The organism is Ruegeria sp. O11 (assembly GCF_056535285.1).
Genome location: NZ_JBQERS010000013.1, coordinates 57,672 through 113,448 on the forward strand (window position 1 = coordinate 57,672; position 55,777 = coordinate 113,448).

Sequence of the window (55,777 nt, forward strand, 5' to 3'; positions counted from 1 at the left end):
TGGGCGTTGTGGAGTGGTCGCCGCGCAAAAGCGTCACATGGTTTCCCGGTAAAACCTGTTTGGGCCGAGGCCACTCTGGCCGGGATAATCGCAATTGCTATCCTTGGGTACGTTTACATCGTAAACAGCTACGCCATTCCGACGCGCCGGCTGCAACGTATGTTCGAAGCGCGTGGCGAGACAATGCCAGAAGGGCTGGTTGTAGGATACGGCATACCGATTTCTGTACTCATCCTAATCATAGTCGCGGTTACCCTGACGATCGTGGCACGAAAAACCCGGTTTGGTCGGTACATCTTTGCCACTGGCGGAAACCCGGATGCGGCAGAGCTTTCTGGAATCAATACACGGCTGCTGACCGTGAAGATTTTTGCGCTTATGGGCTTCCTGTGCGCCGTTTCTGCTGTGGTCGCCTCGGCACGCCTTGCAAATCACTCAAACGACATTGGCACACTGGACGAGCTGCGCGTCATCGCCGCTGCGGTGATCGGAGGAACCGCATTGTCTGGTGGCATCGGCACCATATACGGCGCGATCCTTGGCGCATTGATCATGCAGGCGCTGCAATCGGGCATGGCAATGGTTGGCGTGGACGCCCCGTTTCAGAACATCGTCGTCGGCAGCGTCCTCGTGTTGGCCGTCTATATCGACATCGTTTACCGCAAGCGACTGGGGGCCAAGTGATGCAAGCTCAGGATACTCAGAAAAGACTTTCCGGCACTGGGCGCGGTTCAGGCGCGCCGCCATTGGTCGAGATGCGCGACATCTCGATTTCCTTCGGTGGGATCAAGGCCGTCGACCATGTGTCGGTCGATCTCTATCCGGGTGAAGTCGTTGGCCTGCTTGGCCACAATGGCGCCGGAAAGTCCACGTTGATCAAGGTATTGTCCGGCGCATATCAGATGGACCACGGCGAGATTCTGATCGATGGCAAGTCGGTCGAGATTGACAATCCCCGTGATGCGCGGGCGAATAACATCGAAACGATCTATCAGACGCTCGCATTGGCCGACAATTTGGACGCGACTTCGAACCTTTTCCTGGGGCGCGAGATGACGACGCCATTCGGGTTGGTCAACGACGCAGCCATGGAGGCCGAATGCCGAAAGATAATGGCGCAGCTCAATCCGAACTTTCAGAAGTTCAATGATCCGGTCTCCGCCTTGTCGGGTGGGCAAAGGCAATCAGTGGCGATCGCTCGGGCTGTCTACTTCAACGCACGTATTCTGATCATGGACGAGCCGACAGCGGCACTTGGGCCACATGAAACGCAGATGGTGGCGGATCTGATTCACCAACTGAAGGCACAAGGCATCGGGATATTTCTGATCGACCACGATGTGCATGCCGTTATGGAGCTGTGTGACCGCGCCTCGGTCATGAAGAACGGGAAACTGGTCGGGACGGTCGATATCGCAGACGTCACTGACGACGATCTTTTGTCGATGATCATTCTCGGCAAACAGCCAGCACAAAAAGCACAGTAGGGGGCAAAAATGCCAAGTGGATTTTTTGAAGGCATCGAAAAGATCAGGTTTGAAGGCGCGGACAGCGACAACCCGCTGGCATTCCGCCATTATAATCCGGACGAGATTGTCATGGGAAAGCGCATGGAAGACCATCTGCGATTTGCTGTGGCCTGGTGGCATTCATTCGCGTGGGAGGGCGGAGACCCCTTTGGTGGACCTACGTTCGAACGCCCATGGTATCCTCAGGACGATATGGGCCGGGCCCGCCAGAAGGCAGATATTGCATTCGAATTGTTTGAGCTTTTGGGGCAGCCATTCTTTTGCTGGCACGACGCTGATATCCGGCCCGAACAGGGAAACTTTGCCGATAACCTGCGCACATTGGAAGAAATCACTGATTATATCGGTGAAAAGATGCAAGTTTCTGGCACCAAACTGCTTTGGGGTACGGCCAATATGTTCAGTCATCGTCGCTGGATGTCTGGCGCCAGTACCAATCCTGATCCCGACGTTTTTGCGTTCGCTGCATCGACAGTGAAATCCTGCATGGATGCAACTCACAAACTAGGTGGTGAAAACTATGTTCTGTGGGGTGGTCGTGAGGGCTACGAAACCCTTCTGAACACGGACCTGAAAACTGAATTGGACCACATGGGCCGTTTTCTGAACATGGTCGTAGAGTACAAACACAAGATCGGGTTCAAAGGCACTATTCTTGTGGAGCCGAAACCTCAGGAGCCTTCCAAGCACCAATACGACTATGATGCAGCTACTTGCATCGGTTTTCTTCGGAAGTACGGGTTGGAGAATGAAGTGAAGCTGAATCTCGAGCAGGGCCACGCGATCCTTGCCGGGCATAGCTTTGAGCATGAAATTGCGGTTGCGGCTGCTGAGGGGATGCTGGGTTCGATTGATATGAACCGCAACGATTACCAATCTGGATGGGATACAGACCAGTTCCCGAACAACACACCGGAAGTTGCCCTAGCTTACTATTACATCTTGAAAGCTGGTGGTTTTACCACCGGCGGCACAAATTTCGACGCCAAAATTCGCCGACAATCGATTGACGCTGTCGATCTGGTGGCGGCTCATATCGGCGGAATGGACATATGCGCACGCGGTTTGAAGGCAGCGGCTGCTATGATTGCGGATGGGGGTTTGGAAAGCGCGCTTTCGCAACGGTATTCCGGTTGGAAGTCTCCCAAAGCGAAGTCCCTGTTAAGCAGTAGCCTGGATGAAATTTCCGCTCGTGTTTTAAATGACGGAATAAACCCAGAGCCGCAATCTGGACGCCAGGAAATATTAGAGAATTATGTGAACAGATTTGTCTAACTGCCAAACTTGGGTGTTTTACACTGTTGTCAATAGTCACGCCAAGCCGCCCTTGGTGCTGAGAACACTAAGGGAGGTTTTGTTCATAACCCGTCCATAAAGACAAAACCTTTCCTTGATCTGGTCAAACGGCCACAATTCTTTTTGGGTCACAAATGCTTGACGTTTAGGTCAGAAATGAATGACGTGCTTGACCAATTTAATGAGTTTTTGGCCGTCGATTGAGTCAAATATCGGTGACCTTCCACACGGTGGTTGCAGTAGCGCGCCATTCAAGACTCTGTCCGGTGATGGCCGCAGTGCGGACTTAGCTGCCGTCAGTGTTTGCCCGAAGCCAAGTTTTTGACTCTTGCAACACTTGCACAAGGCGAACATCTGTGCCGCCTACAATGCACGAATGAATTTTTTCAAGGTTTCTTGGAGTCGCTGGAGCAACACCTCAAACTCATTTGGTGCAGGCTACCCGAACAACTCGGTCCGCCTCGCATTTGTTTCTCTTGGTGCAATCGCCTTCAGAATTTCTACCGCTCTCATAGACACACATAGGTGGTTTCGTTGACCAACCCTGCTTCGTGGTGCATTCATCTTTGCCCGTGCATTGCGAGCCTCCACAAGTTTTGGGGCGCCATTGTCTGAGCGACTGATATGTTTTCCATTCACTTGGGCAAGTTCTGCTGGGAAAAGAACATACCGCTTCTCCATTTATCATTTCGGTTAACCCTCCGGCGTTGCTACACTCCACCGATGTAGCTGCCGCACCGATAGTGGCTGAAACTGCCACAGCAAGGAAGAGAGTTCCTGCAGATAGTTTTGCCATATAGCACACCACTTTTTTACCAACGCGATCATACGCAGTACGACAGCAAGAATGAGATCAAGAAAAAGCTCTCAGCCTCACTGTCAATTGGTACCATCAGTCGACGTTTAACAAGACCCGGGCGATACCTGCTTCACACAAAAATAATCCGATGACTGAATTTTCACTTTTCTGTGTGCACTCCGTTCACGCAATACTCAAATCCCAACGACTTGCCCTTTGAGGCTATATAGAATGTACAAGACTTCCTCTTGCTCGCGTTGACCAACGTCGTTTGCCTTTAGTGCGTTCGCAGCGTCGTCCAATACTGCGACAAACTCGTCTCCGCTGATGTTCATGTGCCGATGCGCGCTAGCCATATCCTTGCCTGCATAGATCTCAGGTCCACCAGAACCAGTAATAAAGAAGTCCCCCGCCATTTGCTTGAGGTGCTTTATATCACTTCCTGCAAATCGAGCAGAGACAACTGGGTTTTTGGAGTGATTGTCCACCAGCGTGTCAACTATTCGCCGAATACCATCCGTCCCTCCCAGACGATCATAGAGTGTCGCAGACATTGTCTATCCCTTTTTTTATCAGCGTTTCTCAGACGCTAGCACGGTACTCTAATTGGGGCCAAATCTATTGCATTTTGGCTACGCAATTGATCGTAGCTCACCTTGAAAAACGCTGAACACTTTGGGCTCGAAACAGACGTTCACCGCGCGCAGGATCAATGACTGCTATCCGGCGATTACCTTCTCTTCGGGAAAGGTCCTCTGAACCGACTGTGCCAAGGGAATGCCGTGCAGGACGCATCCTGGGCACAACATTTGAAATGCCTCTATAAGGACAACCCGTCCTTTTAAGCCGTCTAAAGTCAGGGGTGCGTCAGTGTTAAACCATTCCGATACGTCTAGTTCTGGCGATTGCATTTTTCTCGTCCTCTTTAGCAGGCAGCCGCCTTGGGATCGGCGGCTGCATTTTAGCAATTCAGTGAAGCTTGCCCGGCAGGCTCAGATCGCCAGATGCGACGTCGAAAACATCTGTGATGCATAGCAAGGGCGCATGGATATTCGCGTTCACGCGTAAGGCTGAAGTGACGCCATCGTAAGCGATAGCATCCAGTTTTACGTCGCTCGCAAAACCGACATTCACTGAAATCTCCGGGCCGTCAAACAGTGGCGTAAACCCAGGGCTGTCCAGAAAGATCGGGAACCCAGGCCATGTCGCAGGTAGCTTGGGTGTGGAATCTTCGGGGATGTCACGAACGGCAAGCGCGTCGGGTCCGCACGCTTCGGTCGGGGTCAATACAACCCAGTGGCTATGCCATTCGATGCCGTCATTTGACGGATCACCGTCGCCGTTTTCGTCAAAAAGCGGCGTGTCATCGAAATCTGGATGACTGGTCGCGGCCATTGCAAGGATGCCTGTGCCGCCTTCGAACCCAACGGCCGAAGGGTCCAAAGACGTAGGCCAGACATATGACCAGACGTCTGATCCACCGACCTCTCCGGTTGCCACCGGAACCGAGGCGCCAGCCGCTCCATTCGTTGTCATGTGAAAAGTGACGGTGTTTCCATTGCGGTGCGCGTGCGCGGCCAGAATGTCAAAGTCCGCGACTTTGCTGGCGTCTGCCGAAGATATGATGGCGTCACCTTGATGGATGGCATGGTTCCCATCAGCAAGTGCAGTGTTGCTGATGAACAAGGCCAGAGTGGAAGTGAGTATTGAGAGTTTCATGGTTGCCTCCAAATATAAGATAGCGAGTCGCTACTATAGAGAGAAATATATTGCAACTATAATTTCGAGTCGCTACTAAAAGTGTTATGAACACAGATCACCGCATACGCACACTGATCAACCGTCTGGCACGGATCGATGCTTCCGAAGGATGGACGGGGGATTTGAACCCAACTCAGAGGATGGCGCTCGAGTACCTCGCTGAGGCGAACATGTTCTCGCGCTCGCCGTCGCATGTTGCAGAATACATCGGAACAACCCGTGGAACGATGTCACAGACGCTCAAAGCTTTGGCGCGCAAAGGCTATGTAGAAGAGCATCGCAAGGAACATGATCAGCGGTCGATTTCCTACGAACTCACCAATGAAGGGGTCAAGATCGTACGTCAGCCAAACCCTGTTGCTCAGGCAATTGGGTATATGCCCTTAGAAAACCAAGCCTTGCTTGAGCAGGGGTTGGTGCAAAGCCTCAGTCTGGCTTTAGCCGCAAATGGAGGTCGATCATTCGGCCAATGTAAATACTGCTCTCACCATGATGCCACGACGGAATACGGTTTTTGCAAATTGTTGAGTGTTGCATTGGAGCCCGGCGAAAAAGACAAGATTTGCATTGAGCAAGAGGAAGCTAAATGAACCGTCCAGAACTGTCGGCAATCATCGACGGCCTCTTCTTTGGAGCCATCAGAGATCGCTGGGAAGGAAAGCCGCCATCTGCCATTCAGAAAGACCGGGTGGACGGGCGGCAAGCCATTACCTCGCTTGGATTTTCCGGGGACGCTCAGGCGGACCTGACCGTGCATGGCGGCAAAGACAAAGCCATCCATCATTATGATTTTGGTCACTATTCGGCTTGGCAAGCAGAGGACCTAATGGCACCCGGCACGATGCCCGCGGCGTTTGGCGAGAACATTTCTACCACGGGACTGAACGAGGAAAACCTCTGCATCGGCGACATCCTGTTACTCGGGACGGCGGTAGTTCAAATTAGCCAGGGGCGGCAGCCGTGCTGGAAACTTGGGCTACATACGGGGCGCAAAGAAATGCCTTACCAGTTCCAGAAGACGGGCCGGACCGGATGGTATTACCGCGTGCTCCAACCTGGCGAAGTTGGCGCCGGTGATCGGATCACCTTGGATGAAAGGCCCAATCCCAATTGGTCTGTATTGGCTGTTACACGCGCACGGCTGACTCGTCGCATTCTGCCGGAAGATGCCGAGGTTTTGTCTCAGATGGAAGAACTTGCTGAAGGTTGGCGACAAGCTTTTAGCAGAATGGCTGAAGGCAATGCCAAGGAGGATACATCGGCAAGGCTTGGAGGCACCGGATAACACACCCAACGTGGCTTCAGTCGAGACGTAGTTTCCTCGAACTTAGCAAACTTCTCAACTCCTTGATGGTCAAATCCGCGTTTGTCAGTCGCTGGGTGGAGCAGGCAAGAAATGAGACATCAACTTCAGCATCGATGAAATGCCATTAATCGCCTTGGGCCAGAAATGCTTGACGTTTGGGTCAAAATTGAATGACGTGATTCACTCATTTGCTGAGGTTTTAGCTGTCGGTTGAGTCAAATTTTAGTGACGTTCCACAGTGCTCGTATAATATGACACATAGTTCTGCTACCAGCGACAGAACCCTGCCATTTTCGCCTCACTTCCTTCATCCAGCACCTAGACATTTCATTGAACCTGACTTCCTTTTAGGAAAATCAGGGCTGATTTGCAGATCAGACGCCGAAGGCGCATGTTCTTGCTGATCTGCCACGTGGCGAACACGGATGGGGGCGAGGCAATGCTATTCGATAATGGTGGTGCGGCCTGCGGGCGGAGCCGAGGACACGGTGTTGTCTAATAGGGTTACCCGAGGGGGAAGGCAGCGTCTTACTCCTGACGGCCAGAGGCGTTTGGCTTGTCCAAATCCCGCGGCCCAAAAAACAAGTGCGGCGGTGCTAGCCGCGCCGGTACTTATTGCGCCAGAACGCGTTGTTATTCGAATGAATCGGGCGGGGAGCGGTCCTTCGCTGCGAGCGTGAGATTGAATTGACGTTATCGCTGAAAGCGGACATTCATCGTCAATATTGCTCCTGCTAAATTGCTAGGGTCAGGACCCGTTCTTGTTTCATAGCCAGAACATGACGGCCTCGGCGAGCGCGATGGCTGAGAGGAATATTTTTGGGCACCTGTCGTATCGGGTTGCAACACGCCACCAGTCCTTGAGTCTACCGAACATGATCTCGATCCTGTTGCAGCGTTTGTATCGGCGCTTGTCGTATTTGACAGTGGTTTTGCGCTGCTTTTGACATGGGATACAGGCGCGTATCCCTTTCGCGATACATCCCTTTGGATATTGTGTGCCATTAAAAGAACTCATGATCAGGCATTCTAGCTTGGATTACGGTGAGTCATCGGCTTGCTTTATCGATGCGGGACAATGGTTCAATTTTTTGCAACCAAACCCTCAGTCTGTACTAGCGATTCAAAATGGAATCTGCCTCCCAAGGAACCTCAAGGTCATAAAATCTTATAGCAGTTTCGCTGAATACTGCCGAATGCGATTCAGCGGGAACCAGATCGCGGTAAACCTCCGCCAAAGTGGCATAGTCGCCATAGAGTTTATCTACTGGAAAATTGGAGCCAAACATGACCCTCTTAGGCCCAAATTGTTCAAGGCATTCATCCACGATCGGTCGAATGCTATCTAGGGTCCAGTTGTGATCAAACATTCCCAAACCCGAGAGTTTACACGAAACATTAGGCAGATTGGACAGCGCGCGCAGATTTTGAGCCCATTCCTTCAGGCCCGCGGGGCTGCGGTCATGCGGCGATCCGGCGTGGCATAGTGCAACACGAATATCCGGCGCCAGCGCCAGCACACGGGCGGTCTTTTTCATGAGTTCGGGAACGAGTTGCAGATCAAAACTGAGATTGCATTTTCCAGCTTCTTCTAAGCCGATCAGGAATTGTGGATCGTCCAGTAGTGCATTGGTGCCTGTCTGTGCGTCCTCTCCGGGTGCGCGGCCAACGATCTGGCGCACGCCACGCACGGTCGGAAGGGTCTGAAACGTGTCGAGCTGGGCGGATAGTTCGGTTGAAGTCAGATCACAATACACAACCTGCGCCATCGGCCAGTCTGGATTGGCATCGGCGACAGATTGAACCCATCTGGCTTCGTCCAGGCCGTTTTCTGCTCCCACCTGAATATGGATGGACGCGCCGATGCCGCAGGACGCGGCTTCGGACCGGAACTCGCGCAGCAGGTAATTCCGTTGAATCGGCGTTGGGTCGCCGAAGAACCTTTCCACCCCGCGTGCCATCAGCCAAGGGTAGTGTACTGCCTCGAGGTCCCAAAGGTGGTGATGTGCGTCGATCCAATGAGTCATGTTCGCGTCACCTCTGCCATTCGGGCCAGAATATCGACACCTTGTTGTTTCCAAAAGTGGAGGAGGTCAATGAAGATCCAGTTTTCAGCCAGTTTGTCCCCGGAACGCCGGTAGATATCGATCACCCTGAATTCGCCGGTCTTGCCGGTGGCGGGCATGCCCATGAAACCTCCCGTGGGACGCGCGGTGAAGTTCGGCCACCCAAAGAAACCACCATAGTGACCTTCGGCCATGCGGCAGATGTGTTTGGTTTTTGAGCGATCCGCAAACGAGGACCGGAACGGCCCGGCATGTTGTTTTGCATAGCGTTCAATTGTGTAAGTCGCCCCGATGCCCGATGGGCCCCACCAGATCATATCCTCACACCAGCTGCGGCGCAGTTCGTCCACAAGACTCAAACCGCTGTCCCAGCGACCGAGATCGGAAATCATTGCGTTAATGGCCGCTAAGGTTTTCTCGCCTTCTACGGCGGGTTGTGGGCCGAACATCAACCCATCGTGGGTCATTGGTCCGGGCTGAACCAGCTGCGCGGCCGTCTGAGGAGGGAAGGGTTGTAATCCCGCCTGCATCATCAGATGCGGGATGTCAAAATACATCGCGGTCTCGGTGATTTTGCCGTTCTCGATCTTGTTGAACTCGCAATATCGCAGGAAGACCATCTTGTGTGTCGGGGGAATGCCCAGCCAGTTTTTGTCGAACAAACCCAACAAATGACCCATCGACACAACCCAGACCGAGCTATGCCTGTCGATCTCATTTGCGCCTGCCATGAACACATCCATCCGGCGCTGCAAACCTGTTAGGCTCGACCACAGAGGGAGCCAGAATTTTTGGACTACATCATCGATTCCGGTCAGTTCGTTGAAGGGATGGAATCCTCGCCATAAAAGCCCTTTCTCGCAATAGTTCGAGAGTGTTTCTGCGATGGCCGGGTCCTTGGATCGACTCAGCGCGTCGTAGAAGCCGAGGACAACCTTCTTCTCGGATTCATAAGACATATTGTTAACTTTCAGTGTGTTAGGAGATAGTGCGCATCGGCTTTCGACACGGTTGCATTCGCATGCAAAAAAAACTTGCCATAAGCTTTGCTGAATGTCTATGCTTCTGCATGCGTATGCACAGTTTTGCGCACCAGGGAGGGTGGAATGGCCGAAATTCAACTTCGGAACGTCGGTAAGCGATGGGGCTCATTTGTCGGCGTAGACAATTTTGACCTCACTATCGCCGACAAGGAGTTTCTGGTGCTCCTTGGCCCATCAGGATGCGGTAAGACCACGACCATGCGCATGATCGCGGGCCTGGAAGACGCAAGTGAGGGTGACATTCTGATCGATGGCGCGCGTGTCAACGACATGGAGCCCAAGGACCGGGACGTCGCAATGGTGTTCCAGTCCTACGCCCTGTATCCGAACATGAACGTTTACGAGAATATAAGGTTCCCACTGAAGGTTCGCGGCATTGATCCCGCAACACATGACGAAAAAGTGCGTCGTGCATCGGCGATGGTCGAACTGGATGACTTCTTGCATCGTAAACCGGCAGAGCTGTCGGGTGGGCAGCGTCAGCGGGTCGCGCTGGCGCGAGCCATTGTTCGGGAACCCAACGTGTTTTTGATGGACGAGCCACTGTCCAACCTTGATGCAAAACTGCGCGTTTCTACCCGCGCCCAGATCAAGAACCTTAGCCACGAACTGGCGGTGACGACCATTTACGTGACCCATGACCAAATCGAGGCGATGACGTTGGCCGATCGCGTGGTGATCATGAAGAAGGGTGTGGTGCAGCAGGTTGGTTCTCCGACCGACATTTACGATGAGCCCGCAAACACATTTGTGGCGAGTTTTATTGGCAACCCGGCGATGAACCTTGTTGATGGCGATGTCAAAGGTGGTGTGTTCCGCGCTCGAAACACCGAAGTGCAGGGGCTGAACGCACCGGACGGTCCCATCACGCTGGGATTTCGCGCCGAGGACGCCAATGTTGTGGAAAGCGGTGGCGAGATCAACGCGCCGATCTACACGCAAGAGCTTTTGGGCGACAGCACGATGGTCTCGGTTCGGATTGGCGGAGCGCTAGTCTCAGTTAAGGCCGACAAAACCTATCGGGCCGAGATCGATGATCAGGTTTCGATCCATATCCACACCGATCACTGCCACTTGTTTGATGCGCAAACAGGCGCACGCTTGAATGACTAAACGTTAAAATCCGTACCCGTCACAACGGGTTCAAACAAGGGTGCAGACTTCGAAGATGCACCCAAACATCCAGGGAGGAATACTTATGTTTCTAAAGAGAATCGCATTGGCTGGTTCGATGGCCGCCTTTGCCGCGAGCGCAGGATATGCCTGTGAAATCGACAGTCGGGTCAATATTGTTGGCAACGAATTTGCGGCCATTCAGGCCGTCGCGGCCGGTGCCAAGGAATGCACTGGGGCGTCAGTAGAATCTAACCTGACATCGGAGCACCAAACCATCAACGTGGCTGGTTTGTCCGGAAACCCGTCCGAGTATACAAGTGCCATCATCGCCAACAGCTCGATAGTGGCGCTGATGAACGAAGACGTCATTCGCCCGCTAAACGATCTTGTGGAACAACATGGTCAGGATCTGCAGCCAGGACAGCTGATCAAAATTGGCGACAATATCATGGCCATCGCGTTCATGGCCAATGCGCAGCACCTGATGTACCGCAAGGATGTTCTGGAGCAGGCTGGTGTTGAAGTGCCAACCACGTATGAGGAACTGCTCGAAGTGGCCAGCGCCATTCGCGAGCAGGGGATCATGCAAAATCCGGTGGGCGGCGCCTACGCATCGGGTTGGAATCTGGCACAAGAATTCAACAATATGTTCCTTGGCTATGGTGGCCAGCACTTCAAGCCCGGCACGGCCGAACCCAACGTGAATTCTGAAGCCGGCGTAAACGCGCTGAATATGATGAAAGCGTTGTCGGAATACATGAATCCCGACTTCCTGACCCATGACTCGAACGCAACCAACGCTGAATACCGCGCGGGTAACGTTGCAATTATGAACATGTGGGGGTCGCGTGCGTCACAGCAGACCACCACCGAGGGCGTGTTGCAGGAGGTAATCGACGGTCACGCAATTGGCGCACCGCTGACAGTTGGCGGTGGGGATACCCCGGCATCGACCCTGTGGTGGGACGGCTGGACTGTTGGAAAAAACATCTCGGATGAAGAGGCCGAGGCCACATTCATCGCCATGAAACACGGTATCCGCCCGGACATGTTGAACGATGAGACCACGCCGCTAGCGGTTTGGCTGATCGAAGGCTACGAGCCCGCTGCAGATGCCGAAGGCGTTTTTGCCGCGGCCAAAATGGGCACACCCGCCTATCCGATGCTGCCCTACATGGGTCTGATGCACAGCGCGCTTGGCAACGAACTTGCGGACTTCATGCAAGGCAAGGAAAGCGCTGAACAGGCACTTGCCGATGTCGAGGCCGCCTATCGCGCCGCCGCCATCGAGCAAGGCTATTTGCAATAACAAGCCCATTGCGCGGGCGTCTTCGATATCCGCCCGCGCATACCCACTGACGCGAGGATTGCAACATGCGCCATAAGACATTCCTTTGGTTCTTCCTGCCCACAGGACTTGCGATGTTGCTGTTCATCGCGATGCCAATCGTGTCGGTCGTGACACAATCGATCTTCGCACCTCACCCAGCGGTACTTTTGGAGGTTGAGAATTGCACCCCTCTGATAGGGTGTACTACAGAGACAACTATCGACCAGGAAGCGACAGCCGTATTGCGCGCCGAACAACCCTTGGGCCGGTTTGTCGGATTGGGCATCTACTTTGACCGGGGCCACCTGGCGATCCAGGAAATCAGCCAGATGTGGGCGTCCAACGAGACGTGGGGCGGGTTCTTTTCGGAACTGGGAAATCTGCCTTTTTACCGGGCAATGGCGTTCACGCTTACCTTCACTTTCATTGTGACGCCTCTCACAATCCTCTTGGGGCTGGTAATCGCTCTGGCAGTTAACTCACTGCACCGGCACCTCAAAGGTCTGATGATCTTCTTTTCGCTTCTGCCCATGATCGTCACCCCGCTTATCGGGTCTCTTATCCTGTTCTGGATGATCGACAGCCGCGGTGTCATTGGCAACGCTCTTGTATACATGGCCGGAGATCCGAATTTCAGCCTAAAGGCCTCAACCGGGCTGATGTGGGTTGCCTTGATGGTTTACGGCGTCTGGAGCTCGGCCCCGTTTGCCTTCGTCGTGTTCTATGCTGGGCTACAAACGCTGCCTCAGGACCAGATTGAGGCCGCGCAGATCGACGGTGCGACCCGCTGGCAGCAGGTCAAGTTTGTGGTCGTCCCGCATCTGATGCCGCTGGTTACTTTTGTTGCGCTGATCCAGCTGATGGACAATTTCAAAGTACTTGAGCCGATCATCGGGTTCAGCGCCGGTGCGCATGCACAATCCCTCAGCACCTTCATTTTGAACGACATGAGTGGTGAAACCCGACAGCTTTCATCCGCTGCAGCAACCTCTGTGATGACAATTATCGGGGTCGCCATTCTTCTGTCGCCCGTGCTTGTCCGCACATGGCGTGACTTCAAAGGAGCAAGATAAGATGGCCAGTCGCGCACAAAGAATGCCCAAAAGCCTTCGGATTGCCTCGTCCTTATTCGTGCTCCTTTGGTTCTTCCTGGCTGCTTTCCCATTCTTCTGGACGGTATGGGGCTCGTTCAAAGTCGAGTTGGATTTCTTCTCTATCGCTGACTGGACCAATGCGTTGACCGGTGCCCGAACCGAAGCAGTCTATGGCTCGCCATTCACCACCACCGGCTATGAGGGCGCATGGATACAGGAAGAATTCTGGCGCAATGTTCTTAATACCGGAATCGTGTGTTTCTTCGTGGTCACTATTTCATTGACCATCGGAACGCTGGGAGGCTACGCGCTTTCACGGTCAACCTATAATTACACGTTCTGGCTGTTGATCACGGCGTTGATATTCCGTGCGATGCCACCAATAGCGCTGGTCTCAGGATATCTGCTGCCCTTCTTTGAATGGAATATCTGGGGAATCCTCCCAACCACCATCATCGTACTTGTGGCGATCAATCAGCCCTTTACCCTGTGGATGCTGCATTCCTTCTTCAAGAACATCCCAAGCGAATTGGACGAAAGCGCCAAGGTCGATGGCTGCAACCAGTTTCAGGCCTTCCGCCGTGTGATCATTCCAGTGATGTGGCCGGGTGTCATCACCACCGGACTGTTCTCGTTCCTGCTGGCTTATAACGACTTTGCCGTGGGGGCGATGCTGCTGTCCGAAAGCAACCGAACCATGGTGCCCGCTATAGCCGCATTTCTCGGTACTACGCAGACCGAAGGCAACGTGATGTTCGCCGTTGCAGCCGTGGTTTCGGCCACCGTACCACTGTTTATTCTAGTGATGTTCTTTCAGCGTCAGATTGTGGGCGGTCTGACCGCCGGGGCCGTGAAAGGCTGACACGAATGGGACGCAGGCATCCTCAGTCGGTATCTGCCCATGCGCACACAGCCCGCCTGAACATGGCTGCGTGCCAGGCACGGAGGCCGGGGCGAGTTCCCTTTGCTTTGATGCGTGCGGGACCATGCGGGGCGCTTCACCGCAAACGCCTCGAACAGATCCTATTGAGACAAAGATAATGGAAAACCCCGACCGCAAACCCTTTTTGAAATTTATCGCCGCGCAATGCCATCCCGGCAACTTCCGGCCAGCTTTTGACGCCTTCTTCGCCCCAGGTGCACAGGTCAACGTTGTGCATCCCTTCAACGAGGTCGCCGGTGGCCTCGGGCTCTACGATCACGTCATCGCGCCGCTCTCATCGGCATTCGAAGGGCTGTTTCGGCGCGACGATATCGTCATGGCCGGAACGTTTGAAGGCCATGACTGGATCAGCGCCACCGGTTATTTTGTCGGTCGGTTCTCGCGCGATTGGCTGGGCATCCGCGCCACCGGCGAGCTTGCCTATCTGCGCTTCGGTGAGTTCCACCGCATGCAAGACGGCAAGGCGGCAGAGAGCTATATCTTCCTCGACATCCCAGAGCTGATGCTGGCTGCTGGGCAATGGCCGATCACCGAGAGCCCCGGCAAGGCCCGCGGCTTCACCGGTATGATTCAGGGCCCGGCCAGCCATGATGGCATTTTGACCAGCCCGCAGGATCCGGCCGAGAGTGCCAAGAGCTATCGTATGGTCACAGAAATGCTGGCCGGGCTTGCCACCGAGAACGAGGCCTGGCGCCCCTACTGGCATGACAACATGGTCTGGTACGGCCCTGGCGCCTTCGGTTCATTCGTCGGGATCGAGAGTTTTGCCAGCTTCCAGGTGCCGTTCGAAGCCGCCTTTGACGGCTGGTCTGGCGGCAGTGCGGGCAACGGCATGACGGCGCATTTCACTCGTTTCGGCGAAGGCAAATACGTATGCTCGGGGGGCTGGCCCTCCCTGACCGGTGTCCAAGTGAAACCCTTCCTCGACCAGCCTGCAAGCGGCAAACGCGTCTTCATGCGAGTCTGCGACTGGTGGCGCCGCGAGGGCGACCTGCTGGTCGAAAATTGGGTTTTTGTCGACATCCCGCATGTGCTGCTGCAACTGGGTTACGACCTGTTTGCCGAAATCGCTGAGCAAGCCGCATGAGCTCCGCCGCCAGACATAACGCCATTGCGCGCCACCCGGCGCTCAACCGGATGCCAAGGGATTTTCTGATGGCCGACTAACCCTCCCCGTCCATACAGAAAACCCCTTGGTAACCATAAAAGGAAGAGAAAGATGAAGGGCTCCCGCCCCGAACAGGCCGTGCTGACACGCGACACGGACATGAGCAAAACCGACCAGACCCGCGCGGTGATCGAAGGGATGGTCGATGGTTTGAACGACCACCGCATTGACGACATTGGCGAGTTCTTCACGGAAGGGTTTCGCTGGAAGGGCAACCAGGGCTGCGGCACCAAGACCGGGCTCAAGGAATTTCAGGAAAACTGGCAGCGCCCGTTTCAGGCCGCCTTTTCGGATAAGACCTGCATCGACGAAGCGCGCCTCTACATGGGCGAATGGGCTGCGGCTTTCGGCCGGCAAGAGGCAACCCATTCCGGTGAATTCTTGGGCATCGCCCCGACCGGCAAGCGGGTCGAGATCCGATACATGGATTTCTGGAAAGTCGTCGACGGTAAGATCGTCGACAACTGGGTGAATGTCGATTTCGCCCATGTCGCCGCGCAGCTTGGCGTTGATCTGTTCAATGGCGAAGGCTGGGAAACATTCGACCGGGGAGAGAAAACTCCGCCCCGGCCCGACAATTGAGGATTAGGACAATGGCTATCGAATATCTGAAACGCGGCAAACCAGAGGCCGACCGGGCCGAGGACGACGCCAAGACACGCGCCGTCGTTGAAGCGACGCTGAAAGACATCGAAACCCGCGGTGATGCGGCGGTGCGCGAACTGTCGGAGAAGTTCGACAATTATTCGCCGGAAAGCTTCCGCCTGAGTCAGGAACAGATTGACGAGCTGATCGCCTCGCTGTCTGAGCGCGAACTGGCCGACATCAAGTTTGCACAGAAGCAGGTAATGAATTTCGCGCAGGCGCAACGCGATTCCATGCTGGATATCGAGGTTGAGACGCAGCCGGGCGTGATCCTGGGTCACAAGAACATCCCGGTGCAGTCTGTGGGCTGCTATATTCCGGGCGGTAAATTCCCGATGGTGGCTTCGGCGCATATGTCGGTGGCCACGGCCTCAGTTGCCGGTGTGCCCCGCATCATCGCCTGCACCCCGCCGTTTCAGGGCAAACCGAATGCGGCTGTGATCGCGGCCATGCATCTGGGCGGCGCGCATGAGATTTATGTCATGGGCGGCATTCAGGCTATCGGTGCGATGGCAATCGGGACCGAGACCATCGATCCCGTTCACATGCTGGTCGGCCCCGGCAACGCCTTTGTGGCCGAAGCCAAGCGCCAGTTGTTTGGCCGCGTCGGCATTGATCTGTTTGCCGGTCCGACCGAGACCATGGTCATCGCAGATGAAACTGCCGCCGATCCCGAGCTTTGCGCCACCGATCTTTTGGGGCAGGCCGAGCATGGCCATAACAGCCCCTGCGTTCTGGTCACCAACTCGCGCAAACTGGCCGAAGAATCCCTGAGCGAGATCGACCGTATCCTCGGCATCCTGCCCACCGCTGGTACCGCCAAGGTCAGTTGGGACGAGTATGGCGAGGTCATCGTTTGCGACACCTATGAGGAGATGCTGCAGGTCGCCGATGATATCGCCTCCGAGCATGTGCAAGTCATGACTGACCGCGACGACTGGTTCCTTGAAAACATGACCTGCTATGGTGCGCTGTTTTTGGGGCCACGCACCAACGTTGCGAACGGAGACAAGGTGATTGGCACAAACCATACGCTGCCGACCAAGAAGGCCGGTCGCTATACCGGCGGGCTCTGGGTGGGCAAGTTCATGAAAACCCACAGCTATCAGAAGGTCGTCACTGATGAGGCCGCAGCGATGATCGGCGAATACGGCTCGCGACTGTGTATGCTGGAAGGCTTTGTTGGCCATGCCGAGCAATGCAATATCCGCGTCCGTCGCTATGGTGGGATCAACGTTCCTTACGGTGAGGGCGCCCCTTACCGAGAGGCTGCGGAATGACCGACGTCCATTCAGCGAACAAGGCGCTGATCGCCCCGTTGCGGGCGGCAATGTACGGTTTTGACGAAGCAGGGGTGCTCGCCGCTCTGGATGCGCTGATCGCACCGGGCGCAGTTGTGCATATGCCGCATCCTTTCGGTGATCTGATCGGTCCGCAGGACCTCTACGACACCTGCTATGCGCCGCTGCTGAAAGCCATGCCCGATCTGGAACGCCGGGACTGGATCGTGATGGGCGGGCCAACGGAACATGGCGATGATTGGGTCGGTTGTGGCGGGCATTACATTGGCACTTTCGTCGCCCCGTGGTTGGGTATCCCGCCAACCGGGCACCTGACCCATATGCGATTCCACGAATTCTACCGCATCGCCGATGGCAAGGTTGTCGAGATCCAGACTCTGTGGGACCTCCCCGAGGTGATGATGCAGGCCAAGGCCTGGCCCATGGCCCCGTCGCTGGGGCTGGAATTTTGCATTCCCGGCCCGGCAACGCTGGACGGCATCGTGCCCGGACCGTGGGATGAGGCGATGTCGCAGGCCTCGTGCACTCACATTGTCTCAATGCTCGAACACCTTGAGAAACACCCCAGCCAGGGCGGCCCCGAAGTGATGGAGATGGAGAAGTACTGGCATCCGCGCATGAACTGGTACGGTCCTGCAGGGATCGGCACGGGCCGCGGTATCGCGGGGTTCCGCAACTGGCACCAGATTCCGTTCCTGAACGGCATGCCCGATCGTGGCCAGTACGTTGAGGATATCACCTATCACTTTTTCGGTGACGGCGACTATGCCGCCGTTACCGGCTGGCCCGACATGATCCAGACCGTCACGCATGATGGCTGGATGGGTATCGCGCCGTCCGGCAAGCGGATTACCATGCGCAGCCTCGATTTCTGGCGGCTCGAAGATGGTCTGATCCGCGAGAACTGGGTCATGGTCGATCTGCTGGACGCCTACCGTCAACTGGGCGTAGATGTCTTTGCCCGCCTGCGCGAGTTTAATAAGGCACGTGTTCCGGGCAAAATTCCGTTCCCGGTCGGCGAGGTCTGATATGCCCCAATTCCCCAGCACCCCCAGTTTCAGCCTCAGCGGCAAGCGCGCACTTGTCGCCGGAGCTTCCTCGGGCATCGGCTTGGCCTGCGCGGTTGCGCTGGCCGAACAGGGTGCCGAGGTCACACTGGCCGCGCGCCGCGCAGATGCGCTGCGCGATATCGCCGAGGAAATGAGCGCCCGGGGCTGGGCTGCCCATGTGCTTGAACTGGATGTCTCGGACGTGGCGGCAACGGCTGAGGCTGTGGCGCAGAACGGACCGTTTGATGTATTGCTGAATTCGGCAGGGCTGGCCCGGCACGGTAAGGCTGTTGACACGCGACCGGATGATTTCGATGCCGTGATGGGGGTGAATGTCCGAGGGGCCTATTTCCTGACGCAAGCTGTTGCCAAAGGCCTGCTTGACGCTGGGCGCCCCGGGTCGCTGATTAACATCTCAAGCCAGATGGGTCATGTCGGTGGCAGGGAACGCGCGGTGTACTGCGCGTCGAAATTCGCGGTCGAAGGGTTCACCAAGGCGATGGCGTTGGAGTTCGGACCCGCAAAGATCCGTGTCAACACGATTTGCCCCACATTCATCTTGACCGACCTGACTAGATCGACCTTCGATGACCCGGACAAACGCGCCTGGATCCTGGACAAGATCAAGCTGGGCCGACCGGGCGAGATTGAGGATATCATGGGGGCTGTGGTCTATTTGGCCTCGGATGCGTCAGCGTTGGTGACCGGCACAGCAATTTTGATCGACGGAGGTTGGACGGCAGACTGATGGCGGTGCACAAAGTTACATCCATGGACGTTGCCCGGATGGCTGGGGTCAGCCAATCCGCAGTCAGCCGGGTGTTTACGCCGGGCGCTTCGGCTTCGCCCAAGACGGTTGCTAAGGTACGCAAAGCGGCAGAGGCATTGGGATATCGGCCCAACGTGCTTGCCCGAGCCATGGTCTCGGGCAAAAGCGGCATCATCGGTCTGGTCGTGGCCTACCTGAACAATCAGTTCTATCCAGAAGCGCTGGAAAAACTGTCGAACGCCTTACAGGAGCGCGGGTATCATGTGCTGATATTTATGGCCTCTAATTCGGCCCAGAACATTGATAAGATTGTTGGCGAAATCCTGGATTTTCAGGTCGATGGCATCATTGCCGCTTCGGTCGCGCTGTCATCCGATCTGTCTGATCGCTGCCGGACTGCAGGAGTTCCGATGGTCCTGTTTAACCGGGCGCAGGACGATCCGGCCATGTCCGCCGTGACGTCGGACAACCTTGCGGGCGGGCGCAAGGCGGCCGAGTTTCTGCTGGCCGGGGGGCATCGGAAAATCGGCTATATTGCCGGTTGGGAAGGCGCCTCGACCCAGCGCGACCGCGAGGCCGGGTTTCTGGCGGGACTGCGCGAAGCGGGTGTAGAGCTGTATTCTCGCGAGATAGGGAACTTCGCGAGCGAACAGGCGCAGGAGGCAACCCGCCGTATGTTTGCCTCGGACTCGCCTGACGCTGTTTTTGTGGCAAACGATCACATGGCCATCGCAGTGATGGACACGCTTCGGTTTGAACTTGGCCTGAAAGTACCCAGCGACGTTTCGGTGGTTGGGTATGACGACGTGGCCGTGGCCGCGTGGCCGGCCTACGATCTGACAACTGTGCGCCAACCCGCCAATCGCATGGTCGCTGAAACCGTCGATATTCTGCTCCGCAAGATCGAAGACTCCGACGCTGAACCGCGCCGCGTCGAGATCGACGGACCACTGATCATTCGCGGCTCGGCCCGCATTCCTGAAGGATGGCAAACATGAAGGGATTTGATCCCAAATTCAAAGACTTTCCCGACTATATTATCGGGATTACCAAAGAGATATGGGAAGATCGTGGAATTGCCACTTTGCACCACTATTACTCGCCGGATATCGTTGTGCGTTCGCCCGGTTCGGTTGTGGTTGGCAATCAGGGGGTTATCGCCGCCACGATGGCAACCCTTGCCGAGTTTCCGGATCGTACATTGCTTGGCGAGGATGTGATCTGGTCGGGCACACCGGAAGAGGGCATGCTGTCGTCGCATCGCTTGCTGTCTACGGCAACGCATTTGGGCGACGGCGTTTATGGCAAGGCGACTGGCAAAAAGCTGGTTTATCGCATCCTCGCCGATTGCCACGCAATCAATAACCAGATCAACGACGAATGGCTGATCCGCGACCAAAGCGCGATTGTCCAACAGATGGGCTGGGATCCCAAGGAATACGCCCGCGACCTGATCGCCCGCGAGGGCGGACCTGACGCCTGTATTCAGCCCTACACGCCCGCAAACGATCAGCCTGGCCCGTATAAAGGCCATGGCAACGACAGCGAATGGGGCCAAAAATATGCCGACATTCTGACCCGGATCATGAATGCCGATATGGGCGTGATCGAGGCAGAGTATGACCGCGCCGTCCTGTCAGAATATCCCGGCGGCACCACAGGTCATAGCTGGGGGCCTGTGGATCGGTTCTGGATGGGCCTGCGTGCCTCTTTCCCGAATGCAGAATTCAAAATCCAGCACCAGATTGGTCGCGACGATCCGATGATGCCGCCCCGCGCCGCGATACGCTGGACGCTGCATGGCAAGCACGACGGCTGGGGTGTCTTCGGTGTGCCGACCGGGGCCGAGGTTTTTGTGCTGGGAATCAGCCAAGCCGAGTTTGGTCCCTGGGGTCTGCGCAAGGAATACACCCTGTTTGACGAAACCTCGATCTGGAAACAGATTCTGCTAAAATCCGGCGATCTCTAGAATGGTGCTCCGTGTCTCGAATCTGGATGCCGGGCAGGCGTTGCGGCGGTACCACGCCCACCGCGCCAGCCTGCGCGCCCGGCGGCTGAACAATCGCCCGCCGGGAGGTTTGGTTTGATCCGATCAAACCCAAATCCAAAGGAGACAAGATATGAGCACTATCGAAAGCCGCATCGTTCGTTATGGCGAGCTAAAGCCCTGCAAAACCGCGTTCATCGACGCGCACACACCGGGGTCTGACCAGAAAGAGAACTTTACCATCATTGGTGGCGGCGTTAGCGAAAGCCCCGATCAGCACGTCCACATCACCGACAAGATCGGGTTCAACATCGGCGCGGCGGGACAACCGCCGAAATGCCGCAACTCGCTGCACAGCCACACCACGGCCGAGGTGTTCTTTGTCGCCAAAGGCCGCTGGCGGTTCTTCTGGGGTCGTTACGGGACCGCAGGTGAGTTCATCGCCGAGGAAGGCGATATCTTCAACATCCCGACCGGCATCTTCCGCGGGTTCGAGAACGTCGGCCAGGACTACGGCATGATCATGTCGATGCTGGGCGGCGATGACGCTGGTGGCGGCGTGACCTGGGCTCCGCAAGTCATTCAGGACGCGCAGGCCCATGGCCTGGTTCTGGGTAATAATGGCGTCCTGTACGACAGCAAGAAGGGCGAGGAATTGCCGCACAACGTCCAGCCCATGCCGTTGCTGACTGAGGAAGAGCTAAAAGCCTATCCCGAGGTTCCCGTTGATGCAGTCATCGGCAAATATGTCGCCCGCTACTGGGATCTGATGGCGCTGTCGGTGGACAAGCCGACAATGGTGATCGGTGAGAATGGCCTGATCAAGGACAAGCCCGGTTTCGAGGTGGATTTTCTGACGCGCGGTTCGGCCGTGGCCGAACAGGTCAAGGCCGACAAACCCGTGGTTCTGATGCCGGCCAGCGGCCATTGGCGCATCAGGATCAATGAGGTCGAAACCACCCTTTCCAACGGTGATACCGCACTGGTTCTGCCCGGTGAGAGCTACAGCGCCGAGCCGTCGATGACCGGGCAAGCGGGTTTGTACCGGATCACTGCCACCGACGACCCGGCAGGCGCGACCTGGACAGGTGCATAACACCAAATTTACGTGTCCCGGTTTCGATCGGGGCGCGGTCAACACATCCTGCATCGGGTATCCGGTCCGGTGCAGGAACAAGACTTGAAGGGAGATAAAGACATGACCCGCATTTTAACCACTCACGTGGGAAGCCTGCCGCGCAGTCAGGAGGTCGTGGAATTCATCTTCGCGCGCGAGCGGGAGGAGCCGTTCGATCAGGCCGCGTTCGATGCCTGCATGACCGCGGCGGTGTCCGAGACGGTGCGCAAACAGGCCGAGACCGGGGTTGATATCGTCTCGGACGGTGAGACCTCAAAAATCTCCTATGCCACTTATGTGAAGGATCGCTATACTGGCTTTGCCGGTGACAGCCCGCGTAACGCGCCGGCGGACCTCAAAATGTTTCCGGGCTTTCTGCAACGATTGGCCGATGACGGCGGAACGCCGCAATATGCGCGGCCCATGTGTGTGGGCGAAGTACGCTCGAAAGGGCAGGGCGAGTTACAGAAGGACATAGACAATCTGAAGGCGGCGATGGTCGAACACCGGGTCGAGCGCGGTTTTATGAATGCCGCCAGCCCCGGGGTGATTTCCCTGTTTCTGCAAAATGATTTCTATCCGACGCGCGAGGCCTATCTGGCCGCGCTGGCCGATGCGATGAAAGAAGAATATGAAACCATCGTTGGTGCGGGTCTGGATTTGCAACTGGATTGCCCGGATCTCGCCTTGTCCCGCCATATGCTGTTCACCGATCTGTCCGACGATGAATTCGTGAAAATTGCAGACATGCACGTTGAGGCGTTGAACCACGCGCTGCAAAACGTCCCATCCGAAAAAGTGCGCGTCCATATCTGCTGGGGCAATTACGAGGGCCCGCATTGCTGTGACATCGCCATGGACAAGGTGTTCAAAACGTTGATGTCCACCAAATCTCGCTATGTTCTGTTCGAAACTTCGAACCCGCGCCATGCGCATGAATGGACGGTGTTCCGTGACCGCAAGGATGAGATTCCGGATGACAAGGTTCTGGTGCCCGGCGTGGTCGACACCACGACCAATTTTGTCGAACACCCCGAGGTGGTCGCCCAACGCACCCAACGCTTTGTCGATATTGTCTGTGCTGAACGCGTGGTTGCCGGGTCGGATTGCGGCTTTGGCACCTTTGCAGGCTTTGGCGCGGTCGACCCGGATATCGCCTATGCCAAGCTGGGCGCGCTGGCCGAAGGGGCTGCCTTGGTCAAATGACGCCGCTTATCCTCCTGCCCGGAATGATGTGCGATGCGCGGTTGTTCACCCCGCAGATTGACGCCTTGTCAGGCAAATACCCGATCCTGACCGCACCGATCGGCGGACAGGACACAATGCAGGCGCTGGCCGCCGAGGTGTTGGCCAATGCGCCTCATCGTTTCGCTATGGCGGGGCTCTCCATGGGTGGCATCGTGGCGATGGAAATCCTGCGGCAGGCTCCGGACCGTGTGGCCGGTCTGGCGTTAATGGACACGAATCCATTTGCTGAATCGGACGAAGTAAAAGCCAGGCGCGGTCCTCAGATCAATGCCGTCGAACTCGGCAACCTGCGCAAGGTGATGGCCGAAGAGATGAAGCCGAACTACCTGACGGACGGCCCGTGCCGCGCAGAAATTCTGGATTTGTGCATGGATATGGCCATGGATCTTGGGTCGGAGGTTTTCGTCAATCAATCCAAGGCTCTGCGCGATCGCCCTGATCAGAGCAACACACTGCGTGACTTCACCGGCGCAGCGCTGGTTCTGTGTGGGCGCGACGATACCCTTTGCCCTGTCGCACGGCACGAATTGATGCACGGCATGATGCCGCAAAGCGGGTTGGAAATCATCGAAAACGCCGGCCATTTGCCGACTCTGGAACAACCGCAACAAACCACGGCGGCTCTGATCCGCTGGCTGGAGGCAATATGAACCAATCTCTGCTGGACCTGCTGAAAAAGGTCGACACGCCAACTGTTTGCAACGCCATCGAAGTGGCTCAGGGTAAGCGCGGTTTCAATGATTTTACCCGGGGCACGATGCTGTGCTCTGATCCCGATGCGGGTGCGATGGTAGGATATGCCAGGACCGCAAAGATTGCCGCCGTAAACCCGCCAACTGAGGCCCCCGACGTGATCCGCGCGCGCCGTATGGACTACTACCGGCACATGGCCGCAGGCACCGGTCCCGCCGTGACCGTGGTGGAAGACTTGGATTACCCCGACTGCATTGGCGCCTACTGGGGTGAAATCAATACGACTGTTCACAAGGGTTTTGGCATCAGCGGTGCGCTGACCAACGGCGTGATGCGGGACCTTGGCGACCTACCGGATGGATTCCCGGTGGTTGCCGGGTCTGTCGGGCCAAGCCACGGGTTCGTGCACGTGAAAGAGGTTGGAACGCCGGTTACGATCTTCGGCCTGTCGGTCAAGGACGGTGACCTTGTGCATGCCGACCGGCATGGCGCTCTGGTGATCCCGCCCGAGGTGGTGGACGAGCTTGAACGGGCGATCATCAAGCTGCTTGAAACCGAAAAACTGATACTGGATCCCGCCCGCGCATCAGGGTTCGATTTCGATGCCTTCGAAAAAGCATGGGCGGCGTTCGAAGCCTCGCGGACATAAACTTGCGATCGGATCTGGTGCCAAACCTTACAAGAAGACAACTTATCCGTTCGACAGTTGTTGTAGCATTTGCGGCTGGGGTCATTCTGGTCACTACTGCTCTGTCCGTCGAATATAGCCGTATGCCATTCGTTCTTGGTCAGTTCGGCTATCTAGTACCTCCCGGCGGCGACGCTGTGAATGATCACGTCCGCCTGCACATTTTTGATATACCCCAGAGTCTTGATCAACGCCTTGTAGTTCCCGCCGTCGCGTTCTATGACCAACGCCCTCCACTTGGCGCTATCCGGGTAAGGCATGAGTAGCTCGTCGCCTCGCTGGGCGCGCGCACGATTTTTCGAAGCAAGGCATACTTCGCGAACGCAAGTAATTTGTTTGGCGTGATTGCAATGGTCAGTCTTCAGTTTATTCGAAGACGCCGAAATCCGACGCCCCAATGTCGCAAATTCTAACAAGATGTGCGCTCTGACCGACAGTCTCACAACGCCAAACTTGGTTTCTTCCGCAGATCATCACGGTTCTGGACCATTCCAAAGGAGGAGACCCATATGTCTGGGAATGAAGACAACATACGGCAGCCCGGCTTGGTGCTGGCCCTCGTGCCAATAGTACTGACCCTGTGTGTGCTTGGGCTGCAACTATTCTATTTCGGTGACTTCACTCCACACATCCCACTGGCATTCGGAATCGCAATCACAGGCATCGTTGGCCTCATGTTGGGTCACAAATGGCCCAGTATCGAAGAGGGCGTGTTCCACGTTATCAATATCTCCCTTCCGTCGGTCTCGATACTGATCACAGTGGGGATGATCATCGGTGTGTGGATCGCAAGCGGTACTGTCCCGACGCTTATCTATTATGGTCTCAAGATTTTGTCGCCCGAGCTTTTCCTCGCCGCAGGAATGGTCCTTTGCTCTATTGTCTCCGTTTCTTTGGGCACCTCGTGGGGAACGACAGGCACCGTTGGATTAGCGCTGATGGGGATTGGAGCCGGGTTCGGCATTCCAATGTATTGGACCGCGGGGGCGGTAGTCTCTGGTGCATTCTTTGGAGACAAGATCTCGCCTTTATCAGACACGACAAACCTGGCACCTGCTGTGACGGGGACTAATCTGTTCGATCACATTCGGAATATGCTTCCAACCACAGTTCCTTCCATGCTGATTGCACTGGTAATTTATTTTGTCGTCGGCTTCACTTTGATCGACACGTCCCAGGTATCATTTGACCGTATTCACGCGATCACCACCGCGCTGGACGACGCTTTTTGGATTTCGCCGATCATGCTGTTTCCGGCTGTTCTAGTCATCGTGCTGGCGGTCATGAAACAACCTCCGATCCCGTCACTGTTCGCAGGTGCCGTTGTGGGTGGCATCATGGCTATCTTCTGTCAGGGGGCTGGACTGCATGAGACGTTCGCCTTCGCCAACAGCGGCTATTCGATCGATACTGGAGTTCCGGAGCTCGATCCCTTGCTGAACCGCGGCGGTATTCAGTCTATGATGTGGACGATTTCACTGGTGCTGCTGGCTTTGGGGTTTGGCGGAGCGCTTGAACGCGTAGGTTGCCTTCAGGCCATCATCAAAGTTGTCATCTCGAAGGTGAAAACGTTTGCCGGTATTCAAACCTCAGCCATCTTAACCTCTGTCGCGACCAACACAGTTGCAGGTGACCCCTATCTGTCAATTGCACTGCCAGGGCGGATGTATGCACCGGTCTATCGCGCGATGGGCTATTCCCCGCTGAACCTGTCCCGGGCGGTCGAGGAAGGCGGAACTCTGGTGTCCCCTCTGATCCCTTGGAACGCGGGTGGTGCGTTTGTCATCACGGCGCTTGGCTTGGGTATCGCGGACGGCAACTTCGAAAATCTGCTGTATATTCCGCTTGCATTCGCTTGCTGGCTGTCACCGGTCATCGGTATCTTCTATGCCATGACAGGGCTGTTTTCGCCTAAAGCCAGCGAAATAGAAATCCGCTCCTGGGAGGAAAGCGGCGAACCTGTTGCACAGATGAGTGCCTAATCTTTCTGCGCCAACACCAAATGAGGTGTTGGTGCCCTTCACCCGCCTCGGTTGATACTGGGAGGAGAGCATATGGACCCGAAAAACTTTGTCCCAAAGGGCGCGGCCAGCTATCGCATTGACTATGATGGATCGGCCAAGGTGATCTATTTCCTGCTGCTGCCTAAGCTGACTATGCTAGCCTTTAGCGCTGCAGTGGAACCTCTTAGGATCGCCAATCAAGTTACAAACAAGGAACTGTATAAGTGGTTCCTGATTACCGAAGACGGAAATCCGGTTACCTGCTCGAATGGGATCGAAATTACGCCGGATTATGCACTGCGTAATCTACCGCGATCCTCGCGGCTGTTCGTATGCTCGGGTATTGAACCAGCGGAAAGTACCAACCCGAAAGTCCTGTCGTGGATCCGCCGCCAAAGAACCTTTGGATGTAATCTGGGTGGTATTTGCACAGGGGCTTTCGCCCTTGCCAAGGCTGGAGTTCTGTCAGGGAAAAGGTTCACATTGCATTGGGAAAACCACCCTGCTTTTGTCGAACATTTTGAAGATTTGGAGCCATCGTCAAACCTGTATGAGATCGACAATGAGCTTATGACATGTGGCGGCGGAAATGCCGCAACCGACATGATGTTGGACATGATCGAATCCGATTTCGGAAATGATCTGGCGGTCATCGTTTCGGACATGTGCATCCACTTTCGGTCTAACAATAGTAAAACGCTCCAGAAATCAGCCTTTTCGGTAGCTTTGGGTAGTCGCAACCAGTACCTCATCAACGCGATGCAGATCATGCAAGAAAACCTGGAAGAGCCGTTAGATATCTCCGAAATAGCAGAAGCCGTGCAGATATCTCGTCGCCAGTTAGAGCGTCTCTTCCAAAAGTATGTCGAAACTTCGCCTGTTCAGTTTTATATAGAACTGCGCGTTTCAAGGGCTTACGCATTGCTCAGCGAAACCGAGATGGCGGTCGCGGAAATCGCGGCAGCCACAGGCTTTAGCAGCGCTACACAACTTACAGTACGATTCAAGAAACGCTACGGCGAAGCACCAACTTCATTCAGAAGGGGGTGGTCTGAAAGGCGTGAATAATTTGCGTCTGAACAGTCATAATTTGAGGCATCTAAACGTACTCCGGTGGTTTCTCTGCAGCGACTCTGTTGCATGGATCAGAGATGGGGCGACCTGACCCCAGACCCAACACTTCAGAAAATGCGCTCATGTTCTGCACGACCGAGAGATGTCATGTGGTTCAGCGCTTTTGATGCAATTTTTGCTTCAACTACTTGAGTGGCAAGATCACGCGCTTGCAGGCGACGGGCATGATTGAACTTGTATGGCATCCACGGCAACTCCCGAAAATGAAAGCACCAGAGCTAAATTGGGAAGCCGATCCGTGCAACAAGGTCGCGCAGGACAACATTCCAGATGAAGTAATGGTGCGGGATAATGATCCTCGCCGCAGTCCGCCGGATAACCCTTTCAGTCATTGGGTAGGCTACATCCCAGAAAGCCCCGCATTGGTATTCAATAGAAACTGGCGGAAGATCGGGCTGCTTGCTGCTCCAATGCCTCGGGCGTTTTCACCAACTGCTGCAGCTTCTACGACCGGAGGAATCAATCCACGCTTGTCTTGGTTGAGGAGGTAACGACGAACCCGGGCAACTAACTCTTCGCGCACTTCCGATGGGAACGCGCCGTCTATGAAAATCGCCTCAAAGTCGATGACCGCGCAAATGGACAAGGCAGCCTTGGCAAGTTCCTGTGCCGTGGTACCAATCCAAGGCTCGACATATCGCGAAATGCTGCTCCAATCTTGTGGCTTCGTCCAGAGTATTTGGGGGTCGACACCGGCTTCGATCAACCTGTCTTCGAGCAGGAACAGTGAGGCAGTGTCGATCAACTGCTGGCTTTCGCCTAAAGGCCCGGTCGTTCGCATCGCGCCCAATGCACCTGCATTTCCCTGGTTGCCCTCAAACACGGTGCCGTTCAGCGCGACTCCGCCGCCGATCATTGACCCGATGAAGAAATAAAAATAGTCGCGATATTCGGCCCCGCGCCCATAAAGATGCTCGGCGTGACAGGCAGCCGTCGCATCGTTGACCACAAAAACTGGCAGGTCGCTGAACTTGGCGACCTCGGAAAAGAAATTCACGTTTTTCCAGGACCTGAATTTTTTGGCCGCAAGCCCAGACAGGTCGTGCCATTTCCACAGTTCGAACGGAGTTCCGATTCCAATCCCGCATACACGGTCGCGAAGTTTCTGGGGTTCATGGACCAGAAGCTCCTCCAATCCTTTCTCCAGAAACCCGAACACCGCTTCGGGCAGCGGATAGTCATAAGTCGTCGAGATTTGATGGCGCGGCTTGCCGGTGAAGTCGATCAAAAGAAGATCTGCGCTGCGGCGACCGATCTTCATTCCCACCGACAGGATGCCTTCGGGATTGAGTTCCATTGGGATCGAAGGTTTCCCTACCTTGCCCCTTAACGGCGTCCCACGTTTGAGAATCTCGTCCTTTTCGAGCTTACGCAGAATGATCGACACGGTCTGCGGAGACAGGCCTGTGAGCCGCGCGATTTCGGCCCCGGCAGCAGGTCCATGCCGTTGTAAAACCGTTAGAATCAGGCGTTCGTTATGATCACGAACACCGCTTTGGCTTACCCCGCCGGTTAGTATTTTCAGCGCTTCTCTTTCCATAACATTAAACATAAACACCTTGTTTTCTTATGAAAAGATACGTGGGTAAATTAATAAATAAACTTTATTTATTTATTGACACAAGGGCTAGAATCACGGTTTCTTAAGCAGGACCTTCATTGGAGGATGGAGGCGCGCCTTGTCGCTATTCCGCACGGGGCCACAACAATTTTCTGGGAGGACAACATGAGAAATCTACTCAAGCTCGCCGCATCCGCGACTGCGCTGACTTTTGCCGCTGCATCCGCGCAAGCGGCTGGTGAAACCGTCTGCCTGATTACCAAGACCGACACCAACCCCTTTTTCGTCAAGATGAAGGAAGGCGCAACCGCCAAGGCAGAAGAGCTGGGCATGACGCTCAAGGCGTTTGCCGGCAAGGTTGATGGCGACCATGAAACTCAGGTCCAGGCCATTGAAACCTGCATCCTCGATGGCGCAAAAGGCATTCTACTGACGGCATCTGACACCAGCTCGATCGTACCTGCGGTCAAACAGGCGCGGGATGCGGGGGTTTTGGTCATTGCGCTGGATACACCGCTTAGCCCGATTGACTCAGCGGACGCGACATTCGCGACGGACAACTACAAGGCCGGTCTGCTGATCGGTCAATGGGCCAAGGCCAAAATGGGCGACGCCGCGGCCGATGCCAAGATCGCGACGCTGGATCTGAATGTCAGTCAGCCGACAGTGGACGTTCTGCGCAATCAGGGTTTCCTCGACGGGTTTGGTGTGGACCTGGCGGACCCTAATGTCATCGGTGACGAAACCGATGCGCGTCTGGTCGGCAGTGACGTAACCGACGGCAACGAAGAAGGCGGTCGCCGTGCGATGGAAAACCTTCTGGCCAAGGATTCATCGATCAACGTTGTTCACACGATCAACGAACCGGCTGCTGCGGGTGCATATGAGGCACTGAAATCCATCGGGCGTGAAAACGACGTGCTGATCGTTTCGGTCGACGGCGGGTGCCCCGGTGTCCAAAACGTCGAAGCCGGTGTGATCGGCGCGACAAGCCAGCAGTACCCGCTGTTGATGGCCTCGCTTGGTGTTGAGGCCGTGAAAAAATGGGCCGAAGAGGGCGTGAAGCCCGAAAACACACCCGGCAAAGACTTTTATGACACGGGCGTCGCGCTCATCACCGACCAGCCGGTTGATGGGGTCGAGTCGCTGTCGGTCGCAGAAGGCCTGGATCTCTGCTGGGGCTAAAGACAGCCATATTGGGTGAGGCGCGCGACAGCGCCTCATCAATCCTTTCACCAGCAAACCGAAACTTCCTGTACACTGATTTCGTGGACGCGATGCCAGCCACGAAAAGGGGGAGAGATGTCTGAAGCAAACCAAAACACCCAGGAATTCGAAACCGCCGCCAGTGCTTCAGAATCCGTGGCGGAGTTTGAAGATAACCGGCGTGGTGTTCTGGGGAAGTTGCAGCATCTTCTCCACGTCAATCCATCCTTTGTGCCATTGATCGTTCTGGTTGGCGCGATCGTGATTTTCGGCCTGCTGCTGGGGTCCAAATTCTTCTCACCCTTTGCGATGACGCTGATCCTGCAACAGGTCCAGATTGTGGGCATCGTGGCCGCGGCGCAAAGCCTTGTCATTCTAACCGCCGGCATCGACCTGAGCGTCGGTGCAATCATGGTGTTTTCATCCGTCATCATGGGTCAGTTCACCTTCCGCTACGGCATCCCGGTGCCCATTGCGGTGATGTGCGGTCTGGCAATGGGAACGCTAATCGGGGCTCTCAACGGCTGGCTGGTTAGTCGCGTAAAGCTGCCGCCCTTTATTGTTACGCTCGGCATGTGGCAGATCGTTCTGGCGACAAACTTCCTGTATTCCGCAAACGAAACAATTCGCAGTCAGGATATCGAGGCCAACGCCCCATTCCTGCAATTCTTTGGCACAAAATTCAGCATCGGTGGCGCGACTTTCACGGTTGGTGTGATCTTCATGCTCGTTCTGATATTCGTGTTGGCTTATGCGCTCAAACACACGTCCTGGGGCCGACATGTCTACGCGGTGGGGGACGACCCCGAGGCGGCCGAGCTATCCGGTGTGAACGTCCACAAAACACTGATGTCCGTCTACATGCTGTCCGGTTTGATCTGTGCCTTTGCGGGCTGGGCTTTGATCGGGCGCATCGGATCGGTCTCGCCGACCTCCGGCCAATTGGCCAATATCGAAAGCATCACTGCGGTCGTGATTGGCGGTATTTCACTGTTCGGCGGGCGTGGCTCCATTCTGGGGTCCCTGTTTGGGGCACTGATCGTCGGCGTCTTTACTCTGGGGCTCAGGCTTCTGGGCGCAGATGCGCAGTGGACCTTCCTGCTCATCGGTCTTCTCATCATCGCAGCGGTCGCCGTCGACCAGTGGATCAGAAAGGTATCGGGCTAATGTCAGACACAACTCCAGTCGTCCAGGGCCGCGGGATCGTGAAACGCTATGGCCACGTCACCGCCATCGACCATTCTGACTTTGAACTGCGCCAGGGGGAAATCCTTGCGGTTATTGGCGACAACGGCGCAGGCAAGTCGTCCATCGTCAAGGCGATTTGCGGCGCGACTATCCCAGACGAGGGCGAGATTCTGATCGAAGGGGAAAAGGTCAACTTCACTTCTCCGATCGACGCCCGAAATATGGGGATTGAGATTGTCTATCAGCAGCTCGCCATGTCCCCTGCTCTGTCGATTGCCGACAACATGTTCATGGGGCGCGAGATCCGCAAACAGGGTTTCATGGGCAAATACATGCGTCAGCTTGATCGTCCAGCGATGGAGAAGTTCGCCCGTGAAAAACTGACCGAGCTTGGGCTGATGACTGTACAGTCGATCAATCAGGCGGTCGAAACTCTCTCTGGCGGTCAGCGCCAAGGCGTAGCCGTTGCGCGTGCTGCCGCCTTTGCGACGAAGTTCATCATCATGGACGAACCCACGGCTGCTTTGGGGGTCAAGGAAAGCCGCAAAGTGCTTGAGCTTATCCAAGACGTGCGGGCGCGTGGTATTCCGATCATTCTGATCAGCCACAACATGCCGCATGTTTTTGAGGTTGCTGACCGCATTCATGTGCATCGGCTGGGCAAAAGGCTCTGCACCATTGATCCCAAGGATTACACGATGTCCGACGCGGTGGCCTTCATGACAGGTGCCAAGGAACCCCCAAAAGAGGACGCCGAGTGATCGATCAGGATGCAAAGCGCGTTTGTGACCTTATTTCCTCCCGGAGGCAGGTAGGGGTTCGGACGATTGTCGCAATCGCCGGCCCCCCTGCATCCGGAAAGTCGACTTTGGCAGAAACCGTGGTGCAATCGCTGAACGCGCAACAAAGCTCTGCGGTTCCTTTAGCCACGCTGGTGCCCATGGACGGTTATCATCTGGACAACCGCGTGCTGGAAACGCGAGGCTTGCTGTCCCGAAAGGGCGCGCCGGAAACCTTCGATGCAGTTGGGTTCTGCACTGCGATCAGAGGGCTGCAATCCGCGCAGCATGAGTCCTTTCATCCTAAATTTGACCGCCAAATGGACCTGGCCATTGCGAATGCGATTGCCGTTCACCCGGAAACTCAGATTGTAGTCGTAGAAGGGAACTACCTTTTGATGAATAGCGACCCGTGGAGGACGTTGTCAGATGTGTACGCCGTAACGGTTTTTGTCAGCCCCACATTGGAGGAACTCGAAAACCGGTTACAGCATCGCTGGATCAAGCATGGCTTTGACCCGCAAACCGCGCTGCAACGCGCAAAAACGAACGATCTGCCCAACGCGGAACACGTCATCCGTGATAGCAGGAAAGCGGATCTCACATTGAACCAGAATTACACCGAATTCGGGATGCGCTACGCGTTCTGACCCTGCGCAACGAAAGCTGAAACGATCCGTTGATGCAAACGCCTCTGGGCGATTTCAAGTGCAATCAAAATCACCCAATACACGATGAGGAAAGCTCATGAAATTCTTCGTGGACACTGCAGAAGTAAACGACATAAAAGAACTGATAAACTTTGGATTGTTGGATGGCGTTACTACCAATCCAAGCCTGATCGCCAAGTCCGGCCGGGATTTCAAAGAAGTCATTGCCGAACTTTGTACACTGACGGAAACGCCCGTGTCAGCAGAAGTTGCAGCTTTGGACACAGCTGGCATGATTGCGGAGGGAGAGCACCTTGCCGCGATTGCCGACAACGTCGTCGTCAAACTGCCTTTGACACTAGATGGCCTCAGAGCCTGTGCACACTTCAAAAGAGAAGGCATCAAAACAAACGTCACACTCTGCTTTTCACCCAATCAAGCGCTTTTAGCGGCGAAAGTTGGAGCGACCTATGTATCTCCTTTCATTGGCAGATTGGACGACATTAATCTGGACGGAGCCGATCTGATCCGTGATATCCGTACCATTTACGATAACTATGGTATTGAAACGAAAATCATTGCTGCATCCGTCAGAAGCCCCAATCATATTACAGAGGTGGCATTGGCCGGATCAGACATAGCCACAATCCCTCCGTCCGTTATCCGCAAATTGGTCATGCATCCATTGACCGATACCGGCATCGAGAAGTTTCTAAATGATTGGAACTCGACTGGGCAATCGATCCTTTGATGGATTGCCATTTTGTCTGGGAGGGAACGGCCTGTACCAAATGTTTTACGGCTGAGCGGCAAGGCTGCGCTTTGGGGAAATAAACGCTCAAGGAGAGTCTTTCGGCTTTGTCAAGCAGGTCATTCTTTGTGGGAAAATGTCGGAACTCCTCTTAATGGCGGCACGAACACAACTGCCCAAATGAGACATCCAACTTCGTCGCCAGCGCTGCTGTGCAGCTTCACCAGACCGGCTATTCACTGCAGTTTCAGATTCTAATTGTAGACGAACCTGACATTCGCCTAACTTGTGTGGTCGACTTTTGAGTACGCACGTGGGCTAGAGAGGCATCATCCCCGACAGGCGTCAAGACAGCGGAAACAAGCAGGCTTGTAGCGAGTGGTAAATGTTGGGCTTCCCATCAAAGATGGATGTCACGACATTCCCATTCTCAACCACCGCTGGAAACCAACCGCCATGCTTATGATTCAAGAACGTAGCACTCGCATAGGTCTAGCGCTTCCGGTACCAGATCTCGTCTTCCGGCATTTTGTCCAGAGTAATCAGCGCGGCGACTGCTCCAATTGCTTCGGCGATCGACCACCAAAACCGGGAGCCGTTGGCAGCCTGGCCATCAAAGACCAGCGGGTAGGCCAATCCACCTCCGGGTAATCAGGCATCATTCAATGCCTGTTCAATCAAGTGGCGCGCTGTGCCGGGCGCATTGGCTTCCGGCCGAACCGACAAGTCCCAATGCTGAAGCTGAAGCCGACCGAGTTCAAGCGAATGCACAGGAGCCGTTCCGGCAGGCCTGAACATCGGATTAACCGCATAGTTATGATCAATCTGCCATTCAGACGTGTAATGCTCAGGCAACCGCCGGTTTTCCCCAGCCGCGATCTTGTTGATGAAGAAGTCCAAAACGCGACCGGCTCGGAAGAGGTAAAATTCATCTCCGAACGCCTCATAGGCAGACAACATCGCTTCAACACCATGCATATTCGCATTCATTCCACGATAGGTGGAAAAGGTGTCCAATCCCTATTCCACTCGTCGCAGTACAATCCCGTGTCTTTATCCCAGAAATGCTGGTCCAAGACCTCGCGGGCATCCGCCATCAGGCGGTCAGCCTCCGGGTGACCCGCCAGCTTCGCTCTTGCAGAGGCAAGAAGAACGAGGACATGTCCGTAGGCGAGCTTGCGATCATCCTTGATTTGATCACCCTCTAGCGCCCAGACATATCCGCCATAGTCACGATCTCTGTGGTGGCTTTCGAGATATGCCATGCCATGATCAATGATCTGATCAACGCCCTGAAAACCTGCAAGATGTCTCAAAGCATATGAATGGATCAGACGCGCCGCCGTTTGCAATCCCTGAAACTCACCGGGCTGCGGGCCGCCATTGTGACCAAGAATGAAGAACCCTGGCCCGTTTAGGCAACTGGCGCTGAAGACCTCAAACTGTCGCATGGCCTGTTCCGTCAACCAGTTACGGTGATTGAGGGTTTCAAGCCAAAACTCCGGTTCGGAGTGCGCGCCGGGTGGCAGAGGTTGGTCTTTGGTCATCTCTTTTATTCTGCAAGAGGAGCAATGTAGCGCGCCCCGCGCCCTGGCAACAACGCTTGCGTCGCGTGCAGAATTGCGTTCGCGCCAATTCCATGCAGATGATAGGTGTCTTCAAACGTACCAGCCTGTCCAAAGTGTTCCACCCCAAGGGATTCTGCTCCTTCAGCCCATCACTAAGACGTTGGATAACAGCCCAAACCTTGCGTTTTGGAACAATTGGCAAACCCAGCTCTAGGAGGTCTTTCTCTGTTAACTCCGGAAGAGTCTCAAAATCGATTTCGACGTCGTCGAAATCCTTTGCGTACTTTTCTAAGCCGAGTTCAGCCAGCCAGCTTGCGACATCAGGCATGCACAATTCTCCACGGACTCAGCTTGCCTAATTTTGATATTTTCACAAAGCTTTTTGGATCTGTTTCAAAGTTATTGGGAAGTAAGACACTTTATCCAAGCTCGAGTAGAGTTGCCTTCGGAAGGTGACCCTCCATGGGCTTTGGTCCAACAATGGTGTTTATCAACGCCAATGCAGCTCTAGTCATCAATCCCGGCCGGAATATTGCCTTTATCACGCAAACACTCTCGCCTGTGGCTTTCTATTACCCGTTTCCCGCGATCTATCTAACGGCCCAAAGGAAACATCCATCAATCTGAGCAACTCTGCAGTTCAGTTTCCTGAAAACGAATGTTTAAACCTGACAGTGGCATTCAGGTCAGGCGCAGGACTGCATCGTGTAAGAAACTGCGTCGGCCCTGCAGCGATCAACGTCTTGAGTCGGCGGACTGCTCCCTTTAGGAAACGCCCTGCCTGCTAGCCGGCTGGCTGGACGCCCTTTCCATAGCGCTCTGAGACGAGTGTTAGTAACCGACCGTAAACGCAGCACGCGGGAACTTGGCTGATTGTGCCTCATCTACCAGCGCAACAGCAAAATCTTCCATCGATATCTCTGATTTGCCAGCTTCATCAACGAGCAGCGTGTCCGTACCGGTTCTGAACGCGCCTAGGCGATGACCGGGCTGCAAGAGGGCGGACGGGCTGGCATAGGTCCAGTTTGCCGATGTTTCAGAGGTGCAGAGTTCCCATTGCGCCATCGATGCGCGGGCAATCGGAACGATGTTTTCAGGTAAGAAATCGGGGTCTGACAAAACCGTATGTGGACTTCCGTTTGGCAGATGGAGTCGCGCGGCGCCGCCAACGATGATCACCCGAAGACCGGTGCGTGACGCAGCATTGAGGATCGAACGTGTCAGAGCGACAATCTCGCCTTCGCGTCCGGGCGGAGAGCGCAACGCGCTGATAGCCATTTCCTGCGATTCCATGGCGGCGGCGAGGGCTGCGGGGTCTGTCGCATCCGCGATGACTGGCCTGATGCCTTCCGGCAACTTGGCAAACGCTGCCTCGTTTCGGACAGCTGCTGTTACGTCATGCCCGCGTGCGAGCGCTTCTGTTACGACGCGAGAACCGACATCACCGGTGGCACCAAATACTATGAGTTTCATGGAAGTTCTCCTTTATACTGGATTGCGGACGGGATGTTTCGGAAGGTTGGGCGGACGGACGCGCCCCGCCCTTTGTCCAAGCCAAATTGCGGCAAAAACAAGCACGGCCCCAGTGATCTGCATCTGTGTCAGCGCCTGACCCAGCAATGTCCAGCCGATCAGGACGGCGGAAAGCGGGCTCAGAAAACCAAGTACCGAGACGGCATCTGGCTCTATCCGAGAGATGCCGCGGAACCACAGGATATAGGTGAGCGCAGCCCCGATGAGAGCAAGGTAAAAGATGCCGGAGAGGTTTCGTGCATCCAGTGGAGGAAGAGGCGGCTCGATGAAGACGGCCAGAAGCACCAGCAACAGACCGCCGGCGGTCAGTTGCCACGCGGTGAAGGTAAGTAGCGACACGGGAGGCTGCCATTTCCGGGTCAGGACTGTACCTGCGGCCATTGAGGCCGCTCCGCAAATCCCGGCTATCAAACCGATTGGATCAAGCGATATGCCGGACCCCAAGACGAGCAGTCCAACACCTAGGATGCCGATCAAGGCGGCCAGCGCCGACGCGGCTCGGATTGCGGTCCCGAGCAGCGGTGCGGCAAGGAATACGACGATCAGCGGCTGAACAGCACCGACGGTAGCCGCGACTCCCCCCGGTAACCGGTAGGCTGCGATAAAAAGAAAGACCCAGAACAGCATGAAGTTCAGCGCGCCAAGAATAAAGATGCGCAGCCACCAATTACCTTTCGGCAATCGAGGAGCCAAAACAAGCAGCAGCAGGCCGGCAGGCAGAGCGCGCAGGGCGGCCATCGTCACCGGATACCCGGCAGGAAGAAACTCCGTCGTCACATAGTAGGTGCTGCCCCATACCAATGGCGCAATGGCTGTGATTCCAATGTCGAGATGTCTCATCGCAGATCTCCATTATCTTGACGTCAAGATATATTGCTTTATCTTGACGTCAAGATATAATCTCGCAATATGTATGCATGGACCACGTAGACCGCATCATTGCTCAATGGAACAAGGCCCGGCCCGACCTTGATGTCGGACCGATGGAAATCATCGGCCGGCTATCTCGTATGGCTACCAAGCTCCGAAGTGAAATGGATAAAACCTGGAAGGCACATGGGTTAAACGCCGCCAGCTTTGATGTCCTGGCGACCCTGCGCAGATCGGGTAAACCTGATGGCTTATCCCCTGGCGAGTTGCTGGACCTGACCATGGTGACCTCTGGAACAATGACCAATCGTATCGACCAACTCGTCAAACGCGGCCTTGTCGAGCGAGTGCCAAACCCCGAAGACAAGCGCGGGGTTCTGATCCGCTTGACCGAGACCGGTTTTGCGACAATCGAGGATGCCGTCGGTGATCATGTCGAAACACAGCATCATCTTTTGCGGGGGCTATCTCCGGCGGAAGTCGAAGATTTGAACAAGCTATTAAAGACGCTGGACGAAAGAGTGAACTCCGATAGTGGGGCGAATTCACGCGAATGATCGTATCTCTGGGTGCAACACACAACCGCGACCTGTTGGCCTTATGTCGCTCCGATGCGGACGGCCCTAAGCAGACCTTGAACAGAAATCTGAAATGCCGCGTTAGCAGCCCGCGTTGCCAACATTCGCGGCAAGCGCACAGATTTGATACAGTTCTTAATGTTACCTGGGGCGGTCTGGCTCGTTGGGATTGCGCGAAATCAAGCTTTCTATTTCGTTCATTGCTTCAACTGGCAAGGCACCAAAGGTCAGTGCTCCCGAAATGCCTTCAATTTGTTCTTCTGTCCGAGCGCCCGGGATCGGTACGTATGTTTCAGATTGGCCCCATATCCACCCCAGAGCCCCTTGCACAAACGTTCGGCCATTGGTGGTCAGCAGATCCCGAACCGCTTCGAGTTTTTGCATGAAGTCAGGGTTTACCCTTCCATCCGAATAGTACTCCATCCAGCTTGCACCGGATGCGCGCACGTCGTTTGGTGCCATGACACTGTTCTGATCGTACTTGCCCGAGAGCAACCCCATCGCAAGAGGTGAGCGGATTAGGGATAATAGCGCTTCCTCTTGGACAACCTGTTGCATGCGGGGCGCATCGAAAAAGACGTTCAACACGTATTCCACCGCCTCAAAACCATCTCGTGTTGAGGCCGCTCGGGCACTTTCGGAATGGTCAGTGCTCCAACCATAGGCGCGCAACTTGCCGGCCTCTTTAAGCCGGTCCAGTTCGTCAAACACCACCTCGGCCTGGGCAATTGGCATATCGTTCACATGCAACAGCAAGAGATCGATCCGATCCCGTTCCAGTCGCGAAAGGCACCCATCTACGGCAAGGCCCACCTGATCCGGGGTGAAGGGGTCAAACGAAATCTGCCTGCTGGCCTCATCGATCCCAACCCCGATCTTTGTGACAATCAGGGCGTCGGGCCGGTGCTTTAACGCTTTGCCTAACAAACGTTCCGAATGCCCCGCGCCATAGGCGGCAGCGGTGTCAAAAAGTGTGATTCCACCATCCAGTGCGGCGTGGATCGTACGAATTGAGGTTTCGTCGTTCGATCGGGTGTAACCCAGCGACTGTTCGCCCCAATACATCTTGCCGCCGATCGGCCAGCATCCCATGCCAAGGGGTGAGATTTCGGTGTTGAGAAAGTTCATCTGTGGCCCTCCTGACTGATCCTCCAGAAATAAAGCCACGACTCTCTTTTCATCAATAACACAGAATGTAATCTTCATTTCATGAATGAAAGTAACTTTGACTGGGACAACCTGCGGCTTTTCCTTGCGGTTGCCAGAGCGGGCGGGCTTGGACCAGCCGCTGAACAGACCGGCAAGAGCGCACCCACCCTGGGTCGGCGCATGATCGAGCTTGAGCGCAACCTGGGAAGCGAGCTGTTTCACCGCAAACCGCGAGGGTATGACCTGACCGAAGATGGGCAAGCGCTTTTGAGGAAAGTCGAAGGAATCGAAGCACGTGTCATACCTGTCACGGAAAGCAGCCTTGCCACCGCGCCCCCTTTGGTCAAAATCTCGGCCGGGTGCTGGGTGACAAAGGTTTTGATCGGCGCGGTCGGAAGCATCGCCGGGTCAATGCCGGTTCGGCTTCGATTCATCTCGTCAGAAGAGGTGTTAAAGATCGGACACCGAGAAGCCGCGATCGGCATTCGAAACCGCCGACCAGAAGAGATTGGCCTGGCGGGTCGCAAGATTGGGCGAGTTCGGTTTGCGGTCTACGCTGCGGATGAGAGCATTTCGACCTGGGCGAGCGTGATGTCCAAAACACCCTCGGCCAGATGGCTGCGGGCGCACGCGCAAGAGGACGACGCAATCGAAGTGACGGCGCCGCAAAATGCGCTTGAGCTTGCAAATGCAGGACTTGCCCGGGCGGTTTTGCCAACTTTCATTGGAAACACCCAGCCGGGCCTGAAACCGGTCTCACCTTTGATTGACGATCTGGAACATGATCAGTGGCTGGTCACCCATCATGAAGATCGGTTTCTTGCAGAGGTGCGGCATGTCATAGATCGCACCCATGCAGTGATGTCGGAAGCTTGTGAAAACGGATGAACCGATGCTGCAAAAGCCTATTCACCCAACCGTTCCATCAACCAAGCACACCCGCATCATTCCTAAGGGACGTACCATCCGGGCAACATCATAGCGATTGCAAGAGTCGAACGTTGTGTTGATCCGCAAATGTGGCGGCATAGTTAATACCATGGAGACATGTCGCAAACGACCGATGGTCGAGGATAGAAAGTCAATTATTCTAATGCATTACCGGAGTCCGTCTGTTTGAAATTTCCATAGTACACGCTGTCCTCAAATAGTGATTCTCCGGTTCATTCTGTGCGGCAAAGGCGTCATTTCTGCGAAAGCCTAAGCCAGTTTTCAGCATAAGAATGCAGGCCTTTTCTGAGAGCCTCGGGCTGTGGGACTGGCAGTGTTTCGAGGGAAGTGACCGCGCTTGACGGTTCGACAAGCATAGCCGCGCCGAGGCTTGTTCCGGTGGCCGTTTGGGAAACCTTGATTGGTACATTTGAAACCGCTGCCAGCATCAAAAGATAAGCTCGGTTTGCGGCGAAGGGGCCCTCGACGATGATCGGGCCCTGGTGGCCAATCTCTTCGAGGCAGCGGGATGTGACCAGTGCAAGATAGAAACTGACCGCTGCTTTGCGAAGGGATGTACCCAATGCGGGTTCCGGGCCAATCCAATGTAACTTACGTCCGCGAAATGGCCCGCTTTCCGTGACAACCGCAGGAAGCAACATCGCCTTGTCTTCCAGTATCGTCTGCATGTCGGCATCCGAGGGATTTGGGCAACTCTGGCACCCGATAGCGATATCGTACTCTCGCCCGCCCATGAAGCGGGCCGAAGGAACAGCGTTTCCAAAGGCGTTCACATTGATAAGCGTGTCCGCATTCGGGTCGAGCGTGATCGCCTGCCCACCGATCGACATAGCGATAACCCAGGTACCGGTGGAAACAACCGAAAACGGTGGCTGATGGCCAAGAATGTGCGGCAGCAGTGAAGCATTTGAGTCATGAATGCCGCAATGGACCGGTGTATCAGGGTCGAGCCCCGTGTGTGCCGCTATGTCCGGCAAAACTGTACCAAAAACCTCTCCGGGGCGGCGCGGCGGCGCGAGTTTATGCGACACATCAAGTTCCACGACTAACGACGAGAACTGCTCTGCGTGGGGATTCCACAGGTCAGTATGGCAACCAAGCGACGTGACATCCGTTGCCGCGACACCGGTCAATCGGTACCCCCAGTATTGAGGATAGGTTACGATCGTTTTTGTACGCGCTTTCAGTTCCGGATCGACCTGAAACTGCCAATACAGTTGCGCGCCAATGTTAAGGCCCATTGAAAGCCTGGGAGACCCTGTTTCAGAAAACGCAGGTCGAATGGCATCATAGGCATCAGCAAGCGTTTCCGGCCCAGTAAACTCATAATCCAAGATCGGCGCGGATAAGGAACCGTCAGCGGCAAGCAGGGCCACGCACGCCCCATGCGTCGTCACGGAGATGGCAGAGACGCCGTGTTCACGATGGAAATCCGCCAGCCCACGCAGGATAAACTCCCAATGCCCTTCGACGTCGAAATGCGGCCATGGGGAATCGTACAGCACGGTATTAGGCCGGGTGATGACAGCCAGCTCGGACATGTTGGCCGGATCGACCAATGCCAGTTTTGCGTTGGTTTTTCCGATGTCGATGACTGCGACGTGGCCCTTAACCATATGCACGGCACCTCACGACATGTGGAAAACGGTTTCCAGCGGCTTTGCAACTGGTTCGTTGTCTTGATGGGTTTGCATAATATCCGCCATATGCGCCCACCAGCGCTGCATTATCGGGTGTGCTGACAGGTCTTCCATTGTGTGATCATCGGTCCGCCACAGGACACCAAACAGAATACCTGTGTCGTCGTCCAGGTGGATCGAATAATCAGACACCCCCGCCTGTTTCAGAAGCTCCAGAAGCTCTGGCCAGACTTCATCATGACGCCGGCGGTATTCGTCTTTGCAGTCAGGGTTCAACGTCATCTTGAACGCATACTTCTGCATCAGCCTCTCCACATAGTCCAAAGGCGGGGCAGTGCGATGACGCCAATCAGAAGCGCACCGATCACAATGGACATCACGATTCCAGGTACATTCAGAAGCCCAAGTCCGAAGGTTACCAATCCCATCACAAATGCGGCAATGACAACACCGGGGATGCTGCCCGACCCACCAAGAATGTTGACCCCGCCCAGAACGACCATCGTCACCACCTCAAGCTCCCACCCAAAGGCAATCGATGGGCGCGTCGACCCGAGACGTGACGTCAGGCAGATCGCGGCGACGCCCGACATAAGGCCAGTCAGCAAGAACAAAAGAAACTTCACCCGCGCGACCCGGATGCCCGAGAACAGCGCACCGGTGGGATTGTTGCCGATGGCATAGACCGCACGGCCGAAATTGGTTTTGTGCAGGATCACTCCATAGATCACAGCAAGCAGCGCAAACAGGACGAACTCAAACGAAATGACCCAAAATACATAGCCCTGGCCAAAGTAGGCAAAGTCCGTCGGGTAACCCTTGTAGACCTGATCCCCCAGGACGATATAGCTGATCCCCCGGAACAGACTCATTGTCCCTATGGTGACCACGATTGAAGGCAGACCCAGACGGGTAACCAAGACCCCGTTGAAGGCCCCGCACAGAACCCCGGTCCCCAAACCGACAAGGATCAAGACCGGAGTCCCGACCCCCATTTGGACCGCCGCACCCATAGCCGTGGATGCAAGCGCGATTATTGAGGCAACAGATAAGTCGATTTCGCCCGAAATGATCAGCAGTGCCATTGCGAAGGCAATCATTGCCTTTTCAGTGAAATTGAAGGTCGCGTCAGACAGGTTCCAGGCGTTAAGGAAATATGGCGAGGCAAAGCTGTTGGCAATGAAGATGGCGATGGCGACCGCCAGCAGCAGCGACTCCCAGCTCCTTAGCTTCCGCTCCAGCGGCGATTGCAACCGGTCGGGAATGAAACGGTCGGTGGTGCTCATGCCGTATGCTCCGCTGATTTAAGGATGATCCGTCCCTTGTCGCGATTGGCCCGTGAATTCAGCGCCACAGCGATAATGATCGCGCTGCCCGAAATGGCCAGTTGCCAGAATGGTGAGACATTAATGACAGGCAGGGCGTTCTTGATCAGGCCAAGAAACAACGCTCCCAACAACGCGCCGCCAACCGAACCGATGCCACCCGCAATCGAAACACCGCCGATCACACAGGCGGCGACCACATCAAGCTCGAACCCGCCCGCAATGTCGACATAGGCCACGGCATAGCGCGACACCCAGAGATACCCGACCAAGCCGGCCAGTGCACCTGAGATTGTAAACGCCCAGAACTGGGTCTTGCCAACATCGATGCCAGTGTAGGTTGCCGCGTGCGGGTTGCCACCGACCGCATAGAACGCCCGTCCCAGTGTCGTCCGCGTCATCACGATGGCGAACGCGATCACTGCAATGATGGCGATCCAGCTCAGCATTGGCAGGCCCAGAAATTCAGATCGAGAAAAAGCTTTGAAGGCAGCGCTCATCTCGTGGCTGTTCACCCATTTTCCGTCAGAAATCAAAAAGATGATCCCGCGGAAAATAGTCATGGTGCCAAGCGTCACAACGATGGGTGGAATATTGAGTTTCCAAACCAGAATTCCGTTGACCATGCCCATCATCGTACCAAGAGCAACAGCTACGGCAACGATCACAACGACTGGCACACCCGGCGCCGCAACATTGATCATTGAGACGATCATGCCGGTCAGAGCGAGGTTCGCGGCCACTGACAAGTCAATGCATTTGGTCAAGATCACAATCATCTGGCCGATGGCGAGTAGGATCAGAGGTGAAGTGTCATTAAACACGACGGAGAGGTTGGATAGCGTGACGAAGCTGGGGAAGCGGATTGAGATCAGCGCTAGAAGAACAGCAATTGCGCCCAACAACAGGGCTTCCCGAGAAGCGATGAACCGTTTCAGCATACTTGCGGCCTCCATCAGATACCTGCCGCATGGCGGACAAGGGTTTCGGGGGAAAGGTCGGTGCCTTCCAGCTCGGCAGCGATGCGGCCTTCACGCATGACGATGACTCGGTCGGACATGCCCATGATTTCGGGGATTTCCGAGCTGACCATGATGACGGCCAAGCCCTGAGCAGCAAGCTCGGCCATAAACTCGTGCACGGCAGCCTTGGATCCGATATCTATGCCTTTAGTCGGTTCGTCAAGAATGATCACTTTGGGCTGCGTTGCCAGCCATTTGGCGATCACCACCTTTTGCTGATTTCCACCGGACAGAGATCCCACATCGGTATCAAGCGAAGCTGCACGCAAATCCAGACGCTCGGTATATTCTCGGGCCAGACGAAACTCCTCTGCCAGTCGCAGAAACCCGTGCTTTGAGGTTCGATTGAGCGACGGAAGCGTCACGTTTTGGAAGATTGGAAGCGAGGTAATGGCACCCTGTGTCCCTCTATCCTCTGGGACGTAAACAACCCCGTTTTCAATTGCGTCTGCGGGGGAACGGATCACCCGGATATTTCCATCGATCTTGGTGACGCCTTTGGATGGTTTCGTGATCCCGAACAGCGCCTGCATAAATTCTGAACGTCCGGCTCCGACCAGACCGTAGAAGCCGAGGATCTCACCCCGATGCAGCGCGAAACCTATATCCGCAAACTCGGTCGGGTGATCGTAACCAACGACCTGAAGCACCTGTTCTCCAATGCGGCTGTCACGGGTTGGAAAGATCTGGCTCACATCCCGCCCCACCATCATCTTGACCAGTTCGGCTTCGGTGATATCGGAGATCCGGCCGTCGCCAATGAACTGACCATCCCGAAAAACGGTGAAGTGATCCGCTATTCGAAAGATCTCGTCAAACTTGTGGCTGATGAACAGGATGGCTTTGCCCTGCTCTTTGAGCGTTTCTACAAGATGATATAGTTCCTGAATTTCTTTGTGCGATAGCGCTGCAGTTGGTTCGTCCATGATGACGACGCGCGCGTCGATCGACAGTGCGCGGGCAATCGCAACAAGATGTTTGTTGGCGATCCCAAGTTCACGCAGCTTAGTTGAAGGATCGATTTCTGCTCCGATTTCGGACAGAATATCTAGCGCCCGTTGCTCCATACTCGCCCAATCGATCAACCCCAAACGGCCACGTGGCGCATGGCTCAGAAAGATGTTTTCGGCGACCGACAGCTCGTCAAAAAGCACTGTTTCCTGGTGGATGGCAGTGATCCCCGCATCCGCGGCGTCCTGAGCTGTGGAAAACTGAATTGCCTCTCCATCAATACGGATCGCGCCGCCGTCAGGCTGGTAGATCCCGGTGAGAATTTTTACGACCGTGGATTTGCCCGCGCCATTCTCCCCAACAAGAGCAGTCACTTGGCCGGGGTAAAGCTTCAGTTCGACCTCGGACAGAGCTTTTACACCGGGAAATGTCTTAGTGATCCCATCAAGCGCCAGGATCGGTTCAAGTGCCCGGTCGGCTGCGGCTATCGGATCAGGTTGAATCTGCATCGCCGTATCATTCATTGGAAGTGATGACCCGGCGCGGTACGCCGGGTCGGGTGGTCAGGCCACGATCAGAAGATCGACTTGAAGTCGTCGACGTTCGAGCTGTCATAGGTGAACGGATCGGACATCGCGGCCGACCCTGTATCGTCCAGCGTCGCTTCGCCCATACGCCCCATCGGAACCGAAGACCCCGCATCGGCCGTGGCCCCATCATGGATGTTGTAGGCAAGCATGGTTGCCGCATAACCCAGATCAATCGGGTTCCAGATCGCAAAGCTTTTGGTTGCACCAGACTCAACGCAGCCGGCCATCTCGGATGGGAGACCAAGACCGGTCACGTTGATTTCGCCGATTTTGCCCGCGTCTGTGACGGCCTGGCATGATGCCAGGATACCCACGGTTGTCGGTGCAATGATTGCTTTCAGATCGGGATAGGTCGACATCAGGCCCTGCGCTTCACGATAGGACTTGTCCGACAGGTCATCGCCATAAACAGTCGAGACCAGATTGACGCCCGGATAATTGGGCAGAACCTCTTTCGCAGCTTCGATCCATGCGTTCTGGTTGGTCGCAGTTGCCGACGCCGACAGGATTGCAATATCCCCACCATCGGGCATGTGATCGGCCGCCAGCTTGATGATTGTGTTGCCGATCAGCTCGGTCGACGACGGGTTCAGATGCATTTGCCGGCCCTCGGGGGAAACTCCCGAATCCCAGGAAACGACGGTGATGCCGCGGCTCATCGCCTTTTTTAAAGCGGGTACCAGCGCATCCGGGTCGTTGGCCGAGATCGCAATGGCGTCGACGCCCTGGGCGATCAGCGAGTTAATGACCTCGATCTGGCCTTCCGCAGTGGTGTCGGTTGGACCGGTATAAATGATCTCGACATCCCCAAGCTCTGCTGCCGCTTCTTCGGCGCCTTTGGCAGCAGCTTCAAAGAACCCAATGCCAAGTGCCTTGACGACAAGCGCGATGCGCACATTGTCCTCGGCAAAGGCCGGGGCGCTGGTCAGACTCATGGCAAGCCCAAGACCTGCGACCAGTTTACTGAAATTGCGACGGTGCATTATGTTTCCTCCCATAGTCACTACGATTTTTGACGCACTGGCCTTATAAAGCCGCTGCGTCTTCTTCCTGAGCGGCGCCGGATTCAGCGACGATCAAATTCACATCCGCAACTTCAAGCATGGCGGCTGCACTGTCTGAGATACGCTCGTCGGTGATCACAGTTGTGATCCGATTCAAGGGGCACAGCACCAGACTGGAGCGGTTCTCAAACTTGGAGCTGTCGACAAGAACGATGAGCTCGTCGGCCTGACCGATCAGCTTTTCTTCTGCCTGGATCAGAAGCGGGTCTGCCTCCATGAGGCCAAGTGGCCCCAGTCCTTGCGCCCCCATGAACACGCGGCGTGCATAGAAATTTCGCGTCACGTCGTTTTCGAAGGGGGAAAGAATGATGTTCTGCTCGCGATAGATCACCCCTCCCGACAACATTACGGTGTTCTTAGAGTGCTTGAGCAGATGCTCGGCAATCGGGAACGAGTTCGTAAATACCTGCAGCCGACGCGAAGCTAACGGATGCACCATCTGAAATGTGGTGGTGCCGCCATTGATGATGATCGATTCACCATCTTCGCAAATATCGACCGCCGCACGGGCGATGGCCTGCTTCTCACGCGTGCGCATGGTTTCGTTGATTGCAAATGGCCGTCCGGCAAGCCCCACAAACTGCGGCGGGTTAAGTGCTTCGGCTCCACCCCGCACCCTCTTTAGTTTGCGTTCTGCATCGAGTGTGGCGATGTCACGACGTATGGTCGCCTCTGACGCGTCTGTCAGATTGCACAGATCCGCAACAGTAACGACTGGACGGCCCTGAACCGCAGACAGAATAACTCTATGACGTTCTTTTTCGTGCATTCACGCCTCCCTTGAGCGTCAACACTGCGCAGTTTCGACGCATCTGTCAATCAAAAACAATCAACACTAATCAATATAGCATATATTATGGCTTAAAATGATTGTTTATGATTGACAATTCTTGACTGCCTTTTCAGGATGTACCCTAAATCTAATTCAGGCGCGTGCCGCCGACCCGGAGGACAGCATGTTGAAATCTGAAGATAAATTGCTTCTGGATAATCGTTGGGATGAGGCTGCTGTCGCTGGAATGAGCGAATCGGAACTGCTGCGCTACCGTTCGAATATCCTCGGCGCTGATAAGCGCGTGACAAATTATGGCGGCGGCAACACTTCAGCAAAGGCGGTGGAAACCGACCCGCTAACCGGCAAAGAGGTCGAGGTCCTGTGGGTTAAAGGATCCGGGGGGGATATCGGCTCGATCAAGATGGATGGGTTCGCGACGCTTTACATGGACAAGCTGAAGGCTCTGAAAAGTCTGTATCGCGGTGTGGAATTAGAAGATGAGATGGTTGGCTATTTGCCACATTGCACCTTCAATCTGAACACGCGCGCCGCATCAATCGACACCCCGTTGCACGCCTATGTGCCACAAAAACACGTGGATCACGTCCATGCTGACGCCATCATTTCCATCGCGGCGTCCAAAGGCTCAAAGGAACTGACGCAGGAAATATTCGGCGGCAAAATCGGTTGGTTGCCCTGGAAACGACCCGGGTACGAGCTGGGGTTGTGGCTTGAAAAGTTCTGTTTGGAAAACCCGGATGCGGATGGGGTGGTATTGGAAAGCCACGGGCTGTTTACCTGGGGGGACACCGCGAAGTCCTGCTATGACAAGACAATCGAAGTCATCAATACCGCCACCCAGTGGCTGGCCGAAAAGGCGGAAGACGTCGCACCTTTCGGAGGTCCCATCCACCAAAGCCTTAAACCCGAAGATCGCCGCGCCGTAGCTGCACGGCTGATGCCCGCAATCCGTGGATTTGTCTCGGGCAATCAACATATGGTTGGGCATTTCAATGACAGCGATGCGGTTCTGGAGTTCCTCAATGCCAACGAGATGGAGTCTCTCGCCGCACTGGGGACATCCTGCCCCGATCACTTCCTGCGAACCAAAATCCGTCCATTGGTGATCAATTACGATCCGTTGAAAGGCAATATAGATGAGGTGCTTGAAGGTCTGTCTGCGCAGATTGCCGCGTATCGGGATGCCTACGCCAGCTACTACGAGCGCTGCAAGCACGACAACAGCCCAGCACTGCGTGATCCCAACGCTGTGGTGTATCTGGTGCCTGGCGTTGGTATGATCACCTTTGCCAAGGACAAGGCAACGGCGCGCATATCCGGGGAATTTTACATCAACGCCATCAACGTGATGCGCGGCGCCTCCTCGGTCAGCGAATATGTAGGTTTGCCAGAGCAAGAAGCCTTCGACATCGAGTATTGGCTTTTGGAAGAGGCCAAGCTTCAGCGCATGCCAAAGCCCAAATCGCTTGCAGGCCGGGTGGCCTTAGTCACCGGTGGGGCGGGTGGGATCGGTGCGGCGACGGCGGAACGGTATCTGTCTGAAGGCGCATGTGTTGTCCTCGCGGATATCAATGCCGACGGCCTTGCCAATACTCAAGCAGCGCTCGCGGCAAAGTACAGCGCCGACGTAGTGCGCAGTGTGACCATGGATGTTACCAGTGAAGAATCCGTAGCACGTTCATTCAATGAGGCCGCTTGCGAGTTTGGCGGAGTTGATATCCTCTTATCAAACGCAGGCATTGCGTCCTCTGCTCCGATTGAGGAAACCTCACTGGCTCTTTGGAGCAAAAACATGGATATCCTCAGTACGGGTTACTTTCTTGTCAGTCGCGAGGCTTTCAAGATGCTGCGGTTACAAAACATGGGCGGCTCCATAGTGTTTGTCGCGTCCAAGAATGGGCTGGCGGCTTCACCCAACGCTTCGGCTTACTGCACCGCCAAAGCCTCCGAAATCCACCTTGCGCGGTGTCTGGCGCTGGAAGGGGCCGAGGCGGGCATCCGAGTGAACGTTGTCAACCCGGATGCAGTTCTGCGTGGATCAAAAATCTGGGAAGGCGACTGGCTGGATCAGCGCGCCACTACCTACGGCACGAACAAGGAAGGGCTGGAAGAAATGTATCGCCAGCGCTCAATGCTAAAACGTTCAGTCCTGCCGGAAGATATTGCTGAGGCCTGTTATTTCTTCGCGGCCGACACCTCTGCTAAATCCACCGGCAACATATTGAACGTGGACGCAGGAAACGTTCAGGCCTTCACACGCTGAGGCCATACGAAGGGACGAAATCATGAGCAATTATAATAGCGCGAGGCAACAGTTTGCGGACTGGGGCGTCGACACCGAAGCCGCCATCGAGACGCTTAAGACCATTCCAATTTCCATGCATTGCTGGCAGGGCGATGATGTGGTCGGCTTCGAAGAGAAGTCCGGAAGTTCTGGCGGCGGCATACAAGCCACGGGCAACCACCCCGGCCGAGCACGCACACCGGACGAACTGCGGGCTGATCTGAATTTCGCTTATTCACAGATTCCGGGGGCGCACCGTCTCAACCTGCACGCGATGTACCTGGACACCGATGAATCACCCGACCGGGATGAGATCGAATTGCGTCATTTCGCGCCGTGGGTTGGCTGGGCCAACGAGCAAAACATAGCGCTAGACTTCAATCCCACTTTCTTTGCCCATGAGAAAGCTGACGACAATCTAACCCTTGCGCACCCAGACCAGGGCATCCGGGATTTCTGGATCGAGCATGGCAAACGTACACGTGAAATTGCATCCCAAATCGGTGATGCGCAGGGCAACCCATGCATCAACAATATTTGGGTACCAGATGGTATGAAAGACCACCCGATCGACCGGATGACACCTCGAAAGCATCTTGAAAACTCTCTGGATTCTATGCTGTCGGACCCGTTCGATGCCCAACATCTTCTGGATGCTGTCGAGAGCAAGCTTTTCGGCATTGGGGTCGAGGCCTATACGGTCGGCAGCCATGAATTCTATCTGGGCTATGCGACGCGGAAGGGAACGCTTCTTTGCCTCGACATGGGGCATTTCCACCCAACTGAAAACATCGCCGACAAGCTAAGTTCAGTCGCCCTGTCGGTCGACGAAATCCTGCTTCACGTCTCGCGCCCGATGCGGTGGGACAGCGATCACGTTATTCTGCTCGATGACTCCATTCTTGCCATGGCGCAGGAACTGGTCGCATGCGATCTGCTTGGCCGCACTCATATCGGACTTGATTTCTTCGATGCCACGATCAGCCGAACTGCCGCGTGGGTCATCGGAACACGCAATATGCAAAAGGCGCTTTTGCGCGCACTACTTCTTCCTTTGGATCAACTGAAAACTGCTGAGACCTCGCTGGACTTCACGACGCGCTTCATGATGACAGAAGAGCTTAAGGATCTGCCCTTCAGCGCAATCTGGGCCGAATACTGCGAACGGATGGATGTAAAATACGGGAAATCCTTGCTTAGGGAACTCGACAATTACCAAAGCAAAGTTTCGACGCGAGGATAGACGAGCCGGGTTCTGTCGCAAAGGTTATGTTGCAAATTTTTGGAACGATCAGAGTAAGCGCCTTACCAGGCACACTTATCCTACGATCTCAGCGAACCCCCGAAAGCCGGAGGTTGCTGCGCTGGAGAGTTGCTGCTTTCGGGTCATAGTGGCGACTTCAATGCCATCCAACGTAGCAGACGCGGATGCGAAGGATTTGAACCCACACATATGTCGAACGCGCCGTTTTATGAACCGATGATCCTGCTCGATCATGTTATTCAAAAATTTGGACCTGATTGTCTAAACCTTGGCTTGGCAACCAAACCGCTTCAGAATACCTGAGCTGACAGCTCGCGCCACTGCCTGTTCTTTTGTCCGGCACTTGGGCTTCGTGACGATCGAAGATGGCAGAGCATGAACTACTCTATCCTTAGTCATCTAGCGAACAAAGGTACGTCGGCTGCGTCAATTGCGATGTTCGAGACTCAAAAACACCAATGAGCGATTGATTTGGCTCTTGTCTTTTTGGGCGACGCGATAAAGACGGTCCGAGGTGATAAGTTCCTTCTGTACGTAGCTGTCAGGGTGGTTAACGGAACTACCGTGTTGTTTCTGAGTTCCGTCTTTGCAACGTGTTACTTCGGTCCATAGGTCGTTGAATGCGCGATTGGCTTCGGTGTCTCGGAACGAAAACTCCCATCGGCATGAAATGCCTTGGACATTGACCAGGCCGACATACGGTTCGCACGTTGCTCCTTTCGGCGAGAAACCAGTGGTGTTGTAGTTTTCAAGTGCGATAACCCTGTCACATAATCCTGCGAAGCCGGTTTCTGGCGAAGTAGCCATGACAAATCCCAGAAAACAAACGACCGCAACTTTGGCTGTTTGCTTGGTTGTCAATTTATCATTCAGCCGCATCCGGGAAATCGTTTTTTAAGTAGACACCCTTCACACGTTCTTTTGCTGGATCAAAATGCGGGAACGGAACAATTTTTGCCTTCAAGCGCTTTTGCTGCCCATCCAGTTGACCGATCTCAATATTGTGCCCCTCGAGCGCATGGGTTGATGCAACCCGCCCGAGGGCGATGACCTTGCCTAAGATGGGTGATTTCATCGCGCTGGTGATTTCACCGACCTGCGCTTTTCCGATACGTACACAATCGCCCGGACAAGGAACTGTTCCACCTTCTATATCAAACCCGACCAGTTTGCGTTGAGGGTGAGCCTTGCGTTCCTCAATTGCGCTGCGCCCGATGAAGTCATCGGTCTTAGATTTCAATGGGACGGTAAAACCGACCCCAGCCTCGAACGGATCGGTTTGGTCGTCAAATTCGGACCCGGCAAAGATCAAGCCGCCTTCGATCCGCAACATGTCGAGGGCGGCAAGGCCAAGCGGAGCAATTCCATAATCCTGACCAACTTCCCAGACACGGTCGAAAATCTCGACAGCATCATTGGGGTGGCAGAAGATTTCATATCCTAATTCGCCGGAATATCCGGTTCGGGAAATCACGACAGAGGTGCCGCGCACATCCCCGACCCGGGCCACGGTAAGCCGGAACCAAGGCAATTCTTCTATGGTTGGCTGCTGGGGTGGCGTCCAGAATATCTGCGAGAGGATGTCGCGGCTGTGCCGCCCCTGTACCGCGATGTTGTGCAACTGATCTGTAGAGTTTCGAACCCAGACATTCATGTTGCGCTTACGCGCTTGTTCCTGCAGCCACAAACCGCTGGTGTCGTTGCCACCAATCCATCGGAAGTTGGTCTCACCCAGCCGATAGATAGTGCCATCGTCGATCATACCGCCATGTTCATAGCACATTGCCGTATAGACAACTTGACCGACGCTCAGCTTCTTCATGTTGCGGGTCACGCAAAGCTGCATCAGTTCTTCGGCATCCGGGCCAACAACCTCGTATTTGCGCAGTGGACTCAGATCCATTACGGCGACTTTGTCTCGACAGGCCCAATACTCTGCGATTGCGCCATGATTGGTCATCGTATTAGGCAGCCAATATCCACTATATTCGACAAAATCACGGGTATCACGTGCAAAGCAGTCGTGAAATGCTGTTTTCTTGGTTTCTTCCACATCCGCCTCCGCAGATTTTCTGTAGCCGTAGGACCGTTTAAAATCCTCGGTCGCTTTGTAAGTTCGCACCTGAATGTCGGTTGGATTCCAGCCATTGGCCGGGTCGATGTCGCAGGGGCAGCCGGTACTGACGCAGACAAGATCCGTCAATGCGCGCAGCAGCACGAAATCTCCGGGTCGCGACCAAGGATCATCCATACCGATGGTGTTGCTATCGTCCAGCATTGTATTGAAGAAAAAGTTGATCGCGGACCAACCTGCGCGGGGACGGATGCCATATTGGCTCAGATCCTTGTTGATATTGTCCGAGCAATTGACATGGCCAGGATAGCCCAGATCTTCATAATACCTTGCTGTGCAGGCCAGCCCGAACGTGTCGTGGCGACCGCACGTATCCTGCACGATCTCAACCAGGGGTTCCTGATCCACTGACCAGTATTTCGAGAATATACCTGGTTGCGGATACAAGCTGCCCATCAGGCTACGGGTTGTTGTCGGGTCAATTTCACGCTCGATCCCCTGATCCAGAGCGCGGCGACTGAAGGCCTGGAAATCAGAACACTCGCGTCCGCGGATATCCACGATCTGAATGAATTCGCCTGCCTTGACCTCATAGGACTTGGCATTGCCGGGCTGAATGTTGATGTCCTTCAGGGGGTCAGCCAACGGATCAGGCGGGCCGACATCGGGCTTTTCCAATCCGGGTGCCGAGCGCTGGATATACAGGATGATATCCGTGGGCGGATTGTTGTCCTGGGGGCGCATCGCCTGACCGGGTGCGGCGACGATTAGAAGACCGTCACTTTCCGCCACGAAATGCACCATGTCGCCGGGGCGTGATCCATCTGAGAAGGCCCTGACTGCATCCCCGCGTCCGATGTCGAAACCAGCAACCTCTAACGCGCGCAGCACTTTCTTGCCCGAAGCCGAGCCATTCGCCAGAGTTGCAATCAGCCCCTCTGGTCGCCCGTGCCCCTGCGCGCCAAGCATGGCAGCGTCCGAGCTTCGATCCGGGGCAAAGAACACCATCTCGGCGGGTTGCATCCCATCGCGATCCAACAATGTGATCGTGTCGCCTTTGGACACCGTAACAGCACGCGATCCTGTGCCAGGGACGGGATGACGTTCCGTGCCATGGGGCAGGATTGGAAGGCCAGGAGCCAGAACCCCGCTGCGTTCATACGGCACTTCGAAGACCGGCTTCACATTCATAATACACCTTCCTGAATAGATTCGGTCGCGCCGCGATGCATGACCACCAAAAGGCATCCCGATTTAGTGTGTGAAAAATGGCTGGAACCTGCGGTTAGACTTACGAAGTCACCGCTGCGATAGCTGAATCCATCGCGATCGGTCAGGTCACCTTCAAGGACAAAGAACTCTTCCGGACCGTGATGAATATGCGGGTTCGAGCGCGTGCCAGGTGCCATTTTCATCAGATAGCTGCCTTGGCCGGTATCCTGGTCAAAGCTGACATTTTTCCACCAAACTTGTTCGTCGGGCAGGTCTTTCATCTGCATTCTGACAAAGCCGGTATCGTCGAAACGGGTGACCGTACGCATATTTTGCTGTTGTGACATCTTAATCGAGCCCCAATCGCTTCTTGCGCTGTTCCGTCCAGCTGCTAATGGCCATGTCAAAGGTCAGAGCCATCAGCGACACGTTCAGGCCGAGGACAAAGTTTTTACCCAACTCGGTGCCGGCCAGCGTTCGCTGCAGTTCCTGTCCCAGATCCTGAGTGCCGATGAAGGCTGCGATGATGACCATGAAGAAAGCAAACATGATGGCCTGATTGAACCCAACTGCCATTGTCGGTAGTGCCAGCGGAAACTGAACTGACATCAGCTTTTGCCGCCGCGTTGATCCAGACATGTCTGCCGCTTCGGTCATTTCCGAGGGTACGCTGCTGAGGCCAATAA

General features: G+C 55.1%; 57 protein-coding genes and 2 pseudogenes (2 of these 59 only partly in view). 31 read left to right on the forward strand and 28 right to left on the reverse strand.

What is annotated here, in order from left to right; all coding sequences use genetic code 11:
* The 3 genes in view from ACRZ91_RS18315 to xylA are tightly spaced (at most 9 nt apart) and all read left to right on the forward strand, a layout consistent with a single transcriptional unit that may run on beyond the window.
* Window positions 1-684, forward strand: partial view of a sugar ABC transporter permease gene (locus ACRZ91_RS18315; RefSeq protein WP_170466301.1) — the 3' portion only. 615 nt of this gene lie to the left of the window's left edge; the window shows 684 of its 1,299 coding nt (coding positions 616-1,299); the start codon falls outside the window, past its left edge; its stop codon occupies window positions 682-684.
* Window positions 684-1,487, forward strand: coding sequence for an ATP-binding cassette domain-containing protein (locus ACRZ91_RS18320; protein WP_170546351.1), 804 nt, complete (start codon window positions 684-686; stop codon window positions 1,485-1,487). The genes ACRZ91_RS18315 and ACRZ91_RS18320 overlap by 1 nt, the downstream gene beginning before the upstream one ends.
* Window positions 1,488-1,496: 9 nt before the next feature.
* The gene (gene xylA / locus ACRZ91_RS18325) at window positions 1,497-2,804 is read left to right on the forward strand and encodes a xylose isomerase (RefSeq protein WP_480907606.1); all 1,308 of its coding nucleotides are present in this window, start codon (window positions 1,497-1,499) and stop codon (window positions 2,802-2,804) included.
* Between the two features lie 1,014 nt (window positions 2,805-3,818).
* Here the strand turns inward: xylA and ACRZ91_RS18330 are convergent.
* A complete protein-coding gene (locus tag ACRZ91_RS18330) occupies window positions 3,819-4,178 on the reverse strand; it encodes a group I truncated hemoglobin (protein WP_480907608.1) in 360 nt (119 codons plus the stop codon).
* 415 nt (window positions 4,179-4,593) lie between these two features.
* Window positions 4,594-5,343, reverse strand: a complete 750-nt coding sequence (locus ACRZ91_RS18335; RefSeq protein ID WP_480907610.1) for a hypothetical protein — start codon at window positions 5,341-5,343, stop codon at window positions 4,594-4,596.
* Window positions 5,344-5,429: 86 nt separating this feature from the next.
* Between ACRZ91_RS18335 and ACRZ91_RS18340 the strand changes: the two genes are divergently transcribed.
* The gene (locus tag ACRZ91_RS18340) at window positions 5,430-5,975 is read left to right on the forward strand and encodes a MarR family winged helix-turn-helix transcriptional regulator (RefSeq protein WP_480907612.1); all 546 of its coding nucleotides are present in this window, start codon (window positions 5,430-5,432) and stop codon (window positions 5,973-5,975) included.
* A complete protein-coding gene (locus ACRZ91_RS18345; RefSeq protein ID WP_480907614.1) occupies window positions 5,972-6,670 on the forward strand; it encodes an MOSC domain-containing protein in 699 nt (232 codons plus the stop codon). Before ACRZ91_RS18340 ends, ACRZ91_RS18345 begins: the two co-directional genes overlap by 4 nt.
* A 787-nt stretch (window positions 6,671-7,457) precedes the next feature.
* Here the strand turns inward: ACRZ91_RS18345 and ACRZ91_RS18350 are convergent.
* From ACRZ91_RS18350 to ACRZ91_RS18360, 3 genes and pseudogenes are all read right to left on the reverse strand, one after another.
* Window positions 7,458-7,670: pseudogene (locus ACRZ91_RS18350) on the reverse strand (transposase); the annotation flags it as partial.
* 136 nt (window positions 7,671-7,806) lie between these two features.
* Complete coding sequence (locus tag ACRZ91_RS18355; RefSeq protein ID WP_480907616.1) at window positions 7,807-8,718, reverse strand: amidohydrolase family protein; 912 nt, start codon at window positions 8,716-8,718, stop codon at window positions 7,807-7,809.
* Complete coding sequence (locus ACRZ91_RS18360; RefSeq protein WP_480907618.1) at window positions 8,715-9,716, reverse strand: nuclear transport factor 2 family protein; 1,002 nt, start codon at window positions 9,714-9,716, stop codon at window positions 8,715-8,717. The genes ACRZ91_RS18355 and ACRZ91_RS18360 overlap by 4 nt, the downstream gene beginning before the upstream one ends.
* Window positions 9,717-9,863: 147 nt before the next feature.
* Between ACRZ91_RS18360 and ACRZ91_RS18365 the strand changes: the two genes are divergently transcribed.
* The 15 genes from ACRZ91_RS18365 (at window position 9,864) to ACRZ91_RS18435 (ending at window position 24,909) form a co-directional block, all read left to right on the forward strand.
* Window positions 9,864-10,913 carry an ABC transporter ATP-binding protein gene (locus ACRZ91_RS18365; protein WP_480907620.1) on the forward strand — a complete coding sequence of 350 codons (1,050 nt, stop codon included), beginning with the start codon at window positions 9,864-9,866 and terminating at the stop codon, window positions 10,911-10,913.
* An 85-nt stretch (window positions 10,914-10,998) separates the two neighbouring features.
* The gene (locus tag ACRZ91_RS18370; RefSeq protein WP_480907622.1) at window positions 10,999-12,225 is read left to right on the forward strand and encodes an ABC transporter substrate-binding protein; all 1,227 of its coding nucleotides are present in this window, start codon (window positions 10,999-11,001) and stop codon (window positions 12,223-12,225) included.
* 65 nt (window positions 12,226-12,290) lie between these two features.
* The gene (locus ACRZ91_RS18375; RefSeq protein ID WP_480907624.1) at window positions 12,291-13,319 is read left to right on the forward strand and encodes a carbohydrate ABC transporter permease; all 1,029 of its coding nucleotides are present in this window, start codon (window positions 12,291-12,293) and stop codon (window positions 13,317-13,319) included.
* A gap of 1 nt (window position 13,320) precedes the next feature.
* Window positions 13,321-14,202 carry a carbohydrate ABC transporter permease gene (locus ACRZ91_RS18380; RefSeq protein ID WP_010442385.1) on the forward strand — a complete coding sequence of 294 codons (882 nt, stop codon included), beginning with the start codon at window positions 13,321-13,323 and terminating at the stop codon, window positions 14,200-14,202.
* A gap of 178 nt (window positions 14,203-14,380) precedes the next feature.
* A complete protein-coding gene (locus ACRZ91_RS18385) occupies window positions 14,381-15,370 on the forward strand; it encodes a nuclear transport factor 2 family protein (protein ID WP_480907626.1) in 990 nt (329 codons plus the stop codon).
* A gap of 132 nt (window positions 15,371-15,502) precedes the next feature.
* On the forward strand, window positions 15,503-16,033 hold the full coding sequence (locus ACRZ91_RS18390; RefSeq protein WP_480907628.1) for an ester cyclase: 531 nt from the start codon (window positions 15,503-15,505) through the stop codon (window positions 16,031-16,033).
* Window positions 16,034-16,044: 11 nt separating this feature from the next.
* Entirely contained in the window at window positions 16,045-17,376 is a 1,332-nt protein-coding gene (gene hisD / locus ACRZ91_RS18395) for a histidinol dehydrogenase (RefSeq protein ID WP_480907630.1), read from the forward strand.
* Window positions 17,373-18,425 carry an ester cyclase gene (locus ACRZ91_RS18400; RefSeq protein ID WP_480907632.1) on the forward strand — a complete coding sequence of 351 codons (1,053 nt, stop codon included), beginning with the start codon at window positions 17,373-17,375 and terminating at the stop codon, window positions 18,423-18,425. The genes hisD and ACRZ91_RS18400 overlap by 4 nt, the downstream gene beginning before the upstream one ends.
* 1 nt (window position 18,426) lies before the next feature.
* Complete coding sequence (locus ACRZ91_RS18405) at window positions 18,427-19,194, forward strand: SDR family NAD(P)-dependent oxidoreductase (protein WP_480907633.1); 768 nt, start codon at window positions 18,427-18,429, stop codon at window positions 19,192-19,194.
* Window positions 19,194-20,213 (forward strand): LacI family DNA-binding transcriptional regulator, encoded by a 1,020-nt coding sequence (locus ACRZ91_RS18410; protein WP_480907635.1) that lies wholly within the window; start codon window positions 19,194-19,196, stop codon window positions 20,211-20,213. Before ACRZ91_RS18405 ends, ACRZ91_RS18410 begins: the two co-directional genes overlap by 1 nt.
* Window positions 20,210-21,184, forward strand: a complete 975-nt coding sequence (locus ACRZ91_RS18415; protein ID WP_480907637.1) for a nuclear transport factor 2 family protein — start codon at window positions 20,210-20,212, stop codon at window positions 21,182-21,184. Before ACRZ91_RS18410 ends, ACRZ91_RS18415 begins: the two co-directional genes overlap by 4 nt.
* Before the next feature lie 151 nt (window positions 21,185-21,335).
* Complete coding sequence (locus tag ACRZ91_RS18420) at window positions 21,336-22,298, forward strand: cupin domain-containing protein (protein ID WP_480907639.1); 963 nt, start codon at window positions 21,336-21,338, stop codon at window positions 22,296-22,298.
* Between the two features lie 102 nt (window positions 22,299-22,400).
* Entirely contained in the window at window positions 22,401-23,525 is a 1,125-nt protein-coding gene (locus ACRZ91_RS18425) for a cobalamin-independent methionine synthase II family protein (protein ID WP_480907641.1), read from the forward strand.
* Entirely contained in the window at window positions 23,522-24,217 is a 696-nt protein-coding gene (locus ACRZ91_RS18430; RefSeq protein ID WP_480907643.1) for an alpha/beta fold hydrolase, read from the forward strand. The genes ACRZ91_RS18425 and ACRZ91_RS18430 overlap by 4 nt, the downstream gene beginning before the upstream one ends.
* Window positions 24,214-24,909, forward strand: a complete 696-nt coding sequence (locus ACRZ91_RS18435) for an RraA family protein (RefSeq protein ID WP_480907645.1) — start codon at window positions 24,214-24,216, stop codon at window positions 24,907-24,909. The genes ACRZ91_RS18430 and ACRZ91_RS18435 overlap by 4 nt, the downstream gene beginning before the upstream one ends.
* Before the next feature lie 152 nt (window positions 24,910-25,061).
* On the opposite strand, the gene ACRZ91_RS18440 is transcribed toward ACRZ91_RS18435, so the two are convergent.
* Window positions 25,062-25,208: a hypothetical protein gene (locus ACRZ91_RS18440; protein WP_170546297.1), complete on the reverse strand. Its 147-nt coding sequence runs from the start codon at window positions 25,206-25,208 to the stop codon at window positions 25,062-25,064.
* Between the two features lie 249 nt (window positions 25,209-25,457).
* Between ACRZ91_RS18440 and nhaC the strand changes: the two genes are divergently transcribed.
* The gene (gene nhaC / locus ACRZ91_RS18445; protein WP_480907647.1) at window positions 25,458-26,930 is read left to right on the forward strand and encodes a Na+/H+ antiporter NhaC; all 1,473 of its coding nucleotides are present in this window, start codon (window positions 25,458-25,460) and stop codon (window positions 26,928-26,930) included.
* 72 nt (window positions 26,931-27,002) lie between these two features.
* Window positions 27,003-28,019, forward strand: coding sequence for a GlxA family transcriptional regulator (locus tag ACRZ91_RS18450; protein ID WP_480907649.1), 1,017 nt, complete (start codon window positions 27,003-27,005; stop codon window positions 28,017-28,019).
* Between the two features lie 113 nt (window positions 28,020-28,132).
* Here the strand turns inward: ACRZ91_RS18450 and ACRZ91_RS18455 are convergent, their stop codons facing one another.
* Both ACRZ91_RS18455 and ACRZ91_RS18460 read right to left on the reverse strand, forming a co-directional pair.
* The gene (locus ACRZ91_RS18455; RefSeq protein WP_170546288.1) at window positions 28,133-28,270 is read right to left on the reverse strand and encodes a hypothetical protein; all 138 of its coding nucleotides are present in this window, start codon (window positions 28,268-28,270) and stop codon (window positions 28,133-28,135) included.
* A 155-nt stretch (window positions 28,271-28,425) separates the two neighbouring features.
* A complete protein-coding gene (locus tag ACRZ91_RS18460; RefSeq protein ID WP_170546446.1) occupies window positions 28,426-29,625 on the reverse strand; it encodes an ROK family transcriptional regulator in 1,200 nt (399 codons plus the stop codon).
* Window positions 29,626-29,811: 186 nt separating this feature from the next.
* Between ACRZ91_RS18460 and ACRZ91_RS18465 the strand changes: the two genes are divergently transcribed.
* The 5 genes from ACRZ91_RS18465 (at window position 29,812) to fsa (ending at window position 34,220) form a co-directional block, all read left to right on the forward strand.
* Window positions 29,812-30,831 (forward strand): sugar ABC transporter substrate-binding protein, encoded by a 1,020-nt coding sequence (locus ACRZ91_RS18465; RefSeq protein ID WP_029622083.1) that lies wholly within the window; start codon window positions 29,812-29,814, stop codon window positions 30,829-30,831.
* Window positions 30,832-30,948: 117 nt separating this feature from the next.
* Window positions 30,949-32,019: an ABC transporter permease gene (locus tag ACRZ91_RS18470; RefSeq protein WP_480907651.1), complete on the forward strand. Its 1,071-nt coding sequence runs from the start codon at window positions 30,949-30,951 to the stop codon at window positions 32,017-32,019.
* Window positions 32,019-32,801, forward strand: a complete 783-nt coding sequence (locus ACRZ91_RS18475; protein ID WP_480907653.1) for an ATP-binding cassette domain-containing protein — start codon at window positions 32,019-32,021, stop codon at window positions 32,799-32,801. Before ACRZ91_RS18470 ends, ACRZ91_RS18475 begins: the two co-directional genes overlap by 1 nt.
* A gap of 107 nt (window positions 32,802-32,908) precedes the next feature.
* A complete protein-coding gene (locus ACRZ91_RS18480; RefSeq protein WP_480907655.1) occupies window positions 32,909-33,469 on the forward strand; it encodes a nucleoside/nucleotide kinase family protein in 561 nt (186 codons plus the stop codon).
* Between the two features lie 97 nt (window positions 33,470-33,566).
* The gene (gene fsa, locus ACRZ91_RS18485) at window positions 33,567-34,220 is read left to right on the forward strand and encodes a fructose-6-phosphate aldolase (protein WP_480907657.1); all 654 of its coding nucleotides are present in this window, start codon (window positions 33,567-33,569) and stop codon (window positions 34,218-34,220) included.
* 345 nt (window positions 34,221-34,565) lie between these two features.
* On the opposite strand, the gene ACRZ91_RS18490 is transcribed toward fsa, so the two are convergent.
* The 7 genes from ACRZ91_RS18490 to ACRZ91_RS18520 form a co-directional block, all read right to left on the reverse strand.
* Window positions 34,566-34,658, reverse strand: coding sequence for a hypothetical protein (locus tag ACRZ91_RS18490; protein ID WP_480907706.1), 93 nt, complete (start codon window positions 34,656-34,658; stop codon window positions 34,566-34,568).
* Window positions 34,659-34,712: 54 nt separating this feature from the next.
* Window positions 34,713-34,856 (reverse strand): hypothetical protein, encoded by a 144-nt coding sequence (locus ACRZ91_RS18495; RefSeq protein WP_480907659.1) that lies wholly within the window; start codon window positions 34,854-34,856, stop codon window positions 34,713-34,715.
* A 15-nt stretch (window positions 34,857-34,871) separates the two neighbouring features.
* Window positions 34,872-35,237, reverse strand: coding sequence for an AGE family epimerase/isomerase (locus ACRZ91_RS18500; protein WP_480907661.1), 366 nt, complete (start codon window positions 35,235-35,237; stop codon window positions 34,872-34,874).
* Entirely contained in the window at window positions 35,207-35,671 is a 465-nt protein-coding gene (locus ACRZ91_RS18505; protein WP_480907663.1) for an AGE family epimerase/isomerase, read from the reverse strand. Before ACRZ91_RS18505 ends, ACRZ91_RS18500 begins: the two co-directional genes overlap by 31 nt.
* A gap of 37 nt (window positions 35,672-35,708) precedes the next feature.
* Window positions 35,709-36,116 carry an SAM domain-containing protein gene (locus tag ACRZ91_RS18510; protein WP_480907665.1) on the reverse strand — a complete coding sequence of 136 codons (408 nt, stop codon included), beginning with the start codon at window positions 36,114-36,116 and terminating at the stop codon, window positions 35,709-35,711.
* A gap of 503 nt (window positions 36,117-36,619) precedes the next feature.
* Window positions 36,620-37,261, reverse strand: coding sequence for an NAD(P)-dependent oxidoreductase (locus ACRZ91_RS18515; protein WP_480907667.1), 642 nt, complete (start codon window positions 37,259-37,261; stop codon window positions 36,620-36,622).
* Window positions 37,262-37,273: 12 nt separating this feature from the next.
* Complete coding sequence (locus tag ACRZ91_RS18520) at window positions 37,274-38,161, reverse strand: EamA family transporter (protein ID WP_480907669.1); 888 nt, start codon at window positions 38,159-38,161, stop codon at window positions 37,274-37,276.
* Window positions 38,162-38,238: 77 nt separating this feature from the next.
* On the opposite strand from ACRZ91_RS18520, the gene ACRZ91_RS18525 reads away from it, so the two are divergent.
* Window positions 38,239-38,748: a MarR family winged helix-turn-helix transcriptional regulator gene (locus tag ACRZ91_RS18525; RefSeq protein ID WP_480907671.1), complete on the forward strand. Its 510-nt coding sequence runs from the start codon at window positions 38,239-38,241 to the stop codon at window positions 38,746-38,748.
* 162 nt (window positions 38,749-38,910) lie between these two features.
* Here ACRZ91_RS18525 and ACRZ91_RS18530 read toward each other — a convergent pair whose 3' ends face one another.
* A complete protein-coding gene (locus ACRZ91_RS18530; RefSeq protein WP_480907673.1) occupies window positions 38,911-39,897 on the reverse strand; it encodes an aldo/keto reductase in 987 nt (328 codons plus the stop codon).
* Between the two features lie 81 nt (window positions 39,898-39,978).
* Between ACRZ91_RS18530 and ACRZ91_RS18535 the strand changes: the two genes are divergently transcribed.
* Window positions 39,979-40,806 carry a LysR family transcriptional regulator gene (locus ACRZ91_RS18535; RefSeq protein ID WP_480907675.1) on the forward strand — a complete coding sequence of 276 codons (828 nt, stop codon included), beginning with the start codon at window positions 39,979-39,981 and terminating at the stop codon, window positions 40,804-40,806.
* 296 nt (window positions 40,807-41,102) lie between these two features.
* On the opposite strand, the gene ACRZ91_RS18540 is transcribed toward ACRZ91_RS18535, so the two are convergent.
* From ACRZ91_RS18540 to ACRZ91_RS18570, 7 genes are all read right to left on the reverse strand, one after another.
* The gene (locus ACRZ91_RS18540) at window positions 41,103-42,485 is read right to left on the reverse strand and encodes an FGGY-family carbohydrate kinase (protein ID WP_480907677.1); all 1,383 of its coding nucleotides are present in this window, start codon (window positions 42,483-42,485) and stop codon (window positions 41,103-41,105) included.
* Between the two features lie 12 nt (window positions 42,486-42,497).
* Window positions 42,498-42,812, reverse strand: coding sequence for an L-rhamnose mutarotase (gene rhaM, locus ACRZ91_RS18545; RefSeq protein WP_480907679.1), 315 nt, complete (start codon window positions 42,810-42,812; stop codon window positions 42,498-42,500).
* Window positions 42,812-43,795: an ABC transporter permease gene (locus tag ACRZ91_RS18550; protein ID WP_480907681.1), complete on the reverse strand. Its 984-nt coding sequence runs from the start codon at window positions 43,793-43,795 to the stop codon at window positions 42,812-42,814. The genes rhaM and ACRZ91_RS18550 overlap by 1 nt, the downstream gene beginning before the upstream one ends.
* Window positions 43,792-44,775, reverse strand: a complete 984-nt coding sequence (locus ACRZ91_RS18555; protein WP_480907683.1) for an ABC transporter permease — start codon at window positions 44,773-44,775, stop codon at window positions 43,792-43,794. The genes ACRZ91_RS18550 and ACRZ91_RS18555 overlap by 4 nt, the downstream gene beginning before the upstream one ends.
* A 14-nt stretch (window positions 44,776-44,789) precedes the next feature.
* Complete coding sequence (locus ACRZ91_RS18560; protein ID WP_480907685.1) at window positions 44,790-46,316, reverse strand: sugar ABC transporter ATP-binding protein; 1,527 nt, start codon at window positions 46,314-46,316, stop codon at window positions 44,790-44,792.
* A gap of 65 nt (window positions 46,317-46,381) precedes the next feature.
* Complete coding sequence (gene rhaS, locus ACRZ91_RS18565; protein ID WP_480907686.1) at window positions 46,382-47,380, reverse strand: rhamnose ABC transporter substrate-binding protein; 999 nt, start codon at window positions 47,378-47,380, stop codon at window positions 46,382-46,384.
* 43 nt (window positions 47,381-47,423) lie between these two features.
* The gene (locus ACRZ91_RS18570) at window positions 47,424-48,230 is read right to left on the reverse strand and encodes a DeoR/GlpR family DNA-binding transcription regulator (protein ID WP_480907688.1); all 807 of its coding nucleotides are present in this window, start codon (window positions 48,228-48,230) and stop codon (window positions 47,424-47,426) included.
* 187 nt (window positions 48,231-48,417) lie between these two features.
* On the opposite strand from ACRZ91_RS18570, the gene ACRZ91_RS18575 reads away from it, so the two are divergent.
* Both ACRZ91_RS18575 and ACRZ91_RS18580 read left to right on the forward strand, forming a co-directional pair.
* Complete coding sequence (locus ACRZ91_RS18575; RefSeq protein ID WP_480907689.1) at window positions 48,418-50,520, forward strand: bifunctional rhamnulose-1-phosphate aldolase/short-chain dehydrogenase; 2,103 nt, start codon at window positions 48,418-48,420, stop codon at window positions 50,518-50,520.
* Window positions 50,521-50,542: 22 nt separating this feature from the next.
* Entirely contained in the window at window positions 50,543-51,784 is a 1,242-nt protein-coding gene (locus ACRZ91_RS18580; protein WP_480907691.1) for an L-rhamnose isomerase, read from the forward strand.
* A gap of 75 nt (window positions 51,785-51,859) precedes the next feature.
* Here the strand turns inward: ACRZ91_RS18580 and ACRZ91_RS18585 are convergent.
* The 5 genes and pseudogenes from ACRZ91_RS18585 to ACRZ91_RS18605 form a co-directional block, all read right to left on the reverse strand.
* Window positions 51,860-52,060 (reverse strand): annotated as a pseudogene (locus tag ACRZ91_RS18585) (DDE-type integrase/transposase/recombinase); the annotation flags it as partial.
* 171 nt (window positions 52,061-52,231) lie between these two features.
* Window positions 52,232-52,684 (reverse strand): hypothetical protein, encoded by a 453-nt coding sequence (locus ACRZ91_RS18590; protein ID WP_480907693.1) that lies wholly within the window; start codon window positions 52,682-52,684, stop codon window positions 52,232-52,234.
* On the reverse strand, window positions 52,671-55,070 hold the full coding sequence (locus tag ACRZ91_RS18595; protein ID WP_480907694.1) for a trimethylamine N-oxide demethylase: 2,400 nt from the start codon (window positions 55,068-55,070) through the stop codon (window positions 52,671-52,673). The genes ACRZ91_RS18590 and ACRZ91_RS18595 overlap by 14 nt, the downstream gene beginning before the upstream one ends.
* Window positions 55,067-55,438, reverse strand: a complete 372-nt coding sequence (locus ACRZ91_RS18600; protein WP_480907696.1) for a cupin domain-containing protein — start codon at window positions 55,436-55,438, stop codon at window positions 55,067-55,069. The genes ACRZ91_RS18595 and ACRZ91_RS18600 overlap by 4 nt, the downstream gene beginning before the upstream one ends.
* Before the next feature lies 1 nt (window position 55,439).
* Window positions 55,440-55,777 carry the end of an ABC transporter permease gene (locus ACRZ91_RS18605; RefSeq protein ID WP_480907698.1) on the reverse strand. 1,645 nt of this gene lie beyond the right edge of the window, so only the last 338 of its 1,983 coding nucleotides appear in the window; its start codon lies off the right edge, out of view; the stop codon is at window positions 55,440-55,442.

What these genes read in the sequence shown, in the direction of transcription:
- ACRZ91_RS18320 (WP_170546351.1), top strand. Translation starts at nt 684, where the DNA reads ATGCAAGCTCAGGATACTCAGAAAAGACTTTCCGGCACTGGGCGCGGT.
- xylA (WP_480907606.1), top strand. Translation starts at nt 1,497, where the DNA reads ATGCCAAGTGGATTTTTTGAAGGCATCGAAAAGATCAGGTTTGAAGGC.
- ACRZ91_RS18330 (WP_480907608.1), bottom strand. Translation starts at nt 4,178, where the DNA reads ATGTCTGCGACACTCTATGATCGTCTGGGAGGGACGGATGGTATTCGG.
- ACRZ91_RS18335 (WP_480907610.1), bottom strand. Translation starts at nt 5,343, where the DNA reads ATGAAACTCTCAATACTCACTTCCACTCTGGCCTTGTTCATCAGCAAC.
- ACRZ91_RS18340 (WP_480907612.1), top strand. Translation starts at nt 5,430, where the DNA reads ATGAACACAGATCACCGCATACGCACACTGATCAACCGTCTGGCACGG.
- ACRZ91_RS18345 (WP_480907614.1), top strand. Translation starts at nt 5,972, where the DNA reads ATGAACCGTCCAGAACTGTCGGCAATCATCGACGGCCTCTTCTTTGGA.
- ACRZ91_RS18355 (WP_480907616.1), bottom strand. Translation starts at nt 8,718, where the DNA reads ATGACTCATTGGATCGACGCACATCACCACCTTTGGGACCTCGAGGCA.
- ACRZ91_RS18360 (WP_480907618.1), bottom strand. Translation starts at nt 9,716, where the DNA reads ATGTCTTATGAATCCGAGAAGAAGGTTGTCCTCGGCTTCTACGACGCG.
- ACRZ91_RS18365 (WP_480907620.1), top strand. Translation starts at nt 9,864, where the DNA reads ATGGCCGAAATTCAACTTCGGAACGTCGGTAAGCGATGGGGCTCATTT.
- ACRZ91_RS18370 (WP_480907622.1), top strand. Translation starts at nt 10,999, where the DNA reads ATGTTTCTAAAGAGAATCGCATTGGCTGGTTCGATGGCCGCCTTTGCC.
- ACRZ91_RS18375 (WP_480907624.1), top strand. Translation starts at nt 12,291, where the DNA reads ATGCGCCATAAGACATTCCTTTGGTTCTTCCTGCCCACAGGACTTGCG.
- ACRZ91_RS18380 (WP_010442385.1), top strand. Translation starts at nt 13,321, where the DNA reads ATGGCCAGTCGCGCACAAAGAATGCCCAAAAGCCTTCGGATTGCCTCG.
- ACRZ91_RS18385 (WP_480907626.1), top strand. Translation starts at nt 14,381, where the DNA reads ATGGAAAACCCCGACCGCAAACCCTTTTTGAAATTTATCGCCGCGCAA.
- ACRZ91_RS18390 (WP_480907628.1), top strand. Translation starts at nt 15,503, where the DNA reads ATGAAGGGCTCCCGCCCCGAACAGGCCGTGCTGACACGCGACACGGAC.
- hisD (WP_480907630.1), top strand. Translation starts at nt 16,045, where the DNA reads ATGGCTATCGAATATCTGAAACGCGGCAAACCAGAGGCCGACCGGGCC.
- ACRZ91_RS18400 (WP_480907632.1), top strand. Translation starts at nt 17,373, where the DNA reads ATGACCGACGTCCATTCAGCGAACAAGGCGCTGATCGCCCCGTTGCGG.
- ACRZ91_RS18405 (WP_480907633.1), top strand. Translation starts at nt 18,427, where the DNA reads ATGCCCCAATTCCCCAGCACCCCCAGTTTCAGCCTCAGCGGCAAGCGC.
- ACRZ91_RS18410 (WP_480907635.1), top strand. Translation starts at nt 19,194, where the DNA reads ATGGCGGTGCACAAAGTTACATCCATGGACGTTGCCCGGATGGCTGGG.
- ACRZ91_RS18415 (WP_480907637.1), top strand. Translation starts at nt 20,210, where the DNA reads ATGAAGGGATTTGATCCCAAATTCAAAGACTTTCCCGACTATATTATC.
- ACRZ91_RS18420 (WP_480907639.1), top strand. Translation starts at nt 21,336, where the DNA reads ATGAGCACTATCGAAAGCCGCATCGTTCGTTATGGCGAGCTAAAGCCC.
- ACRZ91_RS18425 (WP_480907641.1), top strand. Translation starts at nt 22,401, where the DNA reads ATGACCCGCATTTTAACCACTCACGTGGGAAGCCTGCCGCGCAGTCAG.
- ACRZ91_RS18430 (WP_480907643.1), top strand. Translation starts at nt 23,522, where the DNA reads ATGACGCCGCTTATCCTCCTGCCCGGAATGATGTGCGATGCGCGGTTG.
- ACRZ91_RS18435 (WP_480907645.1), top strand. Translation starts at nt 24,214, where the DNA reads ATGAACCAATCTCTGCTGGACCTGCTGAAAAAGGTCGACACGCCAACT.
- ACRZ91_RS18440 (WP_170546297.1), bottom strand. Translation starts at nt 25,208, where the DNA reads ATGCCTTACCCGGATAGCGCCAAGTGGAGGGCGTTGGTCATAGAACGC.
- nhaC (WP_480907647.1), top strand. Translation starts at nt 25,458, where the DNA reads ATGTCTGGGAATGAAGACAACATACGGCAGCCCGGCTTGGTGCTGGCC.
- ACRZ91_RS18450 (WP_480907649.1), top strand. Translation starts at nt 27,003, where the DNA reads ATGGACCCGAAAAACTTTGTCCCAAAGGGCGCGGCCAGCTATCGCATT.
- ACRZ91_RS18455 (WP_170546288.1), bottom strand. Translation starts at nt 28,270, where the DNA reads ATGCCATACAAGTTCAATCATGCCCGTCGCCTGCAAGCGCGTGATCTT.
- ACRZ91_RS18460 (WP_170546446.1), bottom strand. Translation starts at nt 29,625, where the DNA reads ATGGAAAGAGAAGCGCTGAAAATACTAACCGGCGGGGTAAGCCAAAGC.
- ACRZ91_RS18465 (WP_029622083.1), top strand. Translation starts at nt 29,812, where the DNA reads ATGAGAAATCTACTCAAGCTCGCCGCATCCGCGACTGCGCTGACTTTT.
- ACRZ91_RS18470 (WP_480907651.1), top strand. Translation starts at nt 30,949, where the DNA reads ATGTCTGAAGCAAACCAAAACACCCAGGAATTCGAAACCGCCGCCAGT.
- ACRZ91_RS18475 (WP_480907653.1), top strand. Translation starts at nt 32,019, where the DNA reads ATGTCAGACACAACTCCAGTCGTCCAGGGCCGCGGGATCGTGAAACGC.
- fsa (WP_480907657.1), top strand. Translation starts at nt 33,567, where the DNA reads ATGAAATTCTTCGTGGACACTGCAGAAGTAAACGACATAAAAGAACTG.
- ACRZ91_RS18505 (WP_480907663.1), bottom strand. Translation starts at nt 35,671, where the DNA reads ATGCGACAGTTTGAGGTCTTCAGCGCCAGTTGCCTAAACGGGCCAGGG.
- ACRZ91_RS18510 (WP_480907665.1), bottom strand. Translation starts at nt 36,116, where the DNA reads ATGCCTGATGTCGCAAGCTGGCTGGCTGAACTCGGCTTAGAAAAGTAC.
- ACRZ91_RS18515 (WP_480907667.1), bottom strand. Translation starts at nt 37,261, where the DNA reads ATGAAACTCATAGTATTTGGTGCCACCGGTGATGTCGGTTCTCGCGTC.
- ACRZ91_RS18520 (WP_480907669.1), bottom strand. Translation starts at nt 38,161, where the DNA reads ATGAGACATCTCGACATTGGAATCACAGCCATTGCGCCATTGGTATGG.
- ACRZ91_RS18525 (WP_480907671.1), top strand. Translation starts at nt 38,239, where the DNA reads ATGGACCACGTAGACCGCATCATTGCTCAATGGAACAAGGCCCGGCCC.
- ACRZ91_RS18530 (WP_480907673.1), bottom strand. Translation starts at nt 39,897, where the DNA reads ATGAACTTTCTCAACACCGAAATCTCACCCCTTGGCATGGGATGCTGG.
- ACRZ91_RS18535 (WP_480907675.1), top strand. Translation starts at nt 39,979, where the DNA reads ATGAATGAAAGTAACTTTGACTGGGACAACCTGCGGCTTTTCCTTGCG.
- ACRZ91_RS18540 (WP_480907677.1), bottom strand. Translation starts at nt 42,485, where the DNA reads ATGGTTAAGGGCCACGTCGCAGTCATCGACATCGGAAAAACCAACGCA.
- rhaM (WP_480907679.1), bottom strand. Translation starts at nt 42,812, where the DNA reads ATGCAGAAGTATGCGTTCAAGATGACGTTGAACCCTGACTGCAAAGAC.
- ACRZ91_RS18550 (WP_480907681.1), bottom strand. Translation starts at nt 43,795, where the DNA reads ATGAGCACCACCGACCGTTTCATTCCCGACCGGTTGCAATCGCCGCTG.
- ACRZ91_RS18555 (WP_480907683.1), bottom strand. Translation starts at nt 44,775, where the DNA reads ATGCTGAAACGGTTCATCGCTTCTCGGGAAGCCCTGTTGTTGGGCGCA.
- ACRZ91_RS18560 (WP_480907685.1), bottom strand. Translation starts at nt 46,316, where the DNA reads ATGCAGATTCAACCTGATCCGATAGCCGCAGCCGACCGGGCACTTGAA.
- rhaS (WP_480907686.1), bottom strand. Translation starts at nt 47,380, where the DNA reads ATGCACCGTCGCAATTTCAGTAAACTGGTCGCAGGTCTTGGGCTTGCC.
- ACRZ91_RS18570 (WP_480907688.1), bottom strand. Translation starts at nt 48,230, where the DNA reads ATGCACGAAAAAGAACGTCATAGAGTTATTCTGTCTGCGGTTCAGGGC.
- ACRZ91_RS18575 (WP_480907689.1), top strand. Translation starts at nt 48,418, where the DNA reads ATGTTGAAATCTGAAGATAAATTGCTTCTGGATAATCGTTGGGATGAG.
- ACRZ91_RS18580 (WP_480907691.1), top strand. Translation starts at nt 50,543, where the DNA reads ATGAGCAATTATAATAGCGCGAGGCAACAGTTTGCGGACTGGGGCGTC.
- ACRZ91_RS18590 (WP_480907693.1), bottom strand. Translation starts at nt 52,684, where the DNA reads ATGCGGCTGAATGATAAATTGACAACCAAGCAAACAGCCAAAGTTGCG.
- ACRZ91_RS18595 (WP_480907694.1), bottom strand. Translation starts at nt 55,070, where the DNA reads ATGAATGTGAAGCCGGTCTTCGAAGTGCCGTATGAACGCAGCGGGGTT.
- ACRZ91_RS18600 (WP_480907696.1), bottom strand. Translation starts at nt 55,438, where the DNA reads ATGTCACAACAGCAAAATATGCGTACGGTCACCCGTTTCGACGATACC.